The sequence below is a fragment of the Cellulosimicrobium funkei genome, assembly GCF_001019615.1.
GTDB lineage: Bacteria > Actinomycetota > Actinomycetes > Actinomycetales > Cellulomonadaceae > Cellulosimicrobium > Cellulosimicrobium cellulans_E.
This window is the reverse complement of the sequence record NZ_JNBQ01000013.1, coordinates 1-57671: the sequence shown is the minus strand read 5'-3', so window position 1 is coordinate 57671 and position 57671 is coordinate 1. Positions and strand designations below refer to the sequence as shown.

General features: G+C 75.0%; 50 protein-coding genes, 1 pseudogene and 1 riboswitch (1 of these 52 running past the window's edge). Of the genes and pseudogenes, 26 read left to right on the top strand and 25 right to left on the bottom strand.

The genetic code is table 11. From position 1 onward, the window contains the following. The 3 genes in view from cysD to cobA are tightly spaced (at most 10 nt apart) and all read left to right on the top strand, a layout consistent with a single transcriptional unit that may run on beyond the window. Positions 1 to 478, top strand: the end of a protein-coding gene (gene cysD / locus FB00_RS11625; RefSeq protein WP_082141245.1) for a sulfate adenylyltransferase subunit CysD. 533 nt of this gene lie to the left of the window's left edge; only the last 478 of its 1011 coding nucleotides appear in the window; its start codon lies beyond the left edge, outside the window; it ends in the stop codon at positions 476 to 478. After that, on the top strand, positions 478 to 1866 hold the full coding sequence (locus tag FB00_RS11620) for a sulfate adenylyltransferase subunit 1 (RefSeq protein ID WP_047233073.1): 1389 nt from the start codon (positions 478 to 480) through the stop codon (positions 1864 to 1866). The genes cysD and FB00_RS11620 overlap by 1 nt, the downstream gene beginning before the upstream one ends. A gap of 10 nt (positions 1867 to 1876) precedes the next feature. Further along, the gene (gene cobA, locus FB00_RS11615) at positions 1877 to 3283 is read left to right on the top strand and encodes a uroporphyrinogen-III C-methyltransferase (protein ID WP_047233072.1); all 1407 of its coding nucleotides are present in this window, start codon (positions 1877 to 1879) and stop codon (positions 3281 to 3283) included. 70 nt (positions 3284 to 3353) lie between these two features. Here cobA and FB00_RS11610 read toward each other — a convergent pair whose 3' ends face one another. Together FB00_RS11610 and FB00_RS11605 are read right to left on the bottom strand one after the other, a co-directional pair. Continuing rightward, the gene (locus FB00_RS11610) at positions 3354 to 3971 is read right to left on the bottom strand and encodes a LuxR C-terminal-related transcriptional regulator (RefSeq protein ID WP_156186385.1); all 618 of its coding nucleotides are present in this window, start codon (positions 3969 to 3971) and stop codon (positions 3354 to 3356) included. 77 nt (positions 3972 to 4048) lie between these two features. Then, positions 4049 to 5482 carry an ATP-binding protein gene (locus FB00_RS11605; RefSeq protein ID WP_082141244.1) on the bottom strand — a complete coding sequence of 478 codons (1434 nt, stop codon included), beginning with the start codon at positions 5480 to 5482 and terminating at the stop codon, positions 4049 to 4051. 127 nt (positions 5483 to 5609) lie between these two features. Here FB00_RS11605 and FB00_RS22040 point away from each other — a divergent pair. The 3 genes and pseudogenes from FB00_RS22040 to FB00_RS11590 form a co-directional block, all read left to right on the top strand. Then, positions 5610 to 6023 (top strand): annotated as a pseudogene (locus FB00_RS22040) (PspC domain-containing protein); the annotation flags it as partial. Positions 6024 to 6759: 736 nt separating this feature from the next. Next, on the top strand, positions 6760 to 7398 hold the full coding sequence (locus FB00_RS11595) for a LiaF domain-containing protein (RefSeq protein WP_156186382.1): 639 nt from the start codon (positions 6760 to 6762) through the stop codon (positions 7396 to 7398). After that, positions 7398 to 7973 (top strand): hypothetical protein, encoded by a 576-nt coding sequence (locus tag FB00_RS11590; RefSeq protein WP_047233069.1) that lies wholly within the window; start codon positions 7398 to 7400, stop codon positions 7971 to 7973. The genes FB00_RS11595 and FB00_RS11590 overlap by 1 nt, the downstream gene beginning before the upstream one ends. A 182-nt stretch (positions 7974 to 8155) precedes the next feature. Here FB00_RS11590 and FB00_RS23105 read toward each other — a convergent pair whose 3' ends face one another. Further along, positions 8156 to 8929: a hypothetical protein gene (locus FB00_RS23105; RefSeq protein ID WP_197088800.1), complete on the bottom strand. Its 774-nt coding sequence runs from the start codon at positions 8927 to 8929 to the stop codon at positions 8156 to 8158. Between the two features lie 180 nt (positions 8930 to 9109). Between FB00_RS23105 and FB00_RS11580 the strand changes: the two genes are divergently transcribed. Further along, positions 9110 to 10270 (top strand): glycosyltransferase family 4 protein, encoded by a 1161-nt coding sequence (locus tag FB00_RS11580; RefSeq protein ID WP_047233108.1) that lies wholly within the window; start codon positions 9110 to 9112, stop codon positions 10268 to 10270. 4 nt (positions 10271 to 10274) lie between these two features. Here FB00_RS11580 and guaA read toward each other — a convergent pair whose 3' ends face one another. Together guaA and thiE are read right to left on the bottom strand one after the other, a co-directional pair. Further along, positions 10275 to 11888 carry a glutamine-hydrolyzing GMP synthase gene (gene guaA / locus FB00_RS11575; RefSeq protein ID WP_047233107.1) on the bottom strand — a complete coding sequence of 538 codons (1614 nt, stop codon included), beginning with the start codon at positions 11886 to 11888 and terminating at the stop codon, positions 10275 to 10277. 43 nt (positions 11889 to 11931) lie between these two features. Then, positions 11932 to 12648: a thiamine phosphate synthase gene (gene thiE, locus FB00_RS11570; RefSeq protein ID WP_047233068.1), complete on the bottom strand. Its 717-nt coding sequence runs from the start codon at positions 12646 to 12648 to the stop codon at positions 11932 to 11934. Between the two features lie 52 nt (positions 12649 to 12700). After that, positions 12701 to 12781, top strand: a riboswitch (TPP riboswitch). A 4-nt stretch (positions 12782 to 12785) separates the two neighbouring features. Between thiE and thiO the strand changes: the two genes are divergently transcribed. From thiO to FB00_RS11555, 3 genes are all read left to right on the top strand, one after another. Beyond that, the gene (thiO, locus tag FB00_RS11565) at positions 12786 to 14159 is read left to right on the top strand and encodes a glycine oxidase ThiO (protein WP_082141243.1); all 1374 of its coding nucleotides are present in this window, start codon (positions 12786 to 12788) and stop codon (positions 14157 to 14159) included. A gap of 5 nt (positions 14160 to 14164) precedes the next feature. Continuing rightward, complete coding sequence (gene thiS / locus FB00_RS11560; protein WP_047233067.1) at positions 14165 to 14398, top strand: sulfur carrier protein ThiS; 234 nt, start codon at positions 14165 to 14167, stop codon at positions 14396 to 14398. A 108-nt stretch (positions 14399 to 14506) separates the two neighbouring features. Beyond that, positions 14507 to 15250 (top strand): thiazole synthase, encoded by a 744-nt coding sequence (locus FB00_RS11555; RefSeq protein WP_047233105.1) that lies wholly within the window; start codon positions 14507 to 14509, stop codon positions 15248 to 15250. A 100-nt stretch (positions 15251 to 15350) separates the two neighbouring features. Here FB00_RS11555 and FB00_RS11550 read toward each other — a convergent pair whose 3' ends face one another. Together FB00_RS11550 and FB00_RS11545 are read right to left on the bottom strand one after the other, a co-directional pair. Next, entirely contained in the window at positions 15351 to 16619 is a 1269-nt protein-coding gene (locus FB00_RS11550; RefSeq protein ID WP_047233066.1) for a ThiF family adenylyltransferase, read from the bottom strand. Further along, positions 16616 to 17056, bottom strand: coding sequence for a DUF3817 domain-containing protein (locus FB00_RS11545; RefSeq protein WP_082141242.1), 441 nt, complete (start codon positions 17054 to 17056; stop codon positions 16616 to 16618). The genes FB00_RS11550 and FB00_RS11545 overlap by 4 nt, the downstream gene beginning before the upstream one ends. 124 nt (positions 17057 to 17180) lie before the next feature. Between FB00_RS11545 and FB00_RS11540 the strand changes: the two genes are divergently transcribed. Together FB00_RS11540 and FB00_RS11535 are read left to right on the top strand one after the other, a co-directional pair. Then, positions 17181 to 18977, top strand: coding sequence for an ABC transporter transmembrane domain-containing protein (locus FB00_RS11540; RefSeq protein WP_047233065.1), 1797 nt, complete (start codon positions 17181 to 17183; stop codon positions 18975 to 18977). Further along, positions 18974 to 20707 (top strand): ABC transporter ATP-binding protein, encoded by a 1734-nt coding sequence (locus FB00_RS11535; protein WP_047233064.1) that lies wholly within the window; start codon positions 18974 to 18976, stop codon positions 20705 to 20707. The genes FB00_RS11540 and FB00_RS11535 overlap by 4 nt, the downstream gene beginning before the upstream one ends. 88 nt (positions 20708 to 20795) lie before the next feature. On the opposite strand, the gene FB00_RS11530 is transcribed toward FB00_RS11535, so the two are convergent. Beyond that, on the bottom strand, positions 20796 to 21089 hold the full coding sequence (locus FB00_RS11530; RefSeq protein ID WP_047233063.1) for a hypothetical protein: 294 nt from the start codon (positions 21087 to 21089) through the stop codon (positions 20796 to 20798). Between the two features lie 484 nt (positions 21090 to 21573). Between FB00_RS11530 and FB00_RS11525 the strand changes: the two genes are divergently transcribed. Beyond that, positions 21574 to 22476, top strand: coding sequence for a hypothetical protein (locus tag FB00_RS11525; RefSeq protein ID WP_052877613.1), 903 nt, complete (start codon positions 21574 to 21576; stop codon positions 22474 to 22476). 72 nt (positions 22477 to 22548) lie between these two features. Here the strand turns inward: FB00_RS11525 and FB00_RS11520 are convergent, their stop codons facing one another. Continuing rightward, positions 22549 to 23442: an SURF1 family protein gene (locus FB00_RS11520; protein WP_047233062.1), complete on the bottom strand. Its 894-nt coding sequence runs from the start codon at positions 23440 to 23442 to the stop codon at positions 22549 to 22551. A gap of 150 nt (positions 23443 to 23592) precedes the next feature. On the opposite strand from FB00_RS11520, the gene FB00_RS11515 reads away from it, so the two are divergent. The 6 genes from FB00_RS11515 (at position 23593) to FB00_RS11490 (ending at position 33780) form a co-directional block, all read left to right on the top strand. Further along, positions 23593 to 25797, top strand: a complete 2205-nt coding sequence (locus FB00_RS11515) for a DUF11 domain-containing protein (protein WP_052877612.1) — start codon at positions 23593 to 23595, stop codon at positions 25795 to 25797. Positions 25798 to 25939: 142 nt separating this feature from the next. Then, positions 25940 to 28441, top strand: coding sequence for a phosphoketolase (locus FB00_RS11510; RefSeq protein ID WP_047233061.1), 2502 nt, complete (start codon positions 25940 to 25942; stop codon positions 28439 to 28441). Beyond that, positions 28438 to 30630 (top strand): phosphate acetyltransferase, encoded by a 2193-nt coding sequence (pta, locus tag FB00_RS11505; RefSeq protein ID WP_047233060.1) that lies wholly within the window; start codon positions 28438 to 28440, stop codon positions 30628 to 30630. Before FB00_RS11510 ends, pta begins: the two co-directional genes overlap by 4 nt. Beyond that, positions 30627 to 31886 carry an acetate/propionate family kinase gene (locus tag FB00_RS11500; protein ID WP_043656335.1) on the top strand — a complete coding sequence of 420 codons (1260 nt, stop codon included), beginning with the start codon at positions 30627 to 30629 and terminating at the stop codon, positions 31884 to 31886. Before pta ends, FB00_RS11500 begins: the two co-directional genes overlap by 4 nt. A gap of 110 nt (positions 31887 to 31996) precedes the next feature. Then, positions 31997 to 32965, top strand: coding sequence for a DUF4031 domain-containing protein (locus tag FB00_RS11495; protein WP_047233101.1), 969 nt, complete (start codon positions 31997 to 31999; stop codon positions 32963 to 32965). Positions 32966 to 33093: 128 nt separating this feature from the next. Further along, the gene (locus tag FB00_RS11490; protein WP_052877611.1) at positions 33094 to 33780 is read left to right on the top strand and encodes a SanA/YdcF family protein; all 687 of its coding nucleotides are present in this window, start codon (positions 33094 to 33096) and stop codon (positions 33778 to 33780) included. 29 nt (positions 33781 to 33809) lie between these two features. Here the strand turns inward: FB00_RS11490 and FB00_RS11485 are convergent, their stop codons facing one another. The 4 genes from FB00_RS11485 to FB00_RS11470 are packed head-to-tail and all read right to left on the bottom strand — an operon-like array spanning position 33810 to position 38259. After that, a complete protein-coding gene (locus FB00_RS11485) occupies positions 33810 to 35453 on the bottom strand; it encodes a succinic semialdehyde dehydrogenase (RefSeq protein WP_082141240.1) in 1644 nt (547 codons plus the stop codon). 9 nt (positions 35454 to 35462) lie between these two features. Beyond that, complete coding sequence (locus tag FB00_RS11480) at positions 35463 to 36524, bottom strand: GNAT family N-acetyltransferase (RefSeq protein WP_047233059.1); 1062 nt, start codon at positions 36522 to 36524, stop codon at positions 35463 to 35465. After that, positions 36521 to 37126: a GNAT family N-acetyltransferase gene (locus FB00_RS11475; RefSeq protein ID WP_269430007.1), complete on the bottom strand. Its 606-nt coding sequence runs from the start codon at positions 37124 to 37126 to the stop codon at positions 36521 to 36523. The genes FB00_RS11480 and FB00_RS11475 overlap by 4 nt, the downstream gene beginning before the upstream one ends. A gap of 8 nt (positions 37127 to 37134) precedes the next feature. Then, positions 37135 to 38259, bottom strand: a complete 1125-nt coding sequence (locus FB00_RS11470) for a GuaB3 family IMP dehydrogenase-related protein (protein ID WP_047233058.1) — start codon at positions 38257 to 38259, stop codon at positions 37135 to 37137. Between the two features lie 144 nt (positions 38260 to 38403). Between FB00_RS11470 and FB00_RS11465 the strand changes: the two genes are divergently transcribed. Both FB00_RS11465 and FB00_RS11460 read left to right on the top strand, forming a co-directional pair. Further along, positions 38404 to 39105, top strand: a complete 702-nt coding sequence (locus FB00_RS11465) for an exonuclease domain-containing protein (RefSeq protein ID WP_047233057.1) — start codon at positions 38404 to 38406, stop codon at positions 39103 to 39105. A 158-nt stretch (positions 39106 to 39263) separates the two neighbouring features. Beyond that, positions 39264 to 40799, top strand: a complete 1536-nt coding sequence (locus tag FB00_RS11460) for a helix-turn-helix domain-containing protein (RefSeq protein WP_197088799.1) — start codon at positions 39264 to 39266, stop codon at positions 40797 to 40799. Positions 40800 to 40852: 53 nt separating this feature from the next. Here the strand turns inward: FB00_RS11460 and FB00_RS11455 are convergent, their stop codons facing one another. Beyond that, the gene (locus tag FB00_RS11455; protein ID WP_047233056.1) at positions 40853 to 41491 is read right to left on the bottom strand and encodes a Rid family hydrolase; all 639 of its coding nucleotides are present in this window, start codon (positions 41489 to 41491) and stop codon (positions 40853 to 40855) included. 356 nt (positions 41492 to 41847) lie between these two features. On the opposite strand from FB00_RS11455, the gene FB00_RS11450 reads away from it, so the two are divergent. Next, positions 41848 to 43461 (top strand): flavin monoamine oxidase family protein, encoded by a 1614-nt coding sequence (locus FB00_RS11450; protein ID WP_047233055.1) that lies wholly within the window; start codon positions 41848 to 41850, stop codon positions 43459 to 43461. Between the two features lie 118 nt (positions 43462 to 43579). Here FB00_RS11450 and guaB read toward each other — a convergent pair whose 3' ends face one another. Both guaB and FB00_RS11440 read right to left on the bottom strand, forming a co-directional pair. Then, entirely contained in the window at positions 43580 to 45109 is a 1530-nt protein-coding gene (gene guaB, locus FB00_RS11445; RefSeq protein ID WP_082141239.1) for an IMP dehydrogenase, read from the bottom strand. Between the two features lie 82 nt (positions 45110 to 45191). Continuing rightward, positions 45192 to 46325 carry a MerR family transcriptional regulator gene (locus tag FB00_RS11440; RefSeq protein WP_047233054.1) on the bottom strand — a complete coding sequence of 378 codons (1134 nt, stop codon included), beginning with the start codon at positions 46323 to 46325 and terminating at the stop codon, positions 45192 to 45194. 267 nt (positions 46326 to 46592) lie between these two features. Here FB00_RS11440 and FB00_RS11435 point away from each other — a divergent pair, with 267 nt between their 5' ends. Beyond that, entirely contained in the window at positions 46593 to 46883 is a 291-nt protein-coding gene (locus FB00_RS11435; protein ID WP_031316449.1) for a WhiB family transcriptional regulator, read from the top strand. A 166-nt stretch (positions 46884 to 47049) separates the two neighbouring features. Here FB00_RS11435 and groES read toward each other — a convergent pair whose 3' ends face one another. After that, the gene (gene groES, locus FB00_RS11430) at positions 47050 to 47346 is read right to left on the bottom strand and encodes a co-chaperone GroES (RefSeq protein WP_047233053.1); all 297 of its coding nucleotides are present in this window, start codon (positions 47344 to 47346) and stop codon (positions 47050 to 47052) included. 241 nt (positions 47347 to 47587) lie between these two features. Here groES and FB00_RS11425 point away from each other — a divergent pair, with 241 nt between their 5' ends. Then, entirely contained in the window at positions 47588 to 48877 is a 1290-nt protein-coding gene (locus FB00_RS11425; protein WP_047233052.1) for a THUMP-like domain-containing protein, read from the top strand. Next, positions 48874 to 50031: a glutamate--cysteine ligase gene (locus FB00_RS11420; RefSeq protein ID WP_304439883.1), complete on the top strand. Its 1158-nt coding sequence runs from the start codon at positions 48874 to 48876 to the stop codon at positions 50029 to 50031. Before FB00_RS11425 ends, FB00_RS11420 begins: the two co-directional genes overlap by 4 nt. A 16-nt stretch (positions 50032 to 50047) precedes the next feature. Here the strand turns inward: FB00_RS11420 and FB00_RS11415 are convergent, their stop codons facing one another. Continuing rightward, positions 50048 to 51133 carry a hypothetical protein gene (locus tag FB00_RS11415; RefSeq protein ID WP_047233051.1) on the bottom strand — a complete coding sequence of 362 codons (1086 nt, stop codon included), beginning with the start codon at positions 51131 to 51133 and terminating at the stop codon, positions 50048 to 50050. After that, the gene (gene tsaD / locus FB00_RS11410; protein WP_231581812.1) at positions 51130 to 52179 is read right to left on the bottom strand and encodes a tRNA (adenosine(37)-N6)-threonylcarbamoyltransferase complex transferase subunit TsaD; all 1050 of its coding nucleotides are present in this window, start codon (positions 52177 to 52179) and stop codon (positions 51130 to 51132) included. Before tsaD ends, FB00_RS11415 begins: the two co-directional genes overlap by 4 nt. A 129-nt stretch (positions 52180 to 52308) precedes the next feature. Between tsaD and FB00_RS11405 the strand changes: the two genes are divergently transcribed. Then, a complete protein-coding gene (locus FB00_RS11405) occupies positions 52309 to 52929 on the top strand; it encodes a malonic semialdehyde reductase (RefSeq protein ID WP_052877610.1) in 621 nt (206 codons plus the stop codon). Positions 52930 to 52999: 70 nt separating this feature from the next. On the opposite strand, the gene FB00_RS11400 is transcribed toward FB00_RS11405, so the two are convergent. The 6 genes from FB00_RS11400 to FB00_RS11375 all read right to left on the bottom strand — a co-directional run. Next, entirely contained in the window at positions 53000 to 53902 is a 903-nt protein-coding gene (locus FB00_RS11400) for a sulfurtransferase (protein WP_082141238.1), read from the bottom strand. Next, entirely contained in the window at positions 53899 to 54450 is a 552-nt protein-coding gene (gene rimI / locus FB00_RS11395; protein WP_047233049.1) for a ribosomal protein S18-alanine N-acetyltransferase, read from the bottom strand. The genes FB00_RS11400 and rimI overlap by 4 nt, the downstream gene beginning before the upstream one ends. Further along, positions 54447 to 55178: a tRNA (adenosine(37)-N6)-threonylcarbamoyltransferase complex dimerization subunit type 1 TsaB gene (tsaB, locus tag FB00_RS11390; RefSeq protein ID WP_047233048.1), complete on the bottom strand. Its 732-nt coding sequence runs from the start codon at positions 55176 to 55178 to the stop codon at positions 54447 to 54449. The genes rimI and tsaB overlap by 4 nt, the downstream gene beginning before the upstream one ends. Before the next feature lie 47 nt (positions 55179 to 55225). After that, the gene (gene tsaE / locus FB00_RS11385) at positions 55226 to 55774 is read right to left on the bottom strand and encodes a tRNA (adenosine(37)-N6)-threonylcarbamoyltransferase complex ATPase subunit type 1 TsaE (RefSeq protein ID WP_047233047.1); all 549 of its coding nucleotides are present in this window, start codon (positions 55772 to 55774) and stop codon (positions 55226 to 55228) included. Next, positions 55771 to 57063 carry an alanine racemase gene (gene alr, locus FB00_RS11380; protein ID WP_047233092.1) on the bottom strand — a complete coding sequence of 431 codons (1293 nt, stop codon included), beginning with the start codon at positions 57061 to 57063 and terminating at the stop codon, positions 55771 to 55773. Before alr ends, tsaE begins: the two co-directional genes overlap by 4 nt. Positions 57064 to 57137: 74 nt before the next feature. Then, a partial coding sequence (locus tag FB00_RS11375; RefSeq protein WP_047233046.1) for a helix-turn-helix domain-containing protein occupies positions 57138 to 57671 on the bottom strand: 534 nt, incomplete at its 5' end.

The following is a 57671-nucleotide window of genomic DNA, read 5'->3' as shown; positions in this document are numbered from 1 at the left end:
CGTGTTCTCGCTGCGCGACGAGTTCGGCCAGTGGGACCCGCGCAACCAGCGCCCGGAGCTGTGGAACCTCTACAACGGGCGCCACCGCCCGGGCGAGCACGTGCGCGTGTTCCCGCTCTCGAACTGGACCGAGCTCGACGTGTGGCGCTACATCGCGCGCGAGCGGATCGAGCTTCCCGAGCTCTACTACGCGCACGAGCGCGAGGTGTTCGACCGTGACGGGATGCTGCTCGCCGTCGGGCCGTACTCGGAGCCCCGCACCGACGCCGAGACGGCGTCCCTGCGCACCGAGACGGTGCGGTACCGGACCGTCGGCGACATGTCGTGCACCGGCGCCGTGCGCTCGGACGCGACGGGCGTCGACGACGTCATCGCGGAGGTCGCGGCGACGCGCATCACCGAGCGCGGCGCGACCCGCGCCGACGACCGCCTCTCCGAGGCCGCCATGGAGGACCGCAAGAAGGAGGGGTACTTCTGATGGGCACCCAGACCAGCACCGGCACCGTCACCGAGGACGCGGCGCCGCCGCTCGACGACGCGCGCCGCGGCACGCTGCTGCGCCTCGCGACGGCGGGTTCCGTCGACGACGGCAAGTCCACGCTCGTGGGCCGCCTGCTCTTCGACTCGAAGTCCGTGCTCGCCGACCAGCTCGACGCGGTCGAGCGCGTCTCGCGCGACCGCGGGCTCGAGTCGGCCGACCTCGCGCTGCTCACCGACGGCCTGCGCGCCGAGCGCGAGCAGGGCATCACCATCGACGTGGCATACCGGTACTTCGCGACCGCGCGCCGGTCGTTCATCCTCGCCGACTGCCCCGGGCACGTGCAGTACACGCGCAACACGGTGACGGGCGCGTCGACGGCGGACGTCGTCGTGCTGCTCATCGACGCGCGCAAGGGCCTGCTCGAGCAGACGCGCCGCCACCTCGCGGTCGCGAGCCTCCTGCGGGTGCCCCACGTCGTCGTCGCGGTCAACAAGATCGACCTCGTCGACTACAGCGAGGCCCGGTACGAGGAGCTCGCGGCGGACATCCGCGCGGCCGCGACGTCGCTCGGCGTCGGCGACGTCCACACCATCCCCGTGTCCGCGCTCGTGGGCGACAACGTGGTGGACCGGGCGAGCGCGAACACGCCCTGGTACGACGGCCCGAGCCTGCTCGAGCTGCTCGAGGAGCTCCCGACCGGCGACGACCCGGAGACCGAGGCGTTCCGCTTCCCCGTCCAGGTCGTCATCCGCCCGCAGGCCGCGGCCGACGAGCGCTACCGCGACTACCGCGGGTACGCCGGCCAGGTGGCGTCGGGCGTCGTGACGGTCGGGGACGAGGTCGTGGTGCTGCCGTCCGGTCGCCGCACGACCGTCGTCGGGATCGACACGGCAGACTCCCTCGCGTCCGGCGAGGAGCTCACGGAGGCGTTCGCGCCGCAGTCCGTGACGATCCGCCTCGCCGACGACGTGGACGTCGCGCGCGGCGACCTCATCGCCTCCGCGGCGGAGGCGCCCGAGGTCACGCAGGACGTCGAGGGCACCGTCGCGTGGCTCAGCGACCGCCCGCTCCTGCCCGGTGCGCGCGTGTTGCTCAAGCACACGACGCGCACGGTGCAGGCCGTCGTGCGCGACGTCGTCGGGCGGCTCGACCTCGACACCGCCGAGCTCGAGCCCGCCGAGCGGCTCGACCTCAACGACATCGGCCGCGTGACGCTGCGGCTCGCGTCGCCCGTCGCCGCCGAGGAGTACGTCGTGGCCCGGCGGACGGGCGCGTTCCTGCTCGTCGACGGCCAGGACGGCGGCACGCTCGCTGCCGGCATGGTCGGCGACGCGCTCGCCGCCGCCCGCCGTCCGGCGTCCCGGCCCGGCTCGTACGCGATCTAGGCTGGAACCCGTGACCGCGCCCGAGCACGAGACGTACCCCCTGGGCCTGCGTCTCGACGGCCGCCGGACCGTCGTCGTCGGCGGCGGTCCCGTCGCGGCGCGGCGCGCGCGCGGCCTCCTCGACGCGGGCGCCGTCGTGTCGGTCGTCGCGCCGTTCGTGTGCGAGGACCTCGCGGAGCTGCTCGCGGTCCACGGGACCGAGGACGCGGGGGGCGCCCACGGTCACGCGGGCGCGCCCCGGGACCGCGGCGCGCGGTTGTCGTGGGTGCGGCGCGACTACCTCACGGGGGACCTCGACGGCGCGTGGCTCGTCCACACCGCGACCGGCGACCCCCACGTGGACGCCGAGGTCGCCGCCGATGCCGAGTCCGACCGGGTCTTCTGCGTCGCTGCGGGCGACGCGGACCTCGCGACCGCGTGGGTGCCCGCCGTGGCGCGCACGCGCGTCCCGAGCACGGTTCCGGGTGACGTTGCGGGCGACCCTGCTCGCGACGTCTCGCTCGGCCAGGCCGCAGAGGTCACGGTGTCGGTCAACGCGGGCCGGGACCCGCGCCGCGCCCAGCGGGTGCGCGACGCCGTCGCCGCGCTGCTCGAGGCGGGAGAGCTCCCGCTCCGGGCCGTGCGCCCGGAACGTGCACGGCCCGCGGCCGACGACGACGCCCACCTCGCCGGCGCCGTCTCCGGACCGCTCGTGCGGCCGCTCGGGAGCGTCGCGCTCGTCGGGGGCGGCCCCGGCGACGCCGGGCTGATCTCCGTGCGGGGACGCCGCCTCCTCGCGGAGGCGGACGTCGTCGTGGTCGACCGGCTCGGGCCGCGCGGCCTGCTCGCCGAGCTCGGCGACGACGTCGAGGTCGTGGACGTCGGCAAGACGCCGGGCCACCACCCGGTGCCGCAGGCGGAGATCAACCGGATCCTCGTGCACCACGCGCTCGTCGGGCGGCGGGTCGTGCGGCTCAAGGGCGGCGACCCCTACGTGTTCGGGCGCGGCGGCGAGGAGCTCGACGCGTGCCGCGAGCACGGCATCCCGGTGGAGGTCGTGCCGGGCGTGACGAGCGCCGTCTCCGTGCCCGCCGCGGCGGGCATCCCGGTGACGCACCGCGGCCTGTCGCGCGGGTTCACCGTGCTCACCGGGCACGAGGACGTGGGCAAGGTCCCCGCCGCGAGCGACCACACGGTCGTCCTGCTCATGGGCGTCTCGCGGCTCGCGGAGACGGCGGCCGCGCTCGTCGCACAGGGCCGCTCGCCGCAGACGCCCGTCGCGGTCGTCGAGGACGGCTACGGCCCGCGCCAGCGGACGACGGTCGGCACGCTCGCGACCATCGCCGACCGTGCCCGCGAGGCGGGCGTCCGCCCCCCGGCGGTCACGGTCGTGGGCGACGTCGTCACCCTCTCCCCCGCCTGGCCACCGACCCCCTGAAGCTGGGCATGAGATGGGCCTGGTTCTCGGTCGAGAACCGGGCCCATCTCATGCCCACAACGCCTCGGGGCTACAGGAGGCGGCGCTGGGCCGCCCAGCGGGTGAGCTCGTGGCGGGACGAGAGCTGGAGCTTGCGCAGGACCGCGGAGACGTGGGTCTCGACCGTCTTGATCGAGATGAACAGCTCGGACGCGACCTCGCGGTAGGTGTAGCCGCGCGCGATGAGGCGCATGACCTCCTGCTCGCGGGCCGAGAGCCGGTCGAGCTCGTCGTCGCGCACCGCGACGTCGCCCGCGCCCGTGCCGAACGCGTCGAGCACGAACCCGGCGAGGCGCGGCGAGAACACCGCGTCGCCGCCCGCGACCTGCCCGACGGCCGCCGACAGGTCCGGCCCGGAGATCGCCTTGGTCACGTACCCGCGCGCCCCGGCGCGGATGACCGCGACGACGTCCTCCGCCGCGTCGGACACCGACAGCGCGAGGAACCGCACGTCGCCGAGCAGGTCGGCGCAGCGCTGGATGACCTCGGCGCCGCCGCCCCCGTTCCCGCCGGGCAGGTGCACGTCGAGCAGCACGACCGGGGGCCGCAGCTCGTGCACGCGCGCGACCGCGGACTCGACGTCGTCCGCCTCCCCCACCACGGCGACGAGCGCCGGGTCGAGGCTCGCGCGCACGCCCGCCCGGAACATGTGGTGGTCGTCGACGAGCACCACCGGGACGGGGCCGGTCGCAGGGACGCCGTCGGCGGGCGTGCTGGGGATGGTCGTCACGGGTCCTCCTGGTTCGACGGGGCGCTCGACGGGGTGCCCGACGGCGGGCGGGCGGGCTCGGGCTCTCCCGTCACGGCCCGTGGCACGCGCAACCGTACCTCCGTGCCCCACCCCGGCCTGCTGATGATCTCGGCCTTGCCGCCGCGCCGCTGGACCCGGCCGAGGATCGACTCCCGCACGCCGAACCGGTCGGGCGCGACGTCCTCCATGTCGAAGCCGTCCCCGCGGTCGCGCACGAACACCTCGACGGCGGCGTCGCTGACCTCCAGGTAGACCGAGTAGGGCGGCCCGCCGTGCGCGACGGCGTTGACGAGCGCCTCGCGCGTCGCCTGAAGCAGCGCCGCGGTCTCCTGGGTGGGCGTGCAGTCCCCCACCACGACGACGTCCACGACGACCGGACCGGGGTCGGCCTCGCCGGTCACCCCGCCGCCGGTCGACCCGACGGGCGCCCCGATGGGCTCCGCACGCCGGCCCACGCGCCCGTCCTCGACCTCCGCGACGAGCCCCCGCAGCTCGGCGGCGAGCGACGTCCCGGGCGAGGGTCGGTCGTCGTAGAGCCACTCGCGCAGCTCGCGTTCCTGGGCGCGCGCCAGGCGCGCGACGGTGTCGGCGTCCGACGACCGCGCCCGGATGAGCGCGAGCGTCTGGAGCACCGAGTCGTGCAGGTGCGCGGCGATGTCGGCGCGCTCGGCCTCGCGGGCGCGCGCGGCGCGCTCGTTCCCGAGCTCCCGCACGAGCTTGAGCCACCACGGGGCGAGCACGATCGCGACGCCGGCGAGCACCGCGACCGCCGCGACGGCCGCGCGCACGATCTGCGTGGGCCGCGCGTCCTGCCCCACGAGGAGGACGATGCCCACGAGCACCAGCACCACCCCGCCCGCGATGCGCAGGACGCCCGCCGGCGTGCGGCCGCCGGCCCGGGTGAGGAGCCGGCCGCGCTCGACGGCGTCGAGCTGGCTCCACGCGAGCGCCGCGCCCGCGAGCGCGATGAGGACGGGGATGACCCAGGAGACCTCGACGTCGACGCCGGTCCGCAGCGCCACGAGCAGCGCGGCGCCGCCCAGCAGCACCACGCCGATCGCGACGTCGCGCACGGGGAGCCGGCGCACGCTGCCCTGGAGCCGCGGCGCGAGGCGCGACAACGACGCCGGGCGCTGCTCGTCGCGCGCCGCGGCCGGGTCGCCGGACGGCACCGTGAGCCACCAGAACACGTAGAGCGCGACGCCGGCGCCGCCCGCGAGCCCGAGGAACGCCATCACGAGGCGCACGACCCCGACGCTCACGCCCAGGTGCGCCGCGAGCCCCGCGCACACGCCGGCCACCCACCGGCCGCGCTCGGGGCGGCGCAGCGGCAGGTCGCGCGGTCGGGAACCGGACCCGGCACCGGTCGGTGCGCCGGGCCGCGGGCCGGGACGGGCAGGAGTCGTCACCCCCCGATCGTCACACGTCCCGGGCGCCCGGAGCGTCCCCGGACGGGGAAACCAGGGTCGCGCGGCGGCCGGTTCAGGGTCGGGTCAGGGTGGCACCCGATACCGGCGACGCGGCGCCGAGGCCAGCATGGTGGTCATGAGCACTCCCGACCTTCCCGGACCCGGCACCCCGCCCGGGCCTTCCGGCGGCGCCGCCGACACGTCCGGCGCACAGCCGGGCACCGTCCCTCCCGGGGCGAGCGGTCCCCGCCCCGCGTGGGGCGGCCCCGCCGGCCCGACCGACCCCGGCCAGAGTCCGCCGCAGGGCCCCCCGCAGGGTCCGCAGCAGGGCCCCGGCGCGACCCGCCCGAACGGCACCGACGGCTTCTTCGACGCCGTCCGACGCGTGGGCATCTACCGCGGGGACGACCGGTGGATCGGTGGTGTCGCGTCCGGCGTCGCCGAGCGGTTCGGGATCGACCCGCTCATCGTGCGCGGGCTCCTGTTCGTGACGTTCTTCCTCTCGGGCGCCGGGCTCGTCCTGTACGGCGCCGCGTGGGCGCTGCTCCCGGAGCGCCGCGACGGTCGCATCCACCTCCAGGAGGCGTTCCGCGGCAACGTGGACGTCGCGCTGCTCGGCGCGGCCGCGTTCGTCGTCGTCGGGTTCTCCTGGGGCGGCGGCTGGTGGTCGTGGTGGGACGCGCTCCACCTGGGGTGGCTGACCGGCCTGTTCTGGGTCGCGGCGTTCGTCACCGTGGCGGTCGTCGTGGTCTCCGCGCTCACGCAGCGCGGCCCCCGGGGGACCTCAGGGCACACCGCCGCAGGCTCCCCCGTGGCCGGGCGGCCCGGGCGCTCCCGGCGCCGGTGGTCCCGGGACCACCGGGTACGGCCCCGGCGGACCGGGCGCCGGTCCCGCCGGACCTGGCTACGGTCACGGTGGACCTGGCTACGGTCCGGGCGCACCGGGCCACGGTCCCGGCGCTGCCGGTGGCGGCCCCACGCCGACCGACGCCCCGTGGGGCTCCCCCGGGACGCCGTCGGGTACCGCGCCGTCGGGGCCCCAGGACCGGGTGACCTGGTCCGCCGAGGCGAGCCCGTACGCCTCGACCGCGCCGGGCGTCACCGCGCCCCTTCCCCCGTACGCCCCGGGCGCACCGCTCGGCGCGACCCCCACCGTTCCGCAGCGGGCGCACCAGGGACCGCGGAACCCGTCCGCGCAGCAGCCCCCGAGGCCTCCGCGCGCCCCCCAGCCGTCGAAGCCCCCGCGACCGCGGGGTCCCGGGGCGACCACGACGGGCGTGGTCGTCGGCCTGAGCCTCCTGCTCGGCGCGTTCCTCCTCGTCGTCGAGCGCCAGGGCGAGCTGCCCTGGCCCGTGTTCCTCACCTGGGCGGGGCTGTCCGGGATCCTCGCGGGCCTCGCGATCGTCGTGAGCGGCCTGCGTGGGCGCACGAGCGGCGGCCTCGGGTGGCTGGCGGTGCTCCTGCTGGTCGTCGCCCTCCCGGCGTCCGCATGGCGGTCGGCCCCGTTCACGTTCTTCCTGGACGACTCGGTACGGACCGTCACGGACGGCACGCACCGCGTGACCGACCCGGACGTGGCCGAGGAGGGGTTCGGCGTGACGTTCGGCGACCCGACGATCGACCTCTCCGGGCTCGACCTGTCCGACGCGTCCGGCACCTCTCCCGTCGAGGTCCCGGTCCAGCTCGGCGCCGGGGACGCGACCGTCGTCGTGCCCGACGGCGTCCCGGTGCGCGCGGAGGTCCAGGTGCTCGCGGGGAACGCCCGCTGGCACGTCGACGGTGACCGGCAGGAGATCGGCGGCGTCAGCACGCAGCCGGTCACGTTCGACAACGACGAGGTCCAGTCCGGCGACGACCCGCTGCTCGTGCTGCGGGTCGAGGTCGGGGCCGGTCAGATCACGATCGAGGAGGACTGATGAACGACTCAGCACGCCGCGACGACGACACGCGGCCGCTCGGCGACGAGCTGTTCGACACCCCGCAGGCCCGGGACGCGGAGGCGGACGCCCACCCGACGGTGCCGCTGTCCACCGAGAATCCGGCCACGGAGCCGCTCGCCGCGCGGTCGGTGTCCGACCCGCGTCCCACGGAGCCCCTGCCCGCCGTGCGGGCGCAGGACGGGGAGACCTCCGTCCTGGACGTGCCCGGACCGGCAGCCCCCGCGCACCCGCTCGCCGCACCCGGTGGCCCGACGACGTCCGGCCCGACCTCCGGCGCGGTCCCGCCCGCGGAGCCGTCCCTCCCGGGGACGTCCACGACGCCCACCGTGCCCGCCGCACCCGTCGAACCCCCGCCGCCCGTCCGGCGCGGCCCTCGCGTCTCCACGATCGTGTGGGGCTTCGTCATCGTCGCGTTCGGCGTCGTCGTCCTCGCCGCCGCGCTCGGCGCGCGGGTCGACCTCGGGCTGGCCACGATCGTCGTGCTCGCCGCGGCGGGTCTCACGCTCGTGGTCGGGTCGATCGTCTCGGGGGCCCGGCGCCGACGAGGCTGAGCCTGGTCCGGCGTCCCGCACGGGCGACGGCGGGCGAGCGCCGGCGGGCCGAGACACAGCGAGGGGCCGTGGCACGTGTGCCACGGCCCCTCGCTGTGTCCGAGCGACGCCGCCCCTCGCGCTCACCCCGGTGCGACCCGGCGGGAACGGGTCCTCGGCGTCCGGACGGACGGCCGGGACGATCAGGGGGTGGGCTCGTCACCCCGGCGCTCGGGCGGGGTGCCCGTGGGGCCGGTCGTGGGCGTCGTGGTGTCGGGCGACGCGGCCGGCGACGCCCCCGGGGCGGACGGGGTGCCCGTCCCCGCGGCACCCGTCGGCTCGACCGGCGTCGCGGCCGCACGAGCCTCGGCTCCGGGTGTCGAGAGTGCGGACGTGCGGCCCGGCGCCTCGACCGGGCGCGTGGGCTCCGGGCGGACCGGCGGCGCGGTCGGCGCGGGCTCCGCGTGCGAGGGGGCGGCGTGGCGACCCGCGTCCGACAGGTCGCCCGACGACGTGTACGCCCCCGGCGTCTCGACGGCCACGCTGGGGCCGCCCGCGAGCCGCCGGAGCGCGATGCCGACGAGGATGAACAGGATGCCGAGCCCCATGACCAGGGCGCACACCCCGAACGCGACGACGGACGTGAACAGCGACGCCCGCAGGAACGACGCCGTCATGACGGTCTGCCGCGTCGGGTCGTCCTGGTCGAGCTCGGCGTACGTCTGGCCGCCGCTCGCCTCGAGCGCGTGCTTGTTGATGACCTCGGCCTGCGCGTACGCGGTGAGCGGACCGTTGACGTGGCGGCCCGCCAGGAACGACGCGTCGTCCGAGACGGTGATCTCCTCGGCGGACAGCTGGTTCGCCACCACGATCCAGGTGCCGATGCCCGCGAGGAGGAGGACGATGCCGGCGATGATCGACACGAGGCCGATGCCTCGCGCCCCCTTGGCCGGCGTGACGGTGACGGTGCTCGACATGGCGCGTTCTCCCCTTCGTCAGGACCCACCTGCTGCCGCACCACGGTCCGCGACCCGCGGGCGCGGGTCCGCCGCAGGGCGGTCGAACCACCCATACGGGACCCACGGTAGCGACGACGACGACGGACCGCGCGGCGAACGCGCACCTCAGCGCCATGCCCGGATGGGAGGATGCCGTCCGTGCGCATCACCCACCTGACGGACTGCTACCTCCCCCTGCTCGGCGGGATCGAGACCCAGGTCGCGCGCCTCGCGCAGCAGCAGGCGGCCGCCGGTCACGACGTCGAGGTCGTCTGCACGACGCCAGCGCGCCCGGGCGCGCACGGCGTGTCGACCGAGCGCGACGGTGACGTCACGGTGCACCGGCTCGCCGCGCGCGTCCCGGGCGGCTACCCGGTCCACCCGCGCGCGCCGCACCACGTGGCGCGGATCCTGCGCGCGGACCGGCCCGACGTCGTGCACCTCCACATGGGCGTGCTCACGCCCTCGACCCAGGCGTCGCTGCGCACGGTCGTGCGCGCGGGGCTGCCCGCGGTGCTCACCGTGCACAGCGTCTGGGGTGGGGCGGAGAAGGCGTTCGCCGGCCTCGACCGCGTCGTGCGGTGGTCACGCTGGCCCGTGCTGTGGTCGGCGGTGAGCGAGCTGACCGCCGCTCCCCTGCGCCGCATCGTCGGCGACCACGGCGAGGTCGTGGTGCTGCACAACGGCCTCGATCTCGACGCGTGGCGCGTGCCACGCACCGAGCGCGCCGACCGCATGGAGGGCGCGGCCGTCCACGTCGTGGCGGCGACGCGGTTCGCGCCGCGCAAGCGCGTGCTGCCGCTCCTCGACGTCGTGCGCGACGCCGTCGCGCGCCTCCCCGAGGGCGCGCTCCACGTGACGCTCGCCGGGGACGGCCCCGAGCTGGCCGACGCGCGGCGCTTCGTCGCGGAGCACGGGCTGGGGTCGGTCGTGTCGCTCCCCGGCCGCCTCGACGCGACGGGGCTCAAGCGGCTCTACGCGCGCGCCGACGTGTTCGCCGCGCCCGCCGTCGAGGAGGCGTTCGGGATCGCGGCGCTCGAGGGCCAGGCTGCCGGTCTCGCCGTCCTGACCCGCTCGCAGTCGGGCGTCGCGGAACGCCTCACGGACGGCGTCGACGCGCTCCTCGCGGACGACGACGCCGGGCTCACGGACGCCCTGGTGCGCCTCGCGACCGAGGACGGCCTGCTCGACCGGATCGTCGCGCACAACCGCGACGTGCCGTCGTCAGCGGGCTGGCCGCGCGTGCTCGCCGACGTGGAGGCGGCATACGAACGGGCCGCGACGATCGCCGTGGATCGTCGGGCCCGTCCGTCCCGCTAGGAGATCACTCCCACTCGATGGTGCCCGGGGGCTTGCTCGTCACGTCGAGCACGACCCGGTTGACCTCGGCCACCTCGTTGGTGATGCGCGTCGAGATGACGGACAGCACGTCGTAGGGCAGGCGCGTCCAGTCCGCCGTCATCGCGTCCTCGGACGAGACGGGGCGCAGCACGATCGGGTGGCCGTAGGTGCGGCCGTCGCCCTGGACGCCGACCGAGCGCACGTCGGCGAGCAGCACGACGGGGCACTGCCAGATCTCGTTGTCGAGTCCCGCCTTCGTCAGCTCCTCGCGCGCGATCGCGTCGGCGGCGCGCAGCGTCTCCAGGCGGTCCGCCGTGACCTCGCCGACGATGCGGATGCCGAGGCCGGGGCCGGGGAACGGCTGGCGGGCGACGATCTCCTCGGGCACGCCGAGCTCGCGGCCGACCGCGCGGACCTCGTCCTTGAACAGCGTGCGCAGCGGCTCGACGAGCGAGAACTGCAGGTCGTCCGGCAGGCCGCCGACGTTGTGGTGGCTCTTGATGTTCGCCGCGCCCTCGCCGCCGCCGGACTCGACGACGTCCGGGTAGAGCGTGCCCTGGACGAGGAACTTGACCTCGGCCCCGTGCTCGCCCGCGTCCTCGACGATCTGGCGCGCGGAGTCCTCGAACACGCGGATGAACTCGCGGCCGATGATCTTGCGCTTGGTCTCGGGGTCGCTGTGCCCCGCGAGCGCGGTGAGGAATCGCTCCTTCTCGTCGCGGATGACCAGGTTGACGCCGGTCGCCGCGACGAAGTCGCGCTCGATCTGCTCGACCTCGCCCGCGCGCATGAGCCCGTGGTCCACGTGCACGCACGTGAGCTGGTCGCCCACCGCGCGCTGCACGAGCGCCGCCGCGACCGCGGAGTCGACGCCGCCGGAGAGCGCGCAGATCACGCGCGCGTCGCCGACCTGGGCGCGGATCGCCGCGACCTGGTCCGCGATGACGTTGCCCGGCGTCCAGTCCGGGGCGAGCCCTGCGCCCTCGTAGAGGAAGTGCTCCAGCACGGTCTGGCCGTGCGCGGAGTGCTTGACCTCGGGGTGCCACTGCACGCCGTAGAGGCGGCGCGACGTGTTCTCGAACGCCGCGACGGGCGAGCCGGCCGACGTCGCGAGGACCTCGAAGCCCTCGGGCGCGCGGTGCACGGCGTCGCCGTGGCTCATCCACGTGGTCTGGTTCTCGGGGGTCCCCTCGAGCAGCACGCCCGCGGCGCACACCTCGACCTCGGTGCCGCCGTACTCGCGCAGGCCCGTCTGGGCGACCTCGCCACCGAGCGCCTTCGCCATGGCCTGGAAGCCGTAGCAGATGCCCATGACGGGCACGCCGGCCGCGAACAGCGCCGGGTCGACGAACGGGGCGCCGGTCGCGTACACCGACGACGGACCGCCGGAGAGGATGATCGCCACCGGGTCCTTCGCGAGCATCTGCTCGACCGTGAAGGTGTGCGGCACGATCTCGGAGTAGACCTTGGCCTCGCGCACGCGGCGCGCGATGAGCTGCGCGTACTGGGCGCCGAAGTCGACGACGAGCACGGGGCGCGGGGTCGCGGCGACCTCGGCGGTGGTGGGGGTGTCGGGAGCGGTGGCGGGTGACGTCACCGCTCCAGGATAGTCGCCGCGCGGCGCGGTCCCGTCCCGCGTCTCAGGCGCCGGCGGGCTCGGCGGCGCGCTCGGCCACACGCTCGACGATCCGGTCGCGCAGCGCGCGGGCCGCGGCCTCGGGGTCGCTCGCCTGCGTGACCGCCCGCACGACGACGACGCGCGTCGCCCCGGCGTCGAGCACCGCGTCGAGCCGGTCCGCGTCGATCCCGCCGATGGCGAACCACGGCGTGCTCGGCCGCGTCGCGGCGACCGCGCGCAGCAGGTCGAGCCCGACGGCCGCCCGCCCCGGCTTGGTCGGCGTCGCCCACAGGGGTCCGACGCAGAAGTAGTCGACGTCCGGGTCGGCCTCGGCGGCGGCCGCCTGGTCGGCCGAGTGCGTCGACCGGCCGAGCACGGGGCCGCCGCCGAGCAGGGCTCGCACCGCGGGGACGGGCAGGTCCCCCTGACCCATGTGGACGACGGGCGCGCCCGCGAGCTGTGCGACGTCCGCCCGGTCGTTGACCGCCCACAGCGCGCCGTGCTCCGTCGCGACCCGCGCGACAAGCTCCTGGAGCTCGAGCTCGCGCGCGACGTCGAGCGTCTTGTCGCGGAGCTGGACCACGTCGACTCCGCCCGCGAGCGCCGCCCGGAGGAAGTCCTCGAGGTCGCCGCGCTCCTCGCGCGCGTCCGTGCACAGGTAGAGGCGCGCGTCGGCGAGGCGGGTCCGCGCGGCGTCCGGAGCTTGCGGGGCGGGAGTGGCGAAGGTCTCGGTGCTCACCCGCCGGAGCCTAGCGGCGGCCCGTCCGGAGCAGGCGGTACTGTGGCCGACAGCACGGGAGCCCCCCACGGGGGCTGAGAGGGCGTCGGAGCCGACCGTCGAACCTGATCTGGGTCATGCCAGCGAAGGGAGCGCGCATGCACACCCCTGTCCGTCCTGGGCCCCGCCTGCCGGGAGCCGGTCCTGCCGTGCCCGACGGCGCGCGCGACGTCGTCGTCGTGGGTGGCGGGATCGTGGGTCTCGCCGTGGCGTGGCGGGCGGCGCGCGCGGGGCTGACCGTCACGGTGCTCGACCCGTCGCCGGGCGACGGCGCGACGCACGCCGCCGCCGGGATGCTCGCCCCGGTCACGGAGGCCGACTTCGGCGAGGACGACGCGCTGCGCCTGCACCTCGCCGCCGCCGCGGCATGGCCCGGCTTCGCGGCCGACCTGCACGCCGCGACCGGTGCCGACGTCGGCCTGCGCACCGCGGGCACCCTTACGGTCGCGTACGACGGCGACGACCTCGCGCTGCTCCGGCGCCTCCTCGCCCTCCACGCCGCGCACGGCCTCGCGTCGCACGAGCTCACCGTGGCCGACGCCCGTCGGCGCGAGCCCTACCTCGGCCCGCGGGTCGCGGGCGCGGCCTGGGCGCCCGCCGACCACGCGGTCGACCCGCGCGCGACGCACGCGGTGCTGCTCGGCGCGCTCGCCAGGGGCGCCGGGCCGGGGACGCTCGCGAGCGCGGACGGCGGCGCCGGGGCGCGCGCCGCCGTCGTGCGGGCGTCGGCGAGGCGGCTCGCGCTCGACCCGTCCGGGCGCGTCGTGGGGGTGCGCGACGACGCGGGCCGGCTCCACGCGGCGGGCGCGGTCGTCGTCGCGGCGGGCTGGGAGTCCGGGGCGCTGCTCGCGGACGTCCCGGGCGTCGTCGTGCCGACGCGGCCGGTCAAGGGGCAGACGCTGCGCCTCGACGCCGGGCCGGACCTCGCGCTCGAGCACGTCGTGCGCGGGGTCGTGCAGGGGCGGCCGGTGTACGTGGTGCCGCGCGACCCCGTACCCGACGGGCAGGGTCACGGCTGCGCGGGGCACCGCGAGGTCGTCGTCGGCGCGACGACCGAGGAGAACCCCGACGACCGCCGCGCGACCGCGGGCGGCGTCTTCGCCCTGCTGCGCGACGCGCGCGCCCTGCTGCCCGGGATCGACGAGGCCGCGCTTGTCGACGTGACGCCCCGGGCCCGCCCCGCGACCCCGGACAACCTGCCGCTCGTCGGCCCGACCGTCGTCCCGGGGCTGCACCTCGCGACCGGGCACGGGCGCAACGGCATCCTGCTCGCGCCGCTCACCGCCGACGCGGTCGTCGCCGGCCTCACCGGTGCCGCGCTCCCGGCCGAGGCCACCACCGCCCTCTCCCCGACCCGCACCGACCGCTTCGCCGAACCCGGGGTTGTCCCCGGGTTCGCGTCGGATCCGGGGAACGACCCCGGGTTCGACGCCGCCCGGTCGGCCGCCTTCTCCACCACGACACCGAGGTGATTCCCGTGACCCCACCCGCTCCGACCGCGCTCGTCAACGGCGAGCCGTACCCGCTCGACGCCCCCGTGCACCTCGAGCAGCTCGTCGCGGCGCTCGTCCCCGCGTACGTCGCCGACGGGACGCCGCAAGGAGTTGCCGTCGCGGTGGGCGACGCCGTGGTGCCGCGCGGCTCGTGGGCGACGACCGTCGTCGCGCCCGGCGACCGCATCGAGATCGTCACCGCCGTCCAGGGCGGCTGAGGAGGACCCGTGACCACGACCGACATCTCCCCCGCGCCCACGAGCCGGCCGTCCGACGGCGACGACCCGCTCGTCGTCGCCGGCACGACCATCGGGTCGCGCCTCGTCATGGGCACCGGCGGGGCGGCGAACCTGCTCACGCTCGAGGACGCGCTCGTCGCGTCGGGCACCGCCCTGACGACCGTCGCGATGCGCCGCGTCGCCGTGCGCGCCGGCGGGGAGGCGAGCCCCGACTCGGGGATCTGGGCGCTCCTCGCGCGCCTCGGCATCCGTGCGCTGCCCAACACGGCCGGGTGCTTCTCGGTGCGCGAGGCCGTGCTGACCGCGCACCTCGCGCGCGAGGCGTGCGGCACCGAGTGGGTCAAGCTCGAGGTGATCGCCGACGACGTCACGCTCCTGCCCGACCCCGTCGGCCTCGTCGAGGCGGCCGAGCAGCTCGTGCGCGACGGGTTCGTCGTGCTGCCCTACACCAACGACGACCCGATCCTCGCGCGCCGGCTCGAGGACGTCGGGTGCGCCGCCGTCATGCCCCTCGGCGCGCCGATCGGCACCGGCCTCGGCATCCTCAACCCCCGCAACATCGAGGCGATCGCCGCCGCAGCCCGGGTGCCCGTGATCCTCGACGCGGGGATCGGCACGGCGTCCGACGCCGCGCTCGCCATGGAGCTCGGGTGCGACGGCGTCCTGCTCGCCACCGCCGTCACGCGCGCCGCCGACCCGGTCCGCATGGCGCACGCGATGCGACTCGCCGTCGAGTCGGGCCGCCTCGCCGCCGGTGCCGGCCGCATCCCCCGCCGCGAGGGCGCCCTCGCGAGCTCGTCGCCGGACGGCCGCCTCGACCTCGCCCTCTGACTCCGGCGACCAGGCCACCCCGGCATGCCGGACAGGCCGTCCTGGCTCGTCAGCGAACCAGGACGCGCCACGATCACCTGTTCGGCACGGGGGGCGCGGCCTACGTGGCCGGGGAGGGCGCCGCGAGGGCGTCGAGGAGGGCGGGGACGCCGCCGACCACCGAGCGGGCGTCGATCCCCGCCGCGCGGGCGACGTCGGCGACGCGGGCCGAGCGGGCGCCGACCGCGCACAGGACGAGCACGGTTCGGTCCGTCGGGAGGGCCGCGAGCGCCGCGGCGGGGTCGCCCGTGAGGAACGTCCCGCTCGGCACGAGGGTCGACCCGGGCAGGGGACGCACCTGCGCCTCCCAGTCCTCGCGCACGTCGAGGAGGTACGGCGCCGCGCCGTCGTGACCCAGCAGGGCCGCGGCGTCGCGGGCGGCGACGTCGCGCTCCCCCGCGACCGGCTTGCTGCCCGACGTCGCCGGGGCGAGCCCGCAGAACGCGGCGTAGGCGTCGTCGCCCGGCAGGAGCGCGGTGACGGGCTCGCGCGTCGGGTCGGCGCGCACGGTGAGCTGGCGCCACGAGAGCTCGAGCGCGTCGTAGACGGCGAGGCGGCCCAGCAGCGTCGTCCCGGCACCGGTGACGAGCTTGATCGCCTCGGTCGCCATGACGGAGCCGACGGTCCCGCACATCGCGCCGAACACCCCGCCGGTCGCGCAGTCGGGCGCGGCACCGGGCGGCGGCGGGACGGGGAACACGTCGCGGTACGTGACGCCTCGCCCCTCGCCGTCCCCGGGGCCGACGGGAGCCGCGGCGCCCGGGAGCGGGACGTCGTCGGGCACCGCGAACCGCGGCGCGCCCCAGAAGACGCTGACCTGTCCCTGGAAGCGGTAGATCGAGCCCCAGACCACGGGGAGGCCGAGGACCTCGGCCGCGTCGGAGACGAGGTAGCGCGTGGGGAAGTTGTCGGCGCCGTCGAGCACGACGTCGTAGCCGCGCAGCACGTCGAGCGCGGTGTCCGCGTCGAGGCGCAGCGCGTGCTCGACGACGCGCACGTGCGGGTTGACGTCGGCGATCGCGTCGCGCGCGGAGTCGACCTTGCGACGGCCGACGTCGGAGCCGCCGTGGATCACCTGGCGCTGGAGGTTGGACGTGTCGACGACGTCGTCGTCGACGATGCCGATCGTGCCGACGCCCGCGGCGGCGAGGTAGAGCAGCGCGGGGCTGCCGAGGCCGCCCGCGCCGACGACGAGCACGCGCGCGGCAGCGAGACGACGCTGGCCCTCGGGGCCGACGCCGGGCAGGGCGAGGTGGCGCGCGTACCGCTCGAGCTCGGCGGTGGTCAGCTCGGGACCGGGCGCGACGAGGGGCGCGAGGGCCGCCGTCATGACGCGTACTGCTCCTCCAGGACAGCGAGCTTGGCCTCGGCCTCGGCGTGCACCTTCTTCTCGAGGATGAACGACATGACCGGCACGACGCCCGCGAAGACCATGGTCGCGAGCCGGCCCCAGCCCCAGCGCATCTTGGCCCACAGGTCGAGCACCGTGACGAGGTAGACCACGTAGATCCAACCGTGCGCGAAGGGGATCCAGGAGACGTACCGCATGATCCCGTCGACGTCGACGAACTGGCCGACCCCGTACTTGACGAGCATCTCGACGCACAGGATGAGCAGCATGACACCCGTGATGATCGCGAGGACCCGGTAGCGGGCGAGCGCGCCGCGCGCCTTGCGGATCGCGGTGCGCGCGGCCTCCGTGCTCGGCGTGGCCACGTCGGCGGGCGCGTCGGTCGGGGTGGGCGTGGCCGGGTCCTGCGTGGTCATGGGGGAGGTCCTCGTTCCGGGCGAGACGGCCGCGGCGGTCCCTGCCGCGCGCGGTGGCGTGTGACGCGGTCGCAGCGGTTAAAGCGTCGCCGCGTGTCGGACGCCGAACCTAGGGTAGAACACCGTGCGACCCCTCCCCCTCCCCGACCCGGGGACCCCCGACCTGCGCGGACCGACGCGCTACCTGCTGTGGCTGGCCAGGCGCCAGTGGACCGTGCTCACCGTCTCCGTGCTGCTGGGCCTCGCCAACTTCGCGTGCCAGGCGTTCCAGCCGTACATGCTCGGCCGCGCGCTCGACGAAGGGCTGGCCGAGGGGTTCGGGCCGGAGCTGTGGCGCTGGGCGGGCCTCCTGCTCGCGCTGGGCCTGGGGATCGTCGTCACGGGCGTGACGCAGCACCGGTTCGACATCGCGAACTGGCTGCGCTCCGCGCTCACGACGTCCCAGCTCGTGGGCGACGTCACCGCGCGCTCCGGCGACGCGATCACCGAGGAGCTGCCCACGGGCGAGGTCGTGTCGACGGTCGCGAGCGACGCCATGCGCGTCGGCCAGCTCTTCTCGATGATGGGCCAGTTCCTCGGCGCGCTCGGCGCATACGTCGTGGTGGCCGTCATCATGCTCACGACGTCGCTCCAGCTCGGGCTCGTCGTCGTGCTGGGCCTGCCCGTGGTCGCGGCCGTGCTGGCCCTGCTCGTCAAGCCGCTCCAGCAGCGGCAGGCCGCGCAGCGCGAGGCGCAGGGCCGCCTCACGACCCTGGGCGCCGACACCGTCTCCGGCCTGCGGATCCTGCGCGGCATCGGCGGCGAGGGCGTGTTCGTCGGCCGCTACGCGCGGCAGTCGCAGAAGGTCCGCGAGGCCGGCGTGAAGGTCGCGCACACGCAGGCCACGCTCGACGCGCTCCAGGTGCTCCTGCCGGGCCTCCTCGTCGTGCTCGTCGTCTACCTCGGCGCGACGGCGGCGCTGGCCGGCGACATCACGCCCGGGCAGCTCGTCGCGTTCTACGGGTACGCGGCCTTCCTCGGCTGGCCCCTCCAGGTCGCGACCCAGATGCTCAACATCGCCACGCGCGCCCACGTCGCGTCGCGCAAGATCGTGCGCGTCCTCGCGGTCGAGCCCGCCGCGGGCGCGACCCCGGCGACCGCGCCCATGCCGCCCGAGGGCAGCCACCTCGTCGACGAGACGAGCGGCCTCGTCCTCGAGCCGGGCCGCGTCGTCGCGCTCGTCTCGGCGGACCCCGACGCGTCGGCGGCCGTCGCGACCCGCCTGGGCCGGTTCGACGACGCCGCGGAGACCGCCACGCCCGTGCGGCTCGGCGGGACGCTCCTCGCCGACCTGGACAAGCACGCGCTCCGGCACCGGGTCGTGGTCGCCGAGGCGACGCCGCAGCTGTTCTCCGGCGCGCTGCGCGACGAGCTCGACCCGCGGGGTTCCGCCACGGAGGCCGACGTGCTCGCCGCCGTCACGGTCGCCGACGCCCACGACGTGCTCGACTCCGTCCCCGACGGCCTCGCGGGTGAGCTGCCCGAGAAGGGCCGGTCGCTCTCGGGCGGCCAGCGCCAGCGCGTCGCCCTGGCGCGCGCGCTGCTCACCGAGCCCGAGGTCCTCGTGCTCGTCGAGCCGACGAGCGCCGTCGACGCCCACACCGAGGCACGGATCGCCGCGAGCCTCGCGGACGCCCGGCGCGGGCGCACGACGCTCGTCGTCACCGCGTCGCCGCTCGTCCTCGAGCACGTCGACGAGGTCCTGCTCCTCGAGGGCGGTCGCGTCACCGCGCGCGGCACGCACCGCGACCTCGTGGACCGCGCCCACGCGCCCGGCGCCGCGCCGGACGACGACGCGGCCCGCTACCTGCGCGTCGTCGGGCGCTCGCTCGACGAGTCCACCGTCCTCGCTCGCACCGCACCCGAAGGAGGAGAGTCGTGAAGCTCCCCGTCGCCGACGGCCCCGCCGTCCGCGCCGCCGCCGGGCGGCTCTTCGCCCGCCACCGCGGCACGTTCGTCCTGATCGCCGTCCTCCATACGCTGGCCGCCGTCGCCGGGCTCGTCGGGCCGTGGCTGCTCGGCCGGCTCGTCGACGCGGTCACCGAGGGCACGACCTCGTCCTACGTGACGACCGTCGTCGCCGTCGGCGCGGGGGCCGTCGTCGCGCAGGCCGTGCTGCGCCGGTACGCGCAGCGCCTGTCCATGGTGTTCGGCGAGACGGTGTTCGCCGAGCTGCGCGAGGACCTCGTCGAGACGGTGACCTCGCTCCCGCTGTCGACCGTCGAGCGCGCGGGCACGGGCGACCTCGTCGCGCGCACGACCAACGACGTCGACCGGATCCAGCACGCGGTGCGGTTCGGCGTGCCGCAGCTCCTCGTGGCGGTGGTGACGCTCGTCCTCACGGTCGTGGCGTCGGTCGTCGTCGCGCCGCTGGTCGCGATCGCGCTGTTCGTCGGCGTCCCGCTGCTCGTCGTCGTCTCGCGCTGGTACCTCAAGCGCGCGTCGGCGGGCTACCAGCGCGAGGCCGCCGCGTACGCGACGCTCAACGGCACCATCACGGAGAACGTGGAGGGGGCACGCACGGTCGACGCGCTCTCGCTCACCGAGCGACGCAAGGCCCGCGTGCGGGCCGACCTCACCGAGGCGTACGAGTCCGAGCGGTACACGCTCGGGCTGCGCACCGTGCTCTTCCCGGGCATCGACCTCGCGATCGCGATCGCGCCCGTCGCGGCGCTCGTGTGGGGCGCGTGGCTGCTGTCGCAGGGCCAGACGACGCTCGGCGCCGTCGCCACGGTGACGACTTACGCGTTCCAGCTCGCCGGCCCGGTGTGGAACCTCATCTTCTGGCTCGACGAGATCCAGGTCGCCGCGGCGTCGTACGCCCGGATCGTCGGCGTCGCGCAGGTGCCGGGCGACCGCACCGCGACGGGCGACGTGCCCGACGGCGACCGGCTCGTCGCGCGCGACGTCGAGTACGCCTACCGCGAGGGTCACCCCGTGCTGCACGGCGTCTCGCTCGACCTCGAACCGGGCGAGCGGATCGCCGTCGTCGGCCCGTCCGGCGCGGGCAAGTCGACGCTCGGGCGCATGCTCGCCGGAATCCACCCGCCCACGGCCGGCTCGGTCCGCTCGGGCGGCGTACGGCTCGTGGACCTCCCGCTGGAGGACCTGCGGCGCGAGGTCGCGCTCGTCACGCAGGAGCACCACGTGTTCGTCGGCACGCTCGCGGACAACCTGCGGCTGGCCAAGGTCGACGCGAGCGACGCCGAGCTCCGCGACGCGCTCGACGCCGTGGACGCGCGCGGGTGGGCGGAGTCCCTGCCCGACGGCCTGGAGACGACCGTCGGGTCGGGCGGGCACGTGCTCACGCCCGCGCAGGCGCAGCAGGTCGCGCTCGCGCGGCTCGTGCTGCTCGACCCGCACACGCTCGTGCTCGACGAGGCGACGTCGCTCCTCGACCCGCGCGCGGCGCGGCACCTCGAGCGCTCGCTCGACGCCGTGCTCGCCGGCCGGACGGTGGTCGCGATCGCGCACCGCCTGCACACCGCGCACGACGCCGACCGCGTCGCCGTGGTCGACGGCGGCCGCATCAGCGAGATCGGCCCGCACGACGAGCTCGTCGCGGCGGGCGGCGACTACGCGCGCCTCTGGCACTCCTGGCAGCAGGAGTAGCCGGACACGCCGGTGCCCGGTCGTCGTCGCGACGACCGGGCACCGGCGCCCTGCGACGTTCAGACCATGACGCTCGACCGCGTCGGGGTCAGAAGCACGTGACGTTGATCGAGACCGAGGCGTTGCTCGACGACGCGTACGCGGTCCCCTGGCCGTCGTAGTCGTACAGGGTGACCGACGCGCCCGCGCTGTTGCTCGCGCTCCTCGTCGTCCCGTTGACGGTGAGCGTCACGTTCGTCGGCGCGCTCGCGGTGACCTTCGCGTCGCGGGTCCCGCAGTTGTACGGCGTGGACCGGCTGGCAGCGCTCGCGCTGGCCGCCGGGACCAGGACGAGGCCCAGCGTGACGGCTGCTGCCGCCAGAGGTGCAAGACGCTTCTTCATGGAGTACCCCCGTGTCTCTCGGACCGCCGGGCGACCTCGACCGGCGGACGATTCGGACGCACTGCCCGAATCGCGATAAGACTGCAGTCCGTACTTACGTCCGGCAACCCCTGTGTCAGGTGTTGAGACGGACGCGCTCCCTCCCGTCCGGAGGGCTCCCCGCACGACCACCGGCCCGCGAGATCGACCCCCAGGTCTCGAGATCGACCTCCTGAGGGCCGATCTCGGACGCTCGGGTCGATCTCGCGGGTTCACTTGTCCACAGACCACGGCATCGCGCCCCACGCCATGCCTGTATCGACGACGCTCGGCACCATGCCGAGCGACATCCCGCCGAGCGTCGCCCTGTCCCGTGACACGCGACTCCACGGCACCCCGCCCCGAGCGGACCTCGACCGAGACCTCGTGCCAGGCCGCACGTCGCCAGACGACCGTCCGGCTACCGCGTCGTCCGACGCTCCGACGCCCCGGTGACGACCGACGCATGGAGCGTCCCGCCCCACCGACGGCGACCCGCTTCTCCGAGGAGCGGCGCACGGAGCTCGCGCGCCGCACACGAGCCGGAACCCTCGACCGCGTCCGGCGCGGCGTCTACCTCCCGCCGGTCCCTGACGACCTGAGCCCCGCGCAGCTCCGTCGCGAGCTGGTGCTGCGTCGCGTCAGCGCCGTCGCCGAGCGGTTGTCGAACGCGTACTGGTTCAGCCACACGAGCGCCGCGCTGCTGCACGGGTGCTGGACCTGGCGCCTGGCAGACGTCGTCCACGTCACCCAGCTCCGCCCGCCCAAGGCGGCGCAGACGCGAGAGCCGACCTTGCGCCGGCACTGGACGGACCTCCCGGACCGCGACCGCGCCGTCGTCACCGGCCTCCCGGTCACGACGCTGGAACGGACGGTCGTGGACTGCGCCCGGTCCCTGCCGGGCGCGCAGGCACTGGTCGTCGCCGACTCGGCCCTGCGTGCCGGCGCCGATCCGGCGGTGCTCGCCGTCCTGCTGGCGGAGGCGGTGGGAGGGCGCGGTGTCCAGGGCGCGCGGGCCGTCGTCGGGCTCGCGGACGCCCGCGCGGAGTCTCCGGGCGAGTCGGTCGTGCGCTGGATCCTGCACGAGGCCGGGCTGGCCGCTCCCGTGCCCGGGCTCGAGGTCCCGACGTGGGGCGGGAGCCTGTGGGTGGACCTCGGGTGGCCGGAGCACCGGGTCGCGGTCGAGTTCGACGGTGCGGTCAAGTACTCCGGCGGCGGGTTCGGGGACGCACGGTCACGCCTGCAGCAGGAGAAGGTGCGGCACGACGCGCTCGTCGAGGCGGGATGGGTCGTGCTGCGCGTCGTCTGGGCCGACCTGGGCGACCCTGCGGCGATCGTGCGTCGCGTCGAGCGTGCTCTTCGTCGGTGACGGCTCCGCGGGGTGGGGCCCGCGCGTCGAGCCGCGGTCTGCGAGATCGACCCGTAGGTCCGAGATCGACCCTCAGGAGGTCGACGTCGAGCCGGGCGGGTCGATCTCGGTGGGGTCGGGCAGGCCGGCGATCCCGGTGCCGTCGCCGCGCGTGCGGCGCTTGCCACCCGCGGCCTCGTCGCGCACGAGGCGGACCCACAGCAGCACGGCGAATCCGCCGAACACCCACCACTGCAGCGCGTAGAAGAGGTTCTGGAGGTTGAGGCCGGTGCCGCCCTCGATCATCGGGCGCGGGAGCTGCGCCGGACCGCCCTCGGCCGCCGACGGCTGCGCCGGGTCGGACGACAGCAGCACGAGGTACCCCGAGTACATCGGTCCGCCCCACTCGTTGACGAGCGCCCCGGTCGAGATCGCGTCCGTGAGCCCCGGAGCAGAGCCGCCCTGGCCCGCGGCCTCCGAGGCCTGGAGGTAGCCGGTGAGCCGCACGACGCCGTCCGGCGGGTCGAGCGCGGCGCTCTCCTCGGGCGTCTCGACCCAGCCGCGGACCACGGGCAGCACGGGCGCGCCCGAGAGATCGGCCCACGACGCGCCCTGCGTCCCGTCGTCGGTCACGTGCAGCGGCGTGAGGACGAGGTAGCCCACCCTGCCGTCGAGCGCACGGTTCTCCACGAGGAGCTGACCCTCCGGGTCGTACTCCCCCTCGACCCAGGCTTGCCGGCCGACGAGCTCGCCCGGGAAGGAGGACTGCGGCGGGAGCAGCACCCCGACACCCTCGGGCCCGGCGGCCTCGAGCTCCGCGGCCTCCTGCTGCGCCGCGAGCTCGGCGCGCTGCTGCGCGCGGTCGAGCTGCCAGACGCCGAGCCGTGCGCACACGGCGGCGGCCAGGAGGAACAGCACGAGCAGACCGACCACGCGGGGCTGGCGGGCGACCGCCCAGAACGAACGCGGGGCGGTGGGCTCGGGCACGAGCCCACGGTAACCGGGCCTCGTGCGAGAACCCGCATCGCGGGCGTCGTACCGGGCGAACCTCACACCGGTGTGGTCCGATGGGGAAGCACGGGGGACGAGACGGGGACGACACGCCGGCGACGGGGCCGGTGCACGAGAGGAGCATCCGTGACGCACCGAGCCCGACGCCACCGCCTGCGGTTTGCCGCGACCGCCGCCCTCGTGCTCGCCGCGGGCGCCGTCGCTGTGCCCGCCACCGCGGCGGGCTTCCCGATCGAGGAGCCGTTCGGGAGCACGACGCCGAACGACCCTGCCTGGGTCCCGTTCGGGGAGGCCACGCTGACGGGTGAGGGCGACGGCTGGCTCCGGCTCACCGACGTCGACCAGACCAACGGGGGGTTCGGCGGCTACGTGCTCGACAGCCCGTTCCCGACGGACCTCGGCGTGGTGGTCGAGTTCGAGTACGCGACGTGGGGCGGTCAGGAGCTCGGCGGCAACCGCGGCGACGGCCTCTCGTTCTTCCTCCTGGACGGGTCGTTCCCCGCCGCGGTCGGCGGGGACGGCGGGTCGCTCGGGTACACGTTCCTCCAGGGCGGGTACGCGGGCGTCGGGTTCGACGAGTTCGGCAACTTCTCGGCCGGCGTCGGCGGCCCGGGACCGCAGCCGGGATTCGTCTCCGTGCGCGGCTCCTACGCCGCAGCCACCCCGTGGGGCTACCTCACGGGAGTGCCCGGTCCCGGGGATACCGTGGAGACTGTGCCCCCGGGCGGTGGTGACCCGAGCCGCGAGTTCGTCCGCACGGTCCGGGTCGTGGTCACGCCGGCCCCGAACACCGACCTCCTGTCCGTCTGGAGCGACACCGGGCCGGGCACCGCGCTCGAGCCGCTCATCAGCGAGTTCGACATCGGCGGCGCCGCCGGCCAACCGGCCCTGCCCGCGACGTTCAAGCTCGGCTTCGGGGCGTCCACCGGCGGCGCGACGAACTACCACGAGATCCGGAACCTGCGCGTCGTCGTCCCGACCGTCCTCACCGTCGAGAAGACGACGAGCACGCCGGTCGTCGAGTCCGGCGGCCAGGTGTCCTACCAGCTCGAGGTGACGAACGAGTACGTCAACGACGTCGTCGGCGCCCGCGTGGTCGACGCCGTCCCGGCCGGGCTCACCGACGTCACCTGGACCTGCGCCGCGACCGGCGGCGCGGCCTGCGGCACGGCCTCGGGGTCGGGCAACGCGATCGACACGACCGTCGACCTGCCCCGGCTCACCGGTTCCACGCCCACCGCGTCGGCAGTCCTCACCGTGACCGGGACCGCGCCGTTCGTCGACGACCAGACGGTCCTGACGAACACCGCCGAGGTCGTCGCGCCGCCCGACCGCGAGGACCTCACGGAGAACACCTCGAGCGTGGACGTGACGGTGCTGCCCGCCGCGGACCTCGCGGTCGCCAAGGAGCTGACCAGCCCGTCGCCGCTCGTGCTCGGCGACCTCGTCGAGTACGTCGTCGACGTGACGAACGAGGGACCCGGCGACGCCCGCGGCGTCGTGGTCGCCGACGCCCTGCCGGCGGCGATCGACCCGGCGAGCGTCGTCGCCGAGGGGTGCACCCTCGAGGGCACGACGCTCGTGTGCCCCGTCGGTCCCCTCGCCGCCGGCGCGGGGGCGTCGTTCACGATCACCGGCACCGTCGGGCCCGACCCCGCGGCCTGCTCGGCGGGCGACGTCGTGCAGCGCGCCCGCGTGACCTCGACGTCTGGCGACCCGGACCCGTCGAACGACGTCGCCGAGGTCACGGCGCCGTGCGTCGTCCCGGTCGCGCTCTCCGTCACGAAGACGGGCCCCGCGCAGGTGACCGGGGGCGCGGAGCTCCGGTGGGAGGTCGTCGTGACCAACGACGGCCCCGCGGCGGCACCCGGAACCGTCGTCCAGGACGCCGTGCCCGACGCCGTCACCGGCGTCTCGTGGACGTGCAGCGTCTCGGACGGGTCGGCGTGCGACGCGCCGTCGGGCACCGGGAACGACGTCTCGACGACGGCGACCGTCCCCGCGGGAGGGACGGCGACGGTCGTCGTGACGGGCACGGCGCCCCCGGAGGGGGGCACGGTGACGAACACCGCGACGGTCGAGCCGTGCGCGGCCTGCGTCGACGGTGGCGACGGTCCGCGCGAGGCGACGGCGACGACCACGGTCACCGCCGCCCCCGTCCCTGGCCCCGGCCCTGGCCCGGGCCCCGAACCGCAGCAGCCTGATACGTCCGGGCCCGGCCTCGCGACGACCGGCGTGGACGTCGTCGCCGCGAGCGCCGCGGCCCTGGTCGCCGTCGCGCTGGGCGCCGGGCTCGCGCTCCACGGCAGCCGGGCCCGCCGCCGGACCTGAGTCCCGGGACCTAGGACCTTTTCTGCGGTCCCGGGCGGACGTCACACCGCCCGGGGCCGTCACGAACCGTGCAGGGCCTCGGTCGATGCGGTTGTATGAAGCCGTAGTCGTTCGCGAACCCTTCCCCCTGCAGGAGCGTGAGATGAGCACGACCACCGCCACCGAGTCCACCGCCTGGCGACCCGCCGAGGTCGCCCCGCTCGACGACGACACCCTGCGTCGCGTCGACGCCTGGTGGCGCGCGGCGAACTACCTGTCCGTCGGGCAGATCTACCTGCTCGACAACCCGCTGCTGCGCACGCCGCTGGACCGCGACGACGTCAAACCGCGCCTGCTGGGCCACTGGGGCACGACGCCCGGCCTCAACTTCCTCTACGCGCACCTCAACCGCGCGATCGCGCAGCGCCGCCAGTCGACGATCTACGTCGCGGGCCCCGGTCACGGCGGTCCCGGCCTCGTCGCGAACGCGTACCTCGAGGGCACCTACTCCGAGACGTACACGGACATCACGCAGGACACCGAGGGCCTGCGCCGGCTCTTCCGCCAGTTCTCCTTCCCCGGCGGCATCCCGAGCCACGTCGCGCCCGAGACCCCCGGGTCGATCCACGAGGGCGGCGAGCTCGGCTACGCGCTCTCCCACGCCTACGGCGCCGCGTTCGACAACCCCGACCTGCTGGTCGCGGCGGTCGTCGGCGACGGCGAGGCGGAGACGGGCCCGCTCGCGACGAGCTGGCACTCCAACAAGTTCGTCAACGCGCGCAACGACGGCGTCGTGCTGCCGATCCTGCACCTCAACGGGTACAAGATCGCCAACCCCACGGTGCTCGCGCGCATCAGCGACGACGAGCTGCGCGACCTCATGATCGGCTACGGCCACACGCCCTACTTCTTCACGGGCGGGTTCGACGGCGAGGACCACTTCGAGGTGCACCAGCGCTTCGCGAAGCTCCTCGACGAGGTGCTCAACCACATCGCGCAGATCAAGGCCGACGCGGCGGCGGGGAGCGACGAGCGTCCCGCGTGGCCCATGATCGTCTTCCGCACGCCCAAGGGCTGGACGTGCCCGCCCGTCATCGACGGCAAGAAGACCGAGGACTCCTGGCGCGCGCACCAGGTGCCGCTCGCGAGCGCGCGGGACACCCCGGAGCACCTCGACGTGCTGCGCGGCTGGCTCGAGTCCTACCGGGCCGACGAGCTGTTCGACGAGGACGGCCGCCTGCGCGACGACATCGCCGCGCTCGCCCCCGAGGGCACGCTGCGCATGAGCGACAACCCGCACGCCAACGGCGGTCTGCTGCTCAAGGACCTGCGGCTCCCGGACTTCCGCGACTACGCCGTGGACGTCAAGGGGCCGGGCAGCGCGATCGCCGAGTCGACGCGCGTCCTCGGGCAGTGGCTGACCGACGTCGTGCGGCTGAACCCGGACAACTTCCGGATCTTCGGGCCGGACGAGACCGCGTCGAACCGGCTCCAGGCGGTCTACGAGGTCACGGACAAGCAGTGGAACGCCGACTTCTTCGGTCCCGACGTCGACGAGCACCTCGCGCGCGCGGGCCGGGTCATGGAGATGCTCTCGGAGCACCAGTGCCAGGGCTGGCTCGAGGGCTACCTGCTCACCGGGCGCCACGGCCTGTTCACGAGCTACGAGGCCTTCATCCACATCGTCGACTCGATGTTCAACCAGCACGCGAAGTGGCTCAAGGTCACCAACCACATCCCGTGGCGCCGGCCGGTCGCGAGCCTCAACTACCTGCTCTCGAGCCACGTGTGGCGCCAGGACCACAACGGCTTCAGCCACCAGGACCCGGGCTTCATCGACCACGTCGTGAACAAGAAGGCCGAGATCGTCCGCGTGTACCTGCCGCCGGACGCCAACACCCTCCTGTCCACCTACGACCACTGCCTGCGCTCTCGCCAGTACGTGAACGTCGTCGTGGCGGGCAAGCAGCCGGCGCCGCAGTTCCTGTCCATGGAGCAGGCGATCGCGCACTGCACGCGCGGGCTGGGCATCTGGGAGTGGGCCGGCACCGAGGTCGAGGGCGAGGACCCGGACGTGGTCCTGGGCTCCGCGGGTGACGTGCCGACGCTCGAGGTGCTCGCCGCGGCGGACATCCTGCGCCGCCGCATCCCCGACCTCAAGGTCCGGGTCGTCAACGTCGTGGACCTCATGCGGCTCCAGGACGAGAACGAGCACCCGCACGGCCTGTCGGACAAGGACTTCGACACGCTCTTCACGTCGGACAAGCCAGTCATCTTCAACTACCACGGCTACCCGTGGCTGATCCACCGCCTCACGTACCGCCGCACCAACCACGCGAACATCCACGTGCGCGGCTACAAGGAGGAAGGCACCACCACCACCCCGTTCGACATGGCCATGCTCAACGACATCGACCGCTATCACCTGGTGATCGACGTCATCGACCGTGTGCCGTCCCTGCGCTCGACCTACGCGGGTCTGCGTCAGGAGATGGTCGACGCGCGGCTGACGGCCCGGCAGTACACCCGCGAGCACGGGGAGGACATCCCCGAGGTGCGCGACTGGGTGTGGCCGGACGTCGGCGAGACGGCGACCGAGGAGGGTGGCCCGCAGTACAACGGCGCGAGCGCCGCCGTGCAGGACACCGGAGGAGACAACGAGTGAGCGACACCGCTCGCAGCATCTACATCACCTCGCCCGAGGGCGAGACGGGCAAGTCCACGATCGCGCTGGGGGTCCTCGACCTGCTGGTCCGCAAGGTCCAGCGGGTCGGGGTCTTCCGGCCGGTCACCCGGGCCGTCGGTCCGGACGTGCAGGACTACGTGCTCGAGCTCCTGCTCGCGCACGACGGCGTGGACGTCACCGCCGAGCAGGCGATCGGCGTCACGTACGAGGACGTCCACGCCGACCCCGAGGGCGCGCTGTCGCAGATCGTGGCGCGCTACCACGAGGTCGCGCGCCAGTGCGACTTCGTCGTGGTCGTCGGGACGGACTACACGGACGTCGCGGGGCCGACCGAGCTGTCGTTCAACGCACGCGTGGCGGCGAACCTCGGCGCGCCGGTCCTCCTCGTGGTCTCCGGCAAGGGCCGCACGCCCGACGCCGTGGGCAACCTCATCGAGGTGAGCGTCGCCGAGCTGCGCTCGCAGCACGCGCAGCCCATCGGCGTCGTCGCGAACCGCGTCCAGCCGGACGACCTCGACGCGGTGCGCGCGCTGCTCGGGTCGCTCGGCCCGGACGGCGAGCCGCTCACGGGGGCGGGGACGCCGTCGGGCCCGACGGCGGAGCCCGCCCCGGGCGCCCGGCTGCCCGGCTGGGCGGTGCCCGAGGACCCGTTCCTCGACGCCCCGACCGTGCGGATCCTCATGGAGGCCGTGGGTGGGACGCTCGCGTTCGGCGAGGAGGAGCTCCTCGCGCGCGAGGCGACCGACCTGCTCGTCGGCGCCATGTCGTTCGAGCACCTGCTCGACCGCCTGACCGACGGCGCCGTCGTCATCACGCCCGGCGACCGGGTGGACATCCTCATCGGGCTGCTCGCCGCCCACTCGGCGTCCGGTTTCCCGTCGCTCGCGGGCGTCATCCTCAACGGCGGGTTCTTCCCGCCCGAGTCGACCGCACGCCTCGTGGCCGACCTGGACCCGAGCCTGCCGATCATCCGCACCGACCTCGGGACGTTCCGCTCGGCGAGCGCCGCCGCGAGCGCCCGGGGCCGCGTGACCAAGGAGTCGCAGCGCAAGGTCGACACGGCGCTCGCGCTGTTCGAGCAGAGCGTCGACGGCGCGGCGCTCCTCGCGGGACTGGACGTGCCGCGGCCCGAGGTCGTCACGCCGCTGATGTTCGAGTACGAGCTGCTGTCCCGCGCCCGCGCGGACCGCAAGCACGTCGTGCTGCCCGAGGGCGACGACGACCGCATCCTGCGCGCCGCGTCCACGCTGCTCGGCCGCCAGGTCGCGGAGCTGACGATCCTCGGCGAGGAGCAGAAGGTCCGCGCCCGCGCGGCCGAGCTCGGCCTCGACATCGACGCCGCGCACGTGGTCAGCCCGCACGACCCGGAGCTCGTCGAGCGGTTCGCCGCGGAGTACCAGCGGCTGCGCGCGCACAAGGGCATGACGCTCGAGGAGGCGCGCGAGCGCGTCCAGGACGTGTCCTACTTCGGCACGATGATGGTCCACCTCGGGCTCGCGGACGGCATGGTGTCGGGCGCGAAGCACACGACGGCGCACACCATCAAGCCGTCGTTCGAGATCATCAAGACCCAGCCGGGCGTGTCCGTCGTCTCGTCGGTGTTCCTCATGTGCCTCCAGGACCGCGTGCTCGTCTACGGCGACTGCGCGGTCATCCCCGACCCGACGGCGGAGCAGCTCGCGGACATCGCGATCTCGTCCGCGGCGACGGCGCAGCAGTTCGGCGTCGACCAGCGGGTCGCGATGCTGTCGTACTCGACCGGCGAGTCCGGCTCGGGGGCCGACGTGGACAAGGTGCGCCGGGGCACCGCGCTGGTGCGCGAGCGGCGCCCCGACCTGTTCGTCGAGGGCCCGATCCAGTACGACGCGGCCGTCGACGCGTCCGTCGCGGCGTCGAAGATGCCGGGCTCGGACGTCGCGGGGCGCGCGACGGTGTTCATCTTCCCGGACCTCAACACGGGCAACAACACCTACAAGGCGGTGCAGCGCTCGGCGGGCGCCGTCGCGGTGGGCCCGGTCCTCCAGGGCCTCAACAAGCCGGTGAACGACCTGTCGCGCGGCGCGCTCGTGCAGGACATCGTCAACACCGTCGCGATCACCGCGATCCAGGCGCAGGCCCCGGCCGACGCCGCCGACCCCACCTCTGACTCCCAGGGAGCCACGTCATGACGATCCTGCCCGAGGGCGAGCGCCCCAACCCCTACAGCGCGTACGGCGCGCACGGGTCCGTGCTCGTCATGAACTCGGGGTCGTCCTCGCTCAAGTACCAGCTCGTCAACCCCGTCGGCGGCGAGGCGATCGCCGCGGGCACGATCGAGCGCATCGGCGAGGAGTCCGGGATCATCAAGCACCGGTTCGCCGGGAACACGACGACGCGCGAGGAGCCCGTCGCGGACCACGGGCACGCGCTGCGCATCGCGCTGAGCATGTTCGACGAGGTCGGCCCGACGCTCTCGGACGCCGACGTGTACGCGGTGGGGCACCGCGTCGTGCAGGGCGGCTCGCTGTTCGCCGACCCGGTCCTCGTCGACGACGGCGTGCTCGAGCGGATCCGCTCGCTGTCCCCGCTCGCGCCGCTGCACAACCCGGCGAACGTCAAGGGCATCGAGGTCGCGCGGTCGCTGCTCGGCGACGTGCCGCACGTCGCGGTGTTCGACACCGCGTTCTTCCAGCGGCTGCCGCAGCACGTCGCGACGTACGCCCTGGACGCCGAGGTCGCCGAGAAGTATGCGATCCGCCGCTACGGCGCCCACGGCACGAGCCACCAGTACGTGTCCGGGAAGGTCGCGCGCGTCCTCGGGCGCCGGATCGAGGGTCTCAACACGATCGTCCTGCACCTCGGCAACGGCGCCTCGGCGTCGGCCGTCAAGGGCGGTGTGCCGGTCGAGACGTCGATGGGCCTCACCCCGCTCGAGGGCCTCGTCATGGGCACGCGCACGGGCGACATCGACCCCGCGGTCGTGTTCCACCTCGCGCGCAACGCGGGCATGAGCATCGACGAGATCGACGACCTGTTCAACAAGCGCTCGGGCGTCAAGGGGCTGTCCGGCGTGAACGACTTCCGCGAGCTGCACCGGCTCATGGAGGCCGGCCACGAGGGTGCCCGCCTCGCGTTCGACGTGTACATCCACCGGCTGCGCAAGTACGTCGGCGCGTACGCCGCCGTGCTGGGCCGCGTGGACGTCGTCGCCTTCACCGCGGGCGTCGGCGAGCACGACGCCGAGGTGCGCGCCGCCGTCGTCGAGGGGCTCGAGCCGCTCGGCCTCGCCGTCGACCCGGACCGCAACGCCGTCGACTCCGGCGAGCCGCGCGTCATCTCGCCGGACTGGACGAGCACGCTCGTCATGGTGGTCCCGACGATGGAGGAGCTCGCCATCGCGCGCCAGTCGGTCGAGGTCGTCGAGGCGGCCTCGCGCGCCGGCTGATCCCCGCACGCCCGGGCTCCTCCGGGTGACACCTACGCGGCTCAGGTCGCTCCCCGGCCGGTGAGCCGACGCCCGCGCGTCGGCTCGCCGGCCGGTGGCATGCTCGGGTGGTGACCGTTCTCATCGACCCGCCCGCGTGGCCCGCGCACGGGACGCTGTTCAGCCATCTCGTGTCGGACGCCTCGCTGGCGGAGCTGCACGCGTTCGCGGCCTCGATCGGCGTGAGCCGCCGCGCGTTCGACCTCGACCACTACGACGTCGCCGCCGAGCGGTACGACGTCGCCGTGGCGGCGGGTGCCGTCCCCGTCGGCGGGCGCGAGCTCGCCCGGAGGCTCGGGTCGTCCGGGCTGCGCGTGCCGGGCCGTGCGCGGCGCGCGGCGAAGGCCGACGCGTTGCTCGCCCGCTGGGACGCACTGCTGCCCGGTGCCCGGGACGTCGGCGTGGACCTCGTCGAGCGCTGGCACGAGCCGCACCGCGTCTACCACGGGCCCGAGCACCTGGTGCACGCGCTCGACTCGCTCGCCCTCCTGGAGGGGCGCGCGCCCGGGGTGCCCGACGACGTCGCTGCGCCCGGGCGGGCGGGCGGCGGTGCGGCGTCGGGCAGGCCGACGGACGACGGCTCGCTCGACGCGCCGGGGAGCACCGCGGTGACCCAGCTCGCGCTGTGGTTCCACGACGCCGTGCACGACGGCGAGGCGGGTCGCGACGAGGAACGGTCCGCCGACCTGGCGGAAGCCCGGCTCGCGGGCCACCTCGACGCCGCGGCCGTGGCGGAGGTCGTCCGGCTCGTGCTCGTGACGACGGACCACTCCCCCGCGGCGGGCGACGGGCCGGGCGCGCTCGTGTCCGACGCCGACCTCGCGATCCTCGGCTCCGCGCCGGACCGGTACACGCGCTACGTCCGGCAGGTCCGCGCCGAGTACGCGCACGTGCCCGACGACGCCTTCCGCACCGGTCGCGCCGCCGTCCTGCGCGGCCTGCTCGCGGGCGGTGCGCTCTTCCGCACCCCGCAGGGCGCCACGCTGTGGGAGGACCGCGCCCGCGCGAACCTCACCGACGAGCTCGCCGCCCTCGCCTGACTCTCTCCCCCGGAACGTGCCGAGCAGGTGGTAGTCCCGGTCCGTCCTGGACGGCGGACGGGACACGATCGCCTGCTCGGTCGGCCACGATCGCTCGCTCGACGCCCCGGCAGCGCTAGGGTCGGGCCGTGACCGACGAACCGGCGCCGCCCGCCTCTTCCCCGTCCGACGCGTCCCCGTCGGTGGCGCGGTCCTCCGGTCGGTCGCTGCGGCGTCGCCCGCGCTGGTCGCGGCGGCGGCGCGCGACGGTCTGGGTCGCGGCCGGTCTGGCGGTGCTCGTGCTGGCGCCGTTCGCCGTCGTGCAGGGCGTCGGGCGCGCGCACGTCGCCGACCCGGCCGACGCGCCGCCGAGCGACGCGATCGTCGTCCCGGGCGCGGGGTTGCGACCCGACGGGTCGCCGTCCACGTACCTGCGCCGTCGGCTCGACGCGGCCGCGGAGCTGTACTCCCGTGGCGTCGCGCCCGTCGTCCTCGTGAGCGGCGACGCGCACGACGACTACGACGAGCCCGAGTCGATGCGCGCGTGGCTGCTCGACCGGGGCGTCCCGGACGACGCGATCCTGCTCGACCGCGAGGGCTTCGACACGCACGCGACGTGCACGCGCGCGGTGTCGGAGTTCGGCGTCGGCACGGCCGTGGTCGTCACGCAGGGCTACCACCTGCCGCGCACGCTCTTCTCGTGCCGCGTCGCGGGCCTCGACGCCGTCGGGATCGGGGTCAGCGCGGCGAGCGTGGAGCCGTGGAAGGCCGTGCTCTACCGCGTCCGCGAGGTGCCCGCGGCGACGAAGGCCGTGCTCGACGCCGTGCGCCGCTGAGGACGCGCCGCGGCACGCCGGCGGCGCGGTCAGGGCAGGCGCAGCCTCCGCATCGCGTCGAGCGCGGTCGTGAGCACCTTGCTGGGGAGCTCGCCGCCGATCCCGTAGAGCGTGTCGAGCGTAAGGCCCTGGTTGGCGCCGCGCTGCACGGAGATCGTCTGCGCCTCCGTGAGCGCCTCGATCCCCTCGCGGCCGTGCCGACGCCCGAGGCCGGACGCCTTGAACCCGCCCATCGGCGCGCCGACCGAACCCCAGGCGGCGGAGTAGCCGTCGTTGACGTTGACGGTCCCGGCCTCCACGCGGGCCGCGATCCGGCGGCCCCGCGCGACGTCGCGCGTCCACACGCTCGCGTTGAGCCCGAGCTCCGAGTCGTTCATGACGCGGACGGCCTCGTCGTCGCTCGCGACCCGCCGCACCGACACGACCGGGCCGAACGTCTCCTCCCGGGCGCACGCGGCGTCGTCGGGCACGTCGTCCAGGACCGTGGGCGCGTAGAACCACGGTCCGATGTCCGCACGGTGCACGCCGCCCGCGAGGACGCGTGCCCCGCGCGCGATGGCGTCCTCGACGTGCGCGACGACGCGGTCGAGCTGCGCCTGCGACGTGAGCGACCCCATGTCGGCGGAGTAGTCGAGCCCGGCCCCGAGGCGCATCTCGCGGACGAGCGGCACGAACTCGTCGAGGAAGGCGTCGGCGACGTCCTCGTGCAGCACGATCCGCTCGATCGAGACGCAGAGCTGGCCCGAGTTGGAGAAGCACGCGCGGACCGCGCCGCGCGCCGCGGCGCGCACGTCGGCGTCCGCCGCGACGTAGAGGGGGTTCTTGCCGCCGAGCTCGAGGGTCGCGCCGATGAGCCGCTCCCCCGCGCGCGCGGCGACCTTGCGGCCCGTCGCCGTCGAGCCGGTGAACGCGATGTGGTCGACGTGGTCGGTCACCGCCGCCCCGACGTCGCCGCCGCCCGCGACGACGAGGAACAGGTCGGCAGGCAGCCCCGCCTCCTCGAGCAGCTCGGCGCCCCACAGCGCGGTGAGCGTCGTCTGCGGGTCGGGCTTGAGCACGACGGCGTTCCCCGCCACGAGCGCGGGCACGGCCTCGGCGAACGCGAGCGTCAGCGGGTAGTTCCACGGTGCGATCACGCCGACGACGCCCACCGGGCGACGGTGCACGCGCGTGCCCGTCAGCACGGGCAGCATGCCCGGCGCGCGGCGGTCGGCGAGGTAGCCGGGCCCGCGCCGGGCGTAGTGGCGCGTGAGGATCGCGACGTCCGCGACCTCCTCGAACGCGCTGCGCCGCGACTTGCCGGACTCCATCTGGATGAGGTCGAGCCCGTCCGACTGCCGCGCGAGCACGAGCTCGCCGAAGCGGCGCAGCACGGCCGCGCGCTCCCGGACGGAGCGCGCCGCCCAGGCGGGCTGGGCCGCCCGTGCCCGGTCGACCGCTCGCGCGACGTCCTCGACGGAGGACACCGGGAACGCGGCGAGCGGCGCACCCGTGAACGGCAGGACGGAGCGGTGCATGCCCGCCTCGTTGCCCGTGACGACGCGCTGCGCGAGGGGGGCGACGACCTCGGGCTCGAGCACGTAGGTCGCGGCCGGGTTCTCGGGGTCGATCGGGCCGTCCAGCGCGGCGCCCTCGCCAGGACCGGTGCCGGGGGTGCCGGATGAGCTCGTCATGGGGACAGGCTACGTCGTCGGACCGACAGTGCCCGAGACGGGGAGCTCCCAGGTCGTGAGCACGGGGCGGAAGCCCCGGCGCGCCCAGAAGGGTGCCGAGAGCGGGTTGAGGACGCCGTGGTGCACGAGCACGACCGCGTCCTCCCCGACGCGGTCCCGGACGCGCGCGAGCGCCGCGTCGACGAGCGTGCCGCCGACCCCGGCGCCGCGTGCGGCGCCTGTCACGTGCAGCAGCACGAGGTAGGAGACCGGCCTGGTCGTGACCGTCCCGGCGACCGCCCCCGACCGCTCCGGCGGCTCGACCGCGACGACGCCCAGCACCTCCTCGGCCCGGTCCCCGGTCCCGCGGACGTCCGTCGGCGGCGCCGTCGCGACGAGGAACGTCGTGGCCGGGTTCGCCACGGCACCCGCGACCTGGGTCGCGAGGTGCTCCCGGGCTCCGGGCCGCACCCGGGCGGCGCCCACGAGCTCGTCGTACGCGAGCTCGGCGAGCTGGTGCTCGACGAGCGCCGGGACGTCGTCGGGCGTCGCGTCACGCACCACCAGGCCTGCCGGACCGTGCCCTTCCGCACCCGGCGCCGTCCCGCGGCGCGCGGCGAGGTGCACGGTCGGGCGCATGCCGTGCGCGGCGAGCGCCGCGACCGCCCCGACGTCCCGGCTCGGCCAGAGCAGCATCCTCCCGTGGTCGCGCGGAGCAGGTCCCACCTGGGGCACGCCGTCGCCGTCGGGCGGCGTGCCCGGGTCCTGCGCGACGTGCTCTGACCACGCCGAGAGGAGCGCCGCCACCGCGCCCGGGACGTCCGGTCCCGCTACCCGGGCACGCAGCCGGTGCTCGCGCAGCGGGCGGAACAGCGCGGCCGAGGAGTCGGCGCCGACGTCGCCGACCGTGACGAGGCCCGCGGCCCTCGACCCGTCGGGGAGCCGGACGGCGAGCAGGCGCTCGTCCCCCGGGGCCGCGCCCAGGTCCGGGACCGCGACGAGCGGGTCGAGCGCCCGGACCCGCGCGCGGTGCTCGGCCTCCAGCGCGGCCAGGTCGTCGGCGGACGGCGCCCAGGCGGGGCCGGGCGTCATCGTCCGGCGTCGCGCGCGTCCGGCGCGCCGAGCGGTCGGCCGAGCACGACGCACTCCTGGTCGGCGTAGCCGAGGCGCTCGTAGAAGCCGCGGACGGCGACGTTGGTCGAGCGCACCATGAGCCGCACCGCCCGCGCCCCCTGCGCGGCGAGCCACGCCTCCGCCGCGACGACGGTGGCACGCCCCGTGCCGATGCCCTGGAGACGCGGGTCGACGGCCACGTAGTAGAGCCAGCCGCGGTGCCCGTCGACGCCGGCCATCGCCGACGCGACGACCTCGCCCGCGCGGACCGCGCCGCCCGCCTCGCCGTCGTCGGGCGCCGGTCCCGGGAGGTCGCGCGTCGCCCGGCCCACGAGCACCGTCGACGTCTCCCCCAGCCGCGCGTCCGCGAGGTCGCGGTACGGGTCGTTCCACGGCCGGGTGAGCCCGCACGTGCGCCACAGCGCGACGACGGCCTCGACGTCGTCGTCCGCGACCTCCGCGAACCCGACGTCCGCGCCCGTCCCGGCACGGCCGCCGTCGGGCACCACGTCCGGCACCGCGTCGGGCACGCCGTCGCCCGCGCGGGTCAGCCGGGGTCCGTCCGCGACCCGTCCCGTCACGGCGCGGCTCAGCGGGGCTGGTACGGCGAGACGACGACCTCGACGCGCTGGAACTCCTTGAGGTCGGAGTAGCCGGTCGTCGCCATCGCGCGGCGCAGCGCACCGACGAGGTTCAGGGTGCCGTCGGCCTGGCGGCCGGGGCCGAAGAGGATCTCCTCCAGCGTCCCGGCGGTGCCGACGCTCACGCGCTCGCCGCGCGGGAGCTGCGCGTGGTGCGCCTCGGAGCCCCAGTGCCAGCCTCGGCCCGGCGCCTCCTCGGCCCGCGCGAGCGCGGCGCCGATCATCACGGCGTCCGCGCCGCACGCGACGGCCTTGACGAGGTCGCCCGAGCGGCCGACGCCGCCGTCGGCGATGACGTGCACGTAGCGGCCGCCCGACTCGTCGAGGTAGTCGCGGCGCGCGGCCGCGACGTCCGCGACCGCCGTCGCCATCGGCGCGTGGATGCCGAGCGAGACGCGCGTGGTGTGCGCGGCCCCACCGCCGAAGCCGACGAGGACGCCGGCGGCGCCCGTGCGCATGAGGTGCAGCGCCGCGGTGTACGTGGAGGCACCACCGACGACGACCGGGACGTCGAGCTCGTAGATGAACCGCTTGAGGTTCAGCGGCTCCGCGACGCCCGAGACGTGCTCCGCCGAGACGGTCGTCCCGCGGATGACGAAGAGGTCGACGCCCGCGTCGACGACGGTCTGGTAGTGCTCCTGGGTGCGCTGCGGCGACAGAGCGCCCGCGACCGTGACGCCCGCGGCGCGGATCTCCTTGAGGCGCTGCGTGATGAGGTCGGGCTTGATGGGCTCCGCGTAGATCTCCTGCATGCGCCGCGTCGCCTCGAGCGGCTCGAGGGTCGCGATCTCCTCCAGCAGGGCGGTGGGGTCGTCGTAGCGGGTCCACAGGCCCTCGAGGTCGAGCACGCCGAGGCCGCCGTGGTTGCCGAGCGCGACGGCCGTGGCCGGGCTCATCACCGAGTCCATGGGTGCCGCGAGGATCGGCAGCTCGAAGTGGTACGCGTCGATCTGCCAGCCGACCGACACCTCCTTCGGGTCGCGCGTGCGCCGGGAGGGCACGACCGCGACGTCGTCGAAGGAGAACGCGCGCCGACCGCGCTTGCCACGTCCGATCTCGATCTCGTTGCTCACCGGGCCAGCCTACCGGCGGGCCGAACCCGCCACCGGCACGACCGCCCTGTGGGTGGGCGCTGGCAGGGTGACGCTCGTCGCCGGGACGTCCGGCGGCACCGGGCGCGACGAGCACCGGGACCCGAGCGAGACCCGAGGTGGACCATGACGACGACGCCCTGGACGGCGGGACCGCTCCTCGGTCTCGACACCGAGACCACGGGCGTCGACGTGGACGTCGACCGGATCGTCACCGCCGCGCTCGTGCTGCGCGAGCCCGGCTCGACGCACGTGCGCACGTGGCTCCTCGACCCCGGTGTCGAGATCCCCACCGAGGCGACGGCGATCCACGGGGTCACGACGGCGCACGCGGTCGCCCACGGGGTCGCGCCCGCGACGGCGCTGGAGGAGATCGCGACGCTCCTCGTCGACGCCCAGCGCGACGGGGTGCCGATCGTCGCGTACAACGCCGCGTTCGACCTGTCCCTCCTCGACGCGGAGCTCGTCCGCCACGGCCTGCCGACGCTCGCCGCCCGGCTGGGCCGCCCCGTGCGCCCGGTGCTCGACCCGCTCGTGCTGGACCGCGCGTGGGACCCGGCCCGCGAGGGCAAGCGCCGGCTCGTCGACCTCTGCGCGCGCTACGAGGTGCTCGACGTCGGCCCCCTGCACACCGCGGACGCCGACGTCCTCGCCACGCTGGACCTCCTGGACGCCCTCGGGCGCGCCTTCCCGGACCTCGGCGCCCTGGGCCCCGACGCCCTCCACGACCTCCAGGTCGCGGCGCACCGACGCTGGGTCGACGCGCTGGACCCCGAGCGCGAGCCGCCCTACGTCGGGGCCGGCGCGGACGGCCGCTGGCCCTCGTAGCGGACGTGCCCGCCGACGAGCCCGGCACGAGGCCCGGGCGCACCCGGCCGCCACCTATCTCACGACACGGATGGAGATCGTGTGACGAACGCGTGATCTCGCCACGACTGCGCGGCGCCGACGCGTGAATATCTCATCCATGAGTTATCGTCGCTCGCATGACAGTGATCGACGACGCCCCTCTGACGCAGGTCGGCGCGCTCATCCGCGGCGCCCGCCAGAACCGGGGCCTCACGCAGACCCAGCTCGCCGAGCGGCTCGGCACGAGCCAGAGCGCCGTGCACCGCATCGAGCAGGGCGCCCAGAACCTCAGCCTGGAGATGCTCAACCGCATCAGCCTCGCGCTCGACTCCGAGATCATCAGCCTCGGCGGGCCCAAGCACGCGCACCTGCGCGTCCAGGGCGGCCACACGCTGTCCGGGCGCATCGAGGTCAACTCCTCCAAGAACGGCGCGGTCGCCCTCCTGTGCGCGTCGCTGCTCAACCGGGGCCGCACCACGCTGCGCGGCGTCGCCCGCATCGTGGAGGTCGACCGCATCGTCGACGTGCTCCGCTCGATCGGCGTCCGGGCGACCTGGACGACCGGCGGGCGCGACCTCGAGATCGTCGTGCCGGACCAGCTCGACCTCGCCGCCATCGACGTCGACGCCGCGCGGCGCACGCGCTCGATCATCATGTTCCTCGGCCCGCTGCTCGGGCTCCGGGACACGTTCGAGCTCCCGTACGCCGGCGGGTGCGACCTCGGCACGCGCACCGTGGAGCCCCACATGATCGCGCTGCGGCCGTTCGGCCTCGCGGTCACCGCGACGGGCGGCAACTACCACGCGACCGTGGCCCCGGCCTCGGGCACGGACCTGTCGGTCGTGCTCACCGAGCGCGGCGACACCGTCACGGAGAACGCGCTCATGGCCGCGGCCCGCCGCGACGGCGTCACGACGATCCGCAACGCGAGCCCCAACTACATGGTCCAGGACCTGTGCTTCTACCTCGAGCTGCTCGGCGTCCGCGTGGAGGGCATCGGCACGACGACCCTGCGCGTGCACGGCCGCACCGAGATCGACGTGGACGTGGAGTACGCCGTCTCGGAGGACCCGGTCGAGGCCATGAGCCTGCTCACCGCGGGCATCGTCACCGGCTCCGAGATCACGGTGGCCCGGGTCCCGATCGAGTTCATGGAGATCGAGCTCGCGACCCTGTCCGAGATGGGGCTGCGCTACACGCTGAGCCCCGAGTACCTGGCCCGCAACGGCCGGACGCGCCTCGTGGACGTCACCGTGCACCCGAGCGAGCTCCGGGCGCCGATCGACAAGATCCACCCCATGCCGTTCCCGGGCCTCAACATCGACAACCTGCCGTTCTTCGCCGTCATCGCGGCGAACGCGCAGGGCACGACGCTCATCCACGACTGGGTCTACGAGGGCCGCGCCATCCACCTCACGGACCTCACGCGCCTCGGCGCCGACGTGCGGCTCCTGGACGCCCACCGGCTCCAGGTCACCGGCCCGACGCGCTGGTCCGGTGCCGAGGTGAGCTGCCCGCCGGCCCTGCGGCCCGCCGTCGTCATCCTGCTCGCGATGCTCGCGGCGAAGGGCACCTCGGTCCTGCGCGGCGTCGACATCATCGCGCGCGGCTACGAGGGCCTCACGGAGCGCCTGCGCGAGCTCGGCGCGAACATCGAGACCTTCCGCGACTGAGTCGCCTCCCCCGCGACGGGCCGGCACCCTCCGGGGCGCCGGCCCGTCGTGCGTCACTTCGGGTAGACGGCGTCGACCTCCACCTCGACGAGCCAGCCGTTCACGGGGAGGTTCTCGATCTCGAGCGCGAACCGCGACGGGCGCGCGGCGTTGACGACCATCGGGGCGGTCGTCGCCGAGCCGAGCTGGACGTCGATCGGCTTGCCGGTCGCGAGGTTCGTGTTGGCGAAGAACTGCCGGTAGGCGCGGTTCCAGCCGGCGAAGTCCATCTTCTCCTGCCCGGCGGGGTTCTGGAGGAACACGCGCATGGACACGACGTCGTCGTAGGACAGCCCGGCGCGCTCGAGGTTCTCGCCGATCCGCATGAGGACGTTGATCCCCTGCGCCTCGGTGATCGTCACCCCCGCCGGCAGCACCCCGCCGGGGAACACGTCGGTGGGAATGTAGCGCTCCTCGGCCCCCGCCCCCGACGCCGTGTTCATCGCGGAGGGCCCGAGGCCCGAGGACTTGTACCAGGCGACGTTCTTGCCGAACGCGACGCCGTCGGCGATCGACGGGGTGTCGCCGGTGACGAACGAGAAGGACTCGGTGGGCTTCGGCTCGAAGAGCTTCCCTGCGGCGACGGCGGTGCCGGGGACGGCCACGGCGGCGGTGACGGCGACAGCGACGACGACCTTCGTGCGGTTCTTCATGCAGGCCTCCAGGCGGGGACGACGGGCGCCACCCTGGCGCCCGCTCCGGCGGCCAGGACGGCCACCGGAGCGGCGACGCTAGACGCCGACCGTTTCCGGGCCGTGACGGTCGCGTGTCCGCTCGTCGCCGCCCCGTCGGGCGCGCGACGCCCGTGCCGCGCGGTCCCGCGACCCGGCGCGACGGCGACGACACGAGACGTTTACGCGAGCCGCCGCGCGTTGACGGACGCGAAACCTGCCGGACCCGCGTTCGCGACGACGCGTGCCTAGCGTCGGCCGCGGTGCTGACGGCGGCACCCGGCATCGTGGGCCGGGCAGTCCGTCCGTCGGGCCGTGGACGAGAGGGCTCCAGCCACATGGTCACTGACGAGAAGACGTCCGGCGTCTCGCGCCGCAACTTCCTCCAGGCCGTCGGGGTCGGCTCCAGCGCCGGCGTCATGTTCGCGACGATGGGCGCTGTCGGGCTCGCGCCGACGGCCGCCGCCCAGCCGCGGAACGAGTCGTGGACACCGCCGCGGGGCAGCGACTTCAGCCTGACGGGACGCTCCGCCAAGAAGGTCGTCGTCGTGGGCGCCGGGCCCGCGGGCCTCGCCTCGGCGTACGAGCTGCAGAAGGCGGGGTACCGGGTGACGGTGCTGGAGGCGCGGCACCGGCCCGGCGGGCGGACGCTGACGATACGTGGGGGCGACTCCGAGACGGACATCAACGGCGTCACCCAGAAGGCACGGTTCTCCGACGGCGTGTACATGAACGCGGGCGCGGGCCGCATCGCCCAGTGGATGGTCACCATGGACTACCTGCGCGAGCTGGGCGTCCCCTACGAGGTGTTCACCAACGCGAACGCGGACGCCTACCTCTACAACGAGCGCTCGGGCGCCACTCCCGGCAACCCGGTCCGGTACCGCACGGCCAAGGCGGACGTCTTCGGCTACACGTCCGAGCTGCTGAGCTACGCGACCGACCAGGGCGCGCTCGACCAGAAGCTCACGGCCGCGGACAAGGAGAACCTGCGCGCGTTCCTCCGGTCCTGGGGGTCGCTGCAGTCCGACGGCAGCTACCGCGGCGGGGACAACCGGGGCTACTCCGTCTACCCGTCCGCCTGGAACGAGCACGGCACGCCGCTCCCCGGCCCCGGCACGGTCTCGGAGGTGCTCGCGTCGAAGGTGGGGCAGTACTTCCCGTTCGAGATCAACTGGGAGCAGTCGATGCTCATGTTCCAGCCGAAGGGCGGCATGGACACGACCTACGACTACTTCGTCCGGGCCATCGGCAAGCAGAACGTCCTGTTCAGCTCGCCGGTCACCGGGGTGCGGAACACCACGAGCGGCGTCACCGTCACCTACACGGCCCACAACGGCAAGGCCCGCCAGATCGATGCGGACTTCGCGATCGTCGCCGCGCCCGCGGGGCTCATGCGGCGGTGGGACACCAACTGGGGGGCCGACGTCGACGCCGCCCTGGGCGAGTTCGCGGTCGGGTCGCCCGCGGGCAAGATCGGGCTCGAGTACCGCTCGCGGTTCTGGGAGGACGACCACCGGATCTTCGGCGGGATCACGGAGACCGACATGGACCTCGCCCACGTCTGGTATCCCTCCTACGGGTACGGCGAGCGTCGTGGCCTCGTCGTCGGGTACTACAACACCGGCGCCAACGCGCGCTCCTACGCGGACATGACGCCGCGGCAGCGCGAGATGCGCGCCGTCGAGCAGGGCGTGAAGATCCACGGCGAGAAGTACCGGACCGAGCTCGAGAGCTCGTTCTCCATCGCGTGGCACAAGGTGCCCTACATCGAGGGCGCGTGGGCGTACCCGAACACGCAGTCGTCGCGCTTCAAGCAGCTCCAGCAGGGCGCGGGCAACGTGTACTTCGCGGGCGACTGGATGTCGGAGATCTCGGCGTGGCAGCACGGCGCGTTCTGGGCCGCCCGGTACGCCGTGCAGGCCCTGCACACGCGCGTCATGGCCTCGTGAGCCTCGACGGCGCACCCGCGCCCGCCTGACGGCGCCCGTGCCGCGCGACGACGGCCCGGCACCCGGCCCCGTGCAGGGTGCCGGACGCCGGGCCGTCGTCGCGTGGCGGCGAGCCGCCTCAGAAGCCGGAGTAGTTCGGCGCCTCGACGGTCATCTGGACGTCGTGCGGGTGGCTCTCCTTGAGCGACGCCGACGTGATGCGGATGAAGCGCCCCTTCTCCTGGAGCTCCGGGACCGTGCGCGCACCGACGTAGAACATCGTCTGGTGCAGACCGCCGACGAGCTGGTGCGCGACCGTGCCGAGCGAGCCCTTGTACGCGACCTGGCCCTCGATGCCCTCGGGGACGATCATGTCGTCGCTCGTGACCTCGGCCTGGAAGTAGCGGTCCTTCGAGTAGGACTTCTTGCCGCGCGAGGACATGGCGCCCATGGAGCCCATCCCCCGGTACGCCTTGTACTGCTTGCCGTTCACGAGGATCGTCTCGCCCGGCGACTCCTCGGTGCCCGCGAGCATCGAGCCCAGCATCACCGACTCCGCGCCCGCGACGATCGCCTTGCCGATCTCGCCCGAGTGGCGCATGCCGCCGTCCGCGATGACGGGCACGCCCGCCGGGCGCGCGGCCAGCGACGCCTCGTAGACCGCCGTGACCTGCGGGACGCCCACGCCGGTGACGATGCGCGTCGTGCAGATGGAGCCCGGACCGACGCCGACCTTGACCGCGTCCGCGCCCGCGTCGACGAACGCCTGGGCGCCCTCGCGCGTCGCGACGTTGCCGCCGATCACCTGCACGTCGCGCGTCGCCGGGTCGGACTTGAGGCGCGCGACCATCTCGATGAGCATGCGGACGTTGCCGTGCGCCGTGTCGGCGACGAGCACGTCCACGCCCGCGTCGATGAGCGTCGTGGCGCGCTGCCACGCGTCGCCGAAGTAGCCGATGGCGGCGCCCACGAGCAGGCGCCCCTGGCCGTCCTTGGACGCCTGCGGGAACTGCTCGGACTTCACGAAGTCCTTCACGGTGATGAGGCCCGTGAGGCGGCCGTCGGCGTCCACGAGCGGGAGACGCTCGAGCTTGTGCTTGCGCAGGAGCGCGGTGGCCTCCTCGCGCGAGATGCCGGCCGGGCCCGTGATGAGCGGCTGCGGCGTCATGACCTCGTCGACCTTGGTCGTGGCCCACTCCGCGACGGGCGTGAAGCGCAGGTCGCGGTTGGTGACCATGCCGATGAGGCGGCGCTCGGCGTCGAGGACGGGGAAGCCGGAGATGCGGTACTCGCCCGCCGTCTTGTCGAGCTCCTCGAGCGTCGCGTCCGGGCCGATCGTCACGGGGTTGTCGATGATCCCCGTCTGCGTGCGCTTCACCAGGTCCACCTGGAGCGCCTGGTCCTCGATGGAGAGGTTGCGGTGCAGGACGCCGATGCCGCCCTGGCGCGCCATCGCGATCGCCATGCGCGACTCGGTGACGGTGTCCATCGCCGCCGAGACGAGCGGCACGCGGATCGAGATCTCGCGGGTCAGGCGCGTCGTGGTGTCGATGTCCGACGGCGCCAGGTCCGAGTAACCGGGCTGCAGCAGGACGTCGTCGTAGGTGAGACCCAGGAAACCGAAGGGGTCGCGGTCGGGAGCGGCGGCGGGGACGGGCGAGGCGGTCACACCAGGATTCTACGCCGCGGGGCTCTCCGGTATTCCCGCCGCGAACCGCGCCCGGCACCCCGCAGACCGGCCGCCCGAGACCTCAGCGGACGACCGCCAGGAGCTCGTGCAGGAGCCCGGGAAAGCTGCGCACGCGGTGCACCGTCGCAGCGAGCGGGAGGTCGCCGGCAGCCTCGTCGCTCGGCAGGCCGACGAAGAACGGCAGGCTCGGGTTCGCCTCGTGCGCGGCGTGCACGATCCCCAGGTCAGGACGCGCCTGGGTCGTCACCATGGCGACGGCGGAGGGCCGCACCATCGTGACGATCTCGAGCGTGCGGTGGACGTTCGCCGGCCCCGTGACGATCCGGGCCATCGCGCCGTGCGACGCGAGCGACGCCGCGAGGGCGTGCGCGGCCAGCGGCAGCGGCTCGTCGGGCGCCGCGAAGACGAGGACGATCCGGCGCATGCGGCTCGGGTGGTTGCGCGGGGGGCCGCCCGCCGCGACGATCGCGTCCTCGCTCGCCTGCGTGTACTCGCGCAGCGCGCCCAGCGTCGCGTTGGCGAGGACGACCTCGGGGACCTCTCCCGGACCGGCGAGCACCGTGCGCTCGGCGAGCCGCTCGAGCGCCGGCTCGACGAGGTCGGACCACCAGGTGGCGGGGTCGCCACCGGCGGGGATGCGCAGGAGCCGGTCGCAGTTGCGCTGGTCATAGGCGATCGCGGCGTCGACGACGTCGGAGACGCGCGTCGGGCGCGGCGCCTCCCGCACGCCGAGCGCACGCGGCCCGCTTCCCCGCGCGGGCTCGCCCCCGGGCACGGCCCGCAGGAACGGGCGTGACGGCGGGGCCGGCTCGGCGGCGGCGTCGTCCGCGTCGAGGTCGTCGTCGAGGTCCGCGCCGCCCTCGGCGCCGTGCTCGTCGAACGAGACGGTGCCGCGGTGCGCGTCGAGCTCGTCGTCGTCGGCCGCGAGGGCCGCGCGGGCGGCGTCGGCGGGCGCGACGCCGTCGAGCGTGAGGCGCCGCATGACGACCAGGCGCGCGACGTCGTCGTCGGTGTAGCGGCGGTGGGATCCCGCGCGGTGCTGGGACGGGCCGAGGCCGTAGCGGCGGTCCCAGGTCCGCAGGGTTGCGGGCGCGACACCGAGCCGGCGCGCGACGGCGGCGACGGCGAGGCCGGGGTTCGAGGACATGCTCGGTCGGGCTCCCTCGGGGTCGGGGGCGGACCGGACGGAGGTCATGGATCGATTCTGCCGACCGGCCACCGGTCTCGCCACCTCGTCCAGGTCACAGTCCTGCACCCTTCGCTTCAGACTTGTGCAGTATTTGTTCACCACACGCGCAAACGCGCCATCGCGTCAACATCGCGCCAGCCCCTCCGCGTGCCATGGATCGCTTCGACGCCGCGTGACCCACATCGGCGCGTTCGAACCGGTCGCGACCTGCCCGTTCACTTTTTCACCACAGGGGACTTGAACAACCTCTGCAACGCTTGTAGGTTGTTCGCCATGGCAGAGATCTCGAGGCTCCCCGGGCCCGTCATGGAGCTGTGGGAATGGCAGTACCAGGGTTCGTGCCGCGACGCGGACGACACGTTGTTCTTCCACCCCGAGGGCGAACGCGGCTCGACGCGACGACGGCGCGCGGAGGCCGCGAAGGCGATCTGCCACTCGTGCCCCGTCATGATGCAGTGCCGCGAGCAGTCGCTCCGCGTGCGCGAGCCGTACGGGGTGTGGGGCGGCCTGAGCGAGGACGAGCGGGCGGCGATCCTCGCCGGCGGCGCTCGCCGCACCGGCTGACCGGCACGCCGCGGCACCACCAGCAGACCTGCACGGCACCGGTCCGACGTCGTACCGGGCGAGCACGTGCGCACGACCCGTGGGAGACGGTGGGGCGACCGGCCACGGAACGCAGCAGGGCCCGCGACCGGACGGTCGCGGGCCCTGCTGCTGGAACGGGTCGGCGTCAGCCGACCACCACGGCGAGGATGTCGCGCGCGGACAGGACCAGGTAGTCCACGCCGCCGTACTTGACCTCGGTGCCGCCGTACTTGCTGTAGATGACCTTGTCGCCGACGGTCACGTCGAGCGGGACGCGGTTGCCGTTGTCGTCGACACGGCCCGGACCGACGGCCAGGACCTCGCCCTCCTGGGGCTTCTCCTTGGCGGTGTCCGGGATGACCAGGCCGGATGCGGTCGTGGTCTCGGCCTCGAGGGCCTTCACGACGATCCGGTCCTCGAGCGGCTTGATGGGGACCGACACGTCGGACCTCCCCTTTCGCGGTGAGAACTGCAACGGATGGGTCGAGCGCACCGGCTGGCCGTCGTCGCGGGTGCCGGACAGCCTGGTCGCACGTGGTGCCGCCTCCGCGAGCGGTGGCGGCACGTCCTCAAATCTAGGTCGCCGTTAGCACTCGGTCAAGGCGAGTGCCAACGTCCGCCCCTCGGGACGATCCGGGTCCCGGCTGCGCGGGGTCCCCGTCCCCCGTGGAAGGATCGACGCCATGGACGCCGCCACGCTGACCAAGCTGCTCAGCCCCGAGGGCTGGGCGCTGCTCGGCGCGCTGCCCCCGTACGACGAGCAGCAGGCGCTCGTGCTCTCGGCGGGGCTGCGCGCGAAGGGCGTCGACCCCGACCTCGCCGCCGCGGCGCTCACGCAGTCGCGGCTGCGCGCGGCCGCCCGCGGCAAGCTCGGCGCGTTCGCCGACGGCATGCTCTTCACGCAGGCGGGGCTGGAGCAGGCGAGCCGGCTCGTCGTCGCGGGCCTGCACGCGCGGCGGTACCAGGACGCGGGGATCCGGCGCGTCGCCGACCTCACGAGCGGGATCGGCGTCGACGCCCTCGCGTTCGCCGCCGCGGAGCTCGAGGTCCTCGCGACCGACGTCGACGAGCTCACCGCGGCGATCGCGACCGTGAACCTGCGCCACTTCCCCGAGGCCGAGGTGCGCCACGGCGACGGGCTCGCGCTCGACCTCGAGGGCGAGCGGATCGAGGGCGTGTACGCCGACCCGGCCCGACGGACGCGGGGCGGCAAGCGCGTGTTCGACCCGAAGGCGTACGCCCCGCCGCTCGACGCGGTGTGGGCGCTGCGCGATCGCGTCCCCGCCGTGGGCATCAAGGTCGGTCCCGGGATCCCGCACGACGGCCTGCCCGAGGACGCCGAGACCGAGTGGGTCTCGGTCGACGGCGACGTCGTGGAGGCGGGCCTCTGGTTCGGGCCGCTCGCGCCGGAGGGACCGGGCCGCTCCGCGCTCGTCCTCACGACGTGGACTGGGCCGGACGGGACCGAGCGCACCACGACGCGCCGGGTCGCCCACCGCCCCGGCGAGCACGACGTCGTCCCCGACGTGGGAGGCGTCGGGCAGTACCTCTACGAGCCCGACGGCGCGGTCATCCGTGCGGGGCTCGTCGCCCACGCGGCCCGCGGGCTCGGCGGGCGGCTGCTCGACCGGACGATCGCCTACGTGACGACCGACTCCCCCGCGCCCCTCGACGCGACCGGGCTCGCGGACGGCCTCGCACGCGGCTATCGCGTGCTCGACACGATGCCGTTCGGTCTCAAGCGGCTGCGCTCATACCTGCGCGAGCGCGGCGTGGGACGCCTGACGATCAAGAAGCGCGGCACGGCCGTCACGCCCGAGCAGCTCCGTCGGCAGCTCGCCCTCACGGGCGACGCGACCGCCACGATCGTCCTGACGCGTGTGGGCGGGTCCCAGCAGGTCCTCGTCGTCGAGCCGCTCGCCGCCCCCTCGACGGGCGCCCCGCAGAGCGATGCCCAGGGGGGCCCGCGGTGAGCGCCCTGCCGCGGCGTACCGCGATCCCGTTCGCGCGGTCGGAGCGCTCGACCGTCGGGCTGGAGTGGGAGCTCGCGCTCGTCGACGCCGACTCGGGTGACCTGCGCCAGGTCGCCCAGACGGTCCTCGACGCGGTGCGCCCGGAGGACGGGGGCACGCACCCGTCCATCAAGCAGGAGCTGCTGCTCAACACGGTCGAGGTCGTGAGCGGCGTGTGCCGCACGGTCGGCGAGGCGGGACGCGACCTCGAGCGGTCGATCGAGGAGCTCCGGGCCGTGACCGACCCGCTGCGCGTGGAGCTCATGAGCGCGGGCACGCACCCGTTCGCGCGCTGGGCGCAGCAGAAGGTCACCGACAAGCAGCGCTACAACACCCTCATCGACCGCACGCAGTGGTGGGGGCGGCAGATGCTCATCTACGGCGTGCACGTGCACGTCGGCATCGAGGACCGCGCCAAGGTGCTGCCGATCCAGCGCGCGATGCTCACGACCTTCGCCCACCTGCAGTCGCTCTCGGCCAGCTCGCCGTTCTGGGGTGGCAAGGACACCGGGTACGCGTCGAACCGGGCGCTCATGTTCCAGCAGCTCCCCACGGCGGGGCTCCCGTTCCAGTTCGGCACGTGGGAGGAGCTCGAGGGCTACGTCGCGGACATGCTCCACACGGGGGTCATCGACGCGTTCGACGAGATCCGCTGGGACCTGCGGCCCGCCCCGCAGTTCGGCACGCTCGAGACGCGCATCTGCGACGGCGTCACGAACATCTCCGAGCTGCTCGCGCTCGCCGCGCTCACGCACTGCCTGGTCGAGCACTTCTCGACGATGCTCGACGAGGGCCGCGAGCTCCCGAGCATCCCGCCCTGGTTCGCGCAGGAGAACAAGTGGCGCTCGGCGCGCTACGGCATGGACGCGATCATCATCCTCGACCGCGAGGGCAACGAGGAGCTCGTGACCGACGCCGTCGGGCGCCTGCTCGTCGAGCTCGAGCCCGTCGCCGCGCGCCTCGGGTGCCTGGACGAGCTCGACGGCGTGCGCACGATCGTGCGGCGTGGCGCGTCCTACCAGCGCCAGCGCGCGGTCGCGCGCCGCAACGGGGGCGAGCTGGACGCCGTCGTGCGCTCGCTCGTCGCGGAGATGCGGGCGGGCCGCCCGCTCTGACGGTCTCCGGGGACGGTCAGTAGTCGCGCAGGACCACGCCGAGGTCCGCGGCGCGGTCGGCGAGCCACGTCGGCGACCAGTCGTCGGTGTCGCACGGCGACGACGTGCGGTCCGCCGCCGCCTCCGAGTACCCGCCCCACGACAGCACGCGGCACGTCGCGTCGGTCTCGAGCGCGTGCGTCCACTCCTCGTCCTCCGCGAACCCCGAGTCGACGGCCGACTGGAGCAGGTCGAACTCGTGCCACCACTGGAGCAGGTGCGACAGCTCGTGCGCGAGCAGCACCTGCTTGGTCGCCGGGTCGGAGTCCTCGCCCCACCACACGAACAGCACGGTCGGGTGGGCGGGCTGGAAGCAGCCCGCCGAGCCGGTCGCGTACGCGTCGTGCTCCGCGACGTGCTCCATGCCGCAGTTGAGCGTCGGGTCGTCGGTGAACACGACCTGCACGCCCTCGTTGGCGGGGTTGAGGGCGAGCAGCCAGGCCGTGGGGTCGGGGTGGTCGGGCAGGAAGGGCGTGGTCTGCGTCGCGCCCGGCACGGGGTCGGGCAGCGGCTCGGCGTACTCGCCCGCCTTCCACGCGGCCTCCATGCCGGTCGCCGACGCCGTCGCGTCGGGGCTCGGGTCCTCCCAGACCGTGGGGGGCGGTACGGCGCCCTCCTGCTCGGTGGGCAGGACCGCGCCGTCGTCCCGCGCCTCGCGCACGTCGTTGACGAGGTACGCGACGACGGACACCACGAGCACCAGGACGAACATCACCACCCGCCCGGCACGACCCCGACGGCGGCGCGGCACCTCCCACGAGACGGTGGACGCCCCGTACGCGGGCTGGGTCGTGGGGACGCCGGAGGGCTGGCCGTACAGCGCGACGGTCGTCGTGGGGACGCCGGAGGGCTGGCCGTACAGCGCGACGGTCGTCGCGGCCGGCGTCCCGTAGGCAGGGACGGGCACGGTCGCGAGGAGCGCCCGGTGCTGCGCCGACCAGTACGCCGCGGCGTGCTCGGCCTGAGCCCGCTCCGGCCCGGGGCGCGACGCTGCGGCCGCCTGGGCCCACGCGTGCGCGCGGCGCAGCGCCTCGTCGGGCGTGAGGCCAGGCTCGGAGGTCACACGTGCGTCACGGTCAGCGGCATCGACGAGTCCACGCCGATGTCGAGGCTCGACGGCGCCACGCCGGCCCGCACGACGGCGGACCCGAGCGCGGCGATCATCGCGCCGTTGTCCGTGCAGTAGCGGATCGGCGGGATGCGCAGCTCGATGCCCGCCTCCGCGCAGCGCTTCGCGGCCATGTCGCGCAGCTGCGAGTTCGCGCTGAAGCCGCCGCCGACGACGAGCGTCGACACGCCGTGCCGCTCGCACGCCGCGATGGTCTTGGCGGTGAGCACGTCGGCGACGGACTCCGCGAAGGAGGCCGCGACGTCGTGCACGGGGATCTCCTCCCCCGCGTCCTGCCGTGCCTCGACCCAGCGCGCGACGGCGGTCTTGAGGCCGGAGAAGGAGAAGTCGTACGCGTGCTTCTCCTGGTCCTTGCGCGCCGTGAGGCCGCGCGGGAAGCGGATCGCCGTGGGGTCGCCCTCGCGCGCGAGGCGGTCGATGTGCGGCCCGCCCGGGTACGGGAGGCCGAGCAGGCGCCCGACCTTGTCGAACGCCTCGCCCGCCGCGTCGTCGAGCGTCGAGCCGAGCTCGGAGACGGACGTCGCGACGTCGTCGACCAGGAGGAGCGAGCTGTGCCCGCCGGACACGACGAGCGCCATGACGCGCTCCGGGAACGCGCCGTGCACGAGCTCGTCCACGGCCGCGTGGCCGATGACGTGGTTGACGCCGTAGAGCGGCTTGCCGAGCGCGAGCGCGAGCGCCTTGGCGGCCGACGCGCCGATCGTCAACGGGCCGACGAGCCCCGGCCCGGCGGTGACGGCGATCGCGTCGACCTCGGACAGGTCGACGTCGGCCGTGCCGAGGCTGCGCTCGATCGTGGGGATCATCGCCTCGAGGTGGGCGCGCGACGCGACCTCGGGGATGATGCCGCCGTAGCGCGCGTGCTCGTCCATCGAGCTCGCGACCGTGTCGACGAGCAGCTCGCGACCCCGGACCAGCGCGACGCCGGTCTCGTCGCAGGACGTCTCGATGCCGAGCACCAGGGGCTCGCCGGCGCTCACAGAGACCTCACGGACACAGAGGGAACCATGGCGTCCAGGGTAGTCGCGCGCGCGGGAGGACCGCGCCGTGTCGCGCACGTCACACCGTCTGTCGGGAAGATGGTTCAATGCTCAACCGTTGCCCCGGTCATGAGCACCGACACCCTGGCTCCCGAGAGCCTGCAGATCGACGAGACCACGGCCGACCGCCTCTTCCGCGAGGCGCGCACCACCGCGCAGTTCACCGACGCCGAGGTGACCGACGAGCAGCTCGCCGCGGTCTACGACCTCGTCAAGTGGGGCCCGACGGCCATGAACACCGTCCCGCTGCGCATCCTGGCCGTGCGCACGCCCGAGGCCCGCGAGCGCCTCGTCGCGCACATGAACGACGGCAACAAGGAGCGCGTCGCGAACGCGCCGCTGTCGCTCGTCGTCGCGTACGACCCCGCGTTCCACGAGCACCTCGACACGCTGTTCCCGCACGTGCCCGGCATGCGCGACAACCTTCACGGCGTCCCCGAGGTCCGCGACGGCATGGCGCGCGACAACGCGCACATCCAGGCGGGCTACCTCGTCGTCGGCCTGCGCGCCGCCGGCCTCGCCGCAGGCCCGATGAACGGCATGGACCGCGCCGGGATCGACGCCGAGTTCTTCGCCGACAACGGCTGGAAGTCGATGCTCGTCATCAACGTCGGCGTGGCCGACGGCGTCGGCACGCCCTACCCGCGCTCGCCGCGTCTCGCGCCCGAGCAGGCCATCGCGACCGTCTGACCCCCGCGCACGCCCGCCGAGGCGGCACCCCACCGGGGTGCCGCCTCGCGGCGTCCGCGGCGCGGTGCGGTCAGGTCGCGGCGGGCCGTGCCGGGTCGTTCGACCACTGCGACCACGAGCCGGCGTAGAGCGCCGCCTCGACGCCGAGCGTCGCGAGGGCGGCGACCTCGTGCGCCGCGGTCACGCCCGAGCCGCAGTAGACGCCCACGGCCGGGGGCGCGTCGTCCGCGCCGTGCAGCGCCCCCAGGGCCGCGAACCGCGCACGCAGCGCGGCCTCTTCCAGGAACGTCCCGTCGGCGGCGAGGTTGTCCGTGGTCGGCGCGCTCACCGCTCCGGGGACGTGGCCCGCGCGCGGGTCGACCGGCTCGACCTCGCCGCGGTACCGCTCGCCCGCGCGCGCGTCGAGCAGCACGCCCGAGGCCGCGAGGTCGGCTGCGCCGTCGGCGTCGAGCACGGGCATCCCGCCCGGCATGACGACGACGTCGCCCGGCTCGGGCCGCACGTCGCCCTCGTCGAGCGCGTGCCCGGCCGCCCGCCAGGCGGCGAGCCCGCCGTCGAGGATGCGCACGTCGTCGTGGCCCGCCCAGCGCAGCAGCCACCAGGCGCGCGCGGCGGAGGTGCCGCCCACGGCGTCGTAGACGACGACCGGTCGGTCCGCACGCACGCCCCAGCGCCGCGCCGCGGTCTGGAGGTCGGCCGGGTCGGGCAGCGGGTGCCGGCCCGCCGCGGCCGAGGGCGGCGCCGCGAGCTCGGTCTCGAGATCGACGTAGACGGCGCCCGGGACGTGCCCCGCGCGGTGCTGCTCGCGCCCGTCGGTGACGCCGAGCGCCCAGCGCACGTCGAGCACGACGGGCGGGCGGTCGCCCGCGAGCGCCTCCGCCAGGTCGGGCGCGGCGACGAGCACGCGGTCTCGACGGCCGGCGTCGGACCCGGCCGTGCCGGTGCGAGGGCTCCGCGGCGCGGGCGCGCTCACGCGAGGACGCCGGTGTCGGGCGCGGTGCCGTAGTCCGGCGCGTCGGGCCCGCCGGGCGCCCCGGCCGCGCCGAGCTCGAGCCGCATCGTGTAGGCGTCGACGTCCTCGGGCTGGTAGTAGCGCTTGCGGATGCCGAGCTGCTCGAACCCGTACTTCGCGTAGAGCGCGAGCGCCGGGTCGTTGTCGACCCGCACCTCGAGCAGCACCGCGCTCGCACCGAGGTCGCGGGAACGCTCGATCAGCGCCTCCAGGAGCGTGGAGCCGACGCCCTGGTGCTGGAACGCCGGGTCGACGCCGAGGGTCATGACCTGGGTGACGTCGCCGTCGAACCACAGGCCCGCGTAGCCGACGACGGGCTGCGGGCCGGCGGCGTAGAGGCGCACGGGCTCCGCGGCGACGTACCACCGCCCGAGGCCCGCGAGCTCGTCCGCGAGCATCCCGTACGTCCAGGCGCCGCGCCCGAACAGCTCGCGCTCGAGCTCGACGACGCGGTCGAGGTCGGCGGCCTTCAGCGGGCGCAGGCGGATCTCGTAGCGGCGCGCGCTCATCGGGACCCCTCGGGCGCCGGGGCGGGCGCGGTGTCGCTCACGCGCTTGCGCGCGGCGGCCTCGTGGACGTCCGGGCGGCGCAGGTACAGCGGCTCGGTGGGCTGGTCCGTCCCCGCGGCGCGGCGCGCGATCGCGAGCCGCGCGAGGACGGCGGCGTCGGGCACGAGCGGCGCGTCGTCGGCGCCGTCGAGGGCGTCCGGGTAGAGCTCGCCCCCCTCCCCCACGACGACAGCGCCGGCGGCGTGCTCGGCGACCGCGGCCGCCGGCCCGACGTCGGGACCCGCGACGGTCTCCAGCACCGGCACGGCGTGCGGGCCCTCGTGCGCGACGACGCGGTAGCGCGCCCAGTACACCTCGCGACGGCGGGCGTCGGTCGCGACGAGCAGCTCGTCGTCGGGCTCGAGGCCGAGGTCGCTCACGGCCTGGGCCGCGATCGCGTCGAGGCTCGGGACGCCGAGCACGGGGATGCCGAGGGCGAAGCCGAGCGTGCGTGCGGTGACGAGCCCGACCCGCAGGCCTGTGAAGGGCGCGGGACCCGTGCCGACGGCGACGGCCGTGAGGTCGCGGCGGTCGACCCCGGCCTCGGCGAGCGCCTCCTCGACGAGCGGGGCGAGCGCCTCGGCGTGCCGACGACGCTCGGGGGCGTCGCGGCGGGCGAGACGGGCGCCGTCGTCGGAGACGACGGCGACGGTGACGGAGGCGGAGGTGTCGAGCGCGAGAACAGCCACGGCCCCCAGCCTACGGCCGGGACAGGGACTGTTCTCCTCGCGGTGGGCTACCGGGTCAGCGCGGCGACGTCGAGGCCGGACCAGCGCGGCCCGACCCCGCGCACGGTCACGCGCCGCTCCCCGGCCTCCGGGGCGTCGTCCGACCGAGGGTCGACCCCGCCGCGCGGGCGCTCGAGCACGATCTCGAGCCGGTCGCCCGCGAGCGCCTCGACGAGCCCGCTGCCCCACTCCACGACGGTCACCGAGTCGTCCAGGCTCGAGTCGAGGTCGAGCGCGTCGACCTCGTCGAGCGAGCCGAGGCGGTACGCGTCCACGTGCACGAGCGCCGGGCCGTCGCCGAGCGGGGGGTGCTCGCGCGCGACGATGAACGTCGGCGACGCGACCTGACCGCGCACGCCGAGCCCCGCGCCGATGCCCTGCGTGAGCGTCGTCTTCCCGGCGCCGAGGTCGCCCGTGAGGATCACGAGGTCGCCCGCGCGCAGCACGCCCGCGAGGGCGCGGCCGAACGCGCGGGTCGCGTCGGCGTCGGGCAGCACGACGACGCCGTGCGCGGCGGCCGCGTCGGTGGAGGTCGAGGGGGTCGGGTCGTCGCTCATGCGCGGACCGTCCTTTCCGTGCTGGGGTGCTGTTCGTGCGCGAGCAGCGCCCGCGCGCCGTCGTCGAGCACGTGGGTCCCCACGTGCTCGCGCGGCACGCGCGCGCCGAGGCGCGTGGTGATCTCGTAGCTGATGGTCCCGGCGGCCCGGGCCCAGTCCTCGGCGCTGGGGACGCCGTCCTGCTCGACGCCGTCGCCCGCGCCGAACAGCGTGACGACGTCGCCCGCGCGCTCGGCCGCGTCCGGGCCGAGGTCGAGCACGAGCTGGTCCATGCACACGCGTCCCGCGACGCGCAGGACCCGACCGCCGTCTCCGGGACGCGCACCGACGAGGACCGGACCGCCGGGCGCCCCCGCAGGGCCGCCGCCCGAGGCGTGCCGCGGGATCCCGTCGCCGTACCCGAGCGGGACGACGCCGAGCGTCGTGTCCTGCGGGGTCGTGTAGTGGTGCGAGTAGGAGACGCCGTGCCCGCCCGGCACGCGCTTGACCGTCGCGAGGCGCGCCTCGAGCGTCATCGCGGGGCGCAGCCCGTACCGGGACGGCGGCCCGAGCTGCGGCACGGGCGTCATGCCCCACACCGCGAGGCCGGGTCGCACGAGGTCGTAGTGGGTGCGCGGCGCGGTCAGCGTCGCGGCCGAGTTCGCGAGGTGGCGCAGCTCGGGCGCGACGCCCGCGCGCTCGGCGAGCCGGACCGCCTCGTCGAGCACGTCGGCCTGGGCGACGACGCTCGGGTGCCCGGGCTCGTCGGCGAACGCGAGGTGCGACCAGATCCCGACGACGCGGACCGCGCCCTCGGCCTGGGCGTGCGCGACGGCGTCGAGCACGTCGGGCAGGTCGGCGGGCATGATCCCGTTGCGCCCGAGGCCCGTGTCGACCGCGAGGTGCACGCGCGCGGTCCTTCCTGCGACCCGAGCCGCTGCGACGACCTCGTCGACCGCCCAGCGCGCGGCGAGCGAGACGTCGACGTCCGCCTCCACGAGCGCGCGCAGCGGGGCGCCGGGCGGGTAGAGCCACGTGAGGACGCGAGCGCGGTCCACCCCGATCCCGGCGGCGCGCAGCGCGAGCGCCTCGCTCGGCTGCGCGGTCCCGAGCCACGTCGCGCCGCCCGCGAGCGCCCCGAGGGCGCTCGCCACGAGGCCGTGCCCGTAGGCGTCGGCCTTGACGACCGCCATCACCTGGGCCGACGGCGCGTGCCCCGCGAGGGCGCGGACGTTGTCGCGGATCGCCGCCAGGTCGACGACGGCGCGGGCCGGGTAGTCGAGGCCGGGGTCCGCGGGGACCGGGGGCACGGCGGGGCCGGGGGCGCCGGCGGGTGAGCCGGCCGGGGTCGTGCGCTGGGTGTCGCTCACGGTGGACGATTCTCTCACCGTCGCCGCCCGGCGAGCGGGCGCGCCGCGTCGAGGTCGTCCGGGCGACCCGTGGGAGCGCCGCCGAACTCGAGCCGGTACCGCGACGGGCTGGTCCCGAGGCGTGCTCGGAAGTGGTGGCGCAAGGACTCCGCCGAGCCGAGGCCCGCGGCGTCCGCGACCCGGTCCACGGCGAGGTCGGTCGTCTCGAGGAGCTCGCGCGCCCGGTCGACGCGCTGGTCCAGCAGCCACCGCACCGGGCTGAGGCCGGTGCGGGCGGCGAACCGGCGGGTGAACGTGCGCCGCGACGTCCCCGCCGCGCGCGCCCACGCGTCCAGCGAGATCGGCTCGTCGAGGTGCGCGCGCGCCCAGACCATCGCGAGCTCCACCGGGTCGGCCGTGTCCTGCGGCGGCACCGGCGCGGGGACGAACTGCGCCTGCCCGCCCGTGCGGTGGGGTGCGAGCACGAGCGCCCGCGCGACCCGCGCCGCGACCCGCGCGCCGTGGTCCTGCCGCACGAGGTGCAGGCAGCAGTCGAGCGCCGCGGCGGT

Bases quoted from the DNA above. Each gene is read 5' to 3' on its own strand.
- FB00_RS11620 (WP_047233073.1), top strand. From the start codon at position 478: ATGGGCACCCAGACCAGCACCGGCACCGTCACCGAGGACGCGGCGCCG.
- FB00_RS11610 (WP_156186385.1), bottom strand. From the start codon at position 3,971: ATGTTCCGGGCGGGCGTGCGCGCGAGCCTCGACCCGGCGCTCGTCGCC.
- FB00_RS11590 (WP_047233069.1), top strand. From the start codon at position 7,398: ATGAACGACTCAGCACGCCGCGACGACGACACGCGGCCGCTCGGCGAC.
- FB00_RS23105 (WP_197088800.1), bottom strand. From the start codon at position 8,929: ATGTCGAGCACCGTCACCGTCACGCCGGCCAAGGGGGCGCGAGGCATC.
- thiO (WP_082141243.1), top strand. From the start codon at position 12,786: ATGCACACCCCTGTCCGTCCTGGGCCCCGCCTGCCGGGAGCCGGTCCT.
- FB00_RS11555 (WP_047233105.1), top strand. From the start codon at position 14,507: ATGGGCACCGGCGGGGCGGCGAACCTGCTCACGCTCGAGGACGCGCTC.
- FB00_RS11550 (WP_047233066.1), bottom strand. From the start codon at position 16,619: ATGACGGCGGCCCTCGCGCCCCTCGTCGCGCCCGGTCCCGAGCTGACC.
- FB00_RS11545 (WP_082141242.1), bottom strand. From the start codon at position 17,056: ATGACCACGCAGGACCCGGCCACGCCCACCCCGACCGACGCGCCCGCC.
- FB00_RS11530 (WP_047233063.1), bottom strand. From the start codon at position 21,089: ATGAAGAAGCGTCTTGCACCTCTGGCGGCAGCAGCCGTCACGCTGGGC.
- FB00_RS11525 (WP_052877613.1), top strand. From the start codon at position 21,574: ATGGAGCGTCCCGCCCCACCGACGGCGACCCGCTTCTCCGAGGAGCGG.
- FB00_RS11510 (WP_047233061.1), top strand. From the start codon at position 25,940: ATGAGCACGACCACCGCCACCGAGTCCACCGCCTGGCGACCCGCCGAG.
- FB00_RS11500 (WP_043656335.1), top strand. From the start codon at position 30,627: ATGACGATCCTGCCCGAGGGCGAGCGCCCCAACCCCTACAGCGCGTAC.
- FB00_RS11485 (WP_082141240.1), bottom strand. From the start codon at position 35,453: ATGACGAGCTCATCCGGCACCCCCGGCACCGGTCCTGGCGAGGGCGCC.
- FB00_RS11480 (WP_047233059.1), bottom strand. From the start codon at position 36,524: ATGACGCCCGGCCCCGCCTGGGCGCCGTCCGCCGACGACCTGGCCGCG.
- FB00_RS11465 (WP_047233057.1), top strand. From the start codon at position 38,404: ATGACGACGACGCCCTGGACGGCGGGACCGCTCCTCGGTCTCGACACC.
- FB00_RS11460 (WP_197088799.1), top strand. From the start codon at position 39,264: ATGACAGTGATCGACGACGCCCCTCTGACGCAGGTCGGCGCGCTCATC.
- FB00_RS11455 (WP_047233056.1), bottom strand. From the start codon at position 41,491: ATGAAGAACCGCACGAAGGTCGTCGTCGCTGTCGCCGTCACCGCCGCC.
- FB00_RS11450 (WP_047233055.1), top strand. From the start codon at position 41,848: ATGGTCACTGACGAGAAGACGTCCGGCGTCTCGCGCCGCAACTTCCTC.
- FB00_RS11440 (WP_047233054.1), bottom strand. From the start codon at position 46,325: ATGACCTCCGTCCGGTCCGCCCCCGACCCCGAGGGAGCCCGACCGAGC.
- FB00_RS11435 (WP_031316449.1), top strand. From the start codon at position 46,593: ATGGCAGAGATCTCGAGGCTCCCCGGGCCCGTCATGGAGCTGTGGGAA.
- FB00_RS11425 (WP_047233052.1), top strand. From the start codon at position 47,588: ATGGACGCCGCCACGCTGACCAAGCTGCTCAGCCCCGAGGGCTGGGCG.
- FB00_RS11405 (WP_052877610.1), top strand. From the start codon at position 52,309: ATGAGCACCGACACCCTGGCTCCCGAGAGCCTGCAGATCGACGAGACC.
- rimI (WP_047233049.1), bottom strand. From the start codon at position 54,450: ATGAGCGCGCGCCGCTACGAGATCCGCCTGCGCCCGCTGAAGGCCGCC.
- tsaE (WP_047233047.1), bottom strand. From the start codon at position 55,774: ATGAGCGACGACCCGACCCCCTCGACCTCCACCGACGCGGCCGCCGCG.